Source organism: Bifidobacterium indicum, assembly GCF_036987015.1.
Taxonomy (GTDB): Bacteria; Actinomycetota; Actinomycetes; order Actinomycetales; family Bifidobacteriaceae; genus Bombiscardovia; species Bombiscardovia indica.
Window position 1 is genome coordinate 1,088,505 of the sequence record NZ_BTXM01000001.1, and the last position, 57,671, is coordinate 1,146,175.

The following is a 57,671-nucleotide window of genomic DNA, read 5'->3' on the forward strand; positions in this document are numbered from 1 at the left end:
ACTGGCCGGTTCGGTCCTTGATCGGGCGGGCCGCCCTGTCCCGCAGGCCAGGCTATCCAATGCCCCCGTCGAGATCGTTGCCGATTCCAACGGGCATTACGCTGTGGAGTTACCGGCAGGGACCTATGGACTGAACGCCGAACAGGACGGCTACGATCCTGGAAACATCGTGACGGTTCAGGTAGCCAACGGTCAGACTGTGATACTTGATTTGTCTCTGGGGCAGGTCAGAACCACCAAGGGGGCCCTGAGCGGAACCGTATTCTCCATGGGTACGGGTGTCCCCGGAGCCGACGTCGCAGTGAAGAACCGCAACGGAGATACCCTGGCAGACGGAACCACCGACAGGAACGGAACGTATCGCATAAACAAGATTCCCGCAGGCAAGGGTTACAAGGTCGATGCCGGCAAATCCGGATATCAGACCGCGACGCAGACAGGAATATCGATAGAGGCTGCGCGCACCACACATCTCAATCTTGACCTGAAGAAGATACAAACCTATGAACCCATCATCGACGAGAATTTCAACAGGGAACCCTTGGGTGGTTTCGTCGAGACGAGGGACGGTGCACTGACCTCACAGAAACTGAACAGCATAGGCTCGACATCCATCGAGTCCGATCCGGAAAACCCCTCAAACCGATACCTCAAACTAGATAAGACCTCGAGCAGGAAGGGGACACTGGCGGTGTTCAACAAGCGCCCACTGGGTTTGAAGGGGACGGTCACCATGGAGGCGCGTGTCAAGCGCACCACCGCCAACCCGTCCCCCAACCAGGCTGCCATATATTCCTATAATGCGCTTGAGTGGAATACAACGGACCCGGCTGCCTCAAGCAACCCCTCGGCCACCTTCGGATTCTCCGGATCAAATATCATCACCCATGCGACCGTGGGTTCCAGCCAGACCACCGCAGTCTGCCCTTATGTTGTGGGGAAGTGGTACCAAATCAAAAACGTCGCAAATCTTGATACCGGCACCTTCAGTCTCTACGTAGACGATATGAACAATCCCGTGGTCCGGGACCAACCCCTGAGGACGACACCTGCTGACGGAACCCTGGATTACTTCAATCTGTTTATCAACGGTTCCAACCGCGGAGATTGGTTGGTGGATTATCTCAGAATCGGAAAGGGAGAACCGGCGCACACCAACGTCGTAACTCTTGATGCTGTTCGGATACGGACCGCCAATGAATCGCTCTCCCTGCCCATACAAGCAGCCAGCTCATCTGTTGCCGCGACCTTGAAAAATCCTTTCACCCGAAAGGTGACCCTGTCCATCACCCCTACGGACCCCCTGGCCCAGGTCTGCATCAACGGTGAACCGGTAGGTATGGAAAGGGATGTCGAGCTTGTCGCGACTGCACCTGATCAGGATGCCGCCATCAGAACAACCATCCAGGTGACCGTCACGGCACAGGACGGAACGGAGCATCGTTATCATATTGACATCATCCGCACCAATCCATCCCAGACAACCTACCTTCAGGGACTGTCATTGGACGGTCTCAGTTTCAAAGACGACTTTGCCTACGATGGTCAGGGGGACGACCACCCATACATCCCCCGGCAGGTTCTCACAGACGCGGTGAAGAATGTGACCGTCGAATGGGTACGGGGATGGAACGGGCAGTCGATAACGGTCAACGGCATCCCTGTAGCCGGTAACACAATTACGGTACCCCTCCTTTCCGGTCTTACCACGATTACAGTCGTCACCGATTCTTTTACAGGTGAAACAGGAAAGTATGTAATCGAGGTAACCCGCAGTAAAGATCATACGAATACGGGTTCCGGCGACATCGGGACCGTCATGGGAACATCTGACTCGATCGACAAAATCACTACATGGACCGTCACCCGACAAAGCCTCCTGTCATTCAAAACAGCAAGAAGATCAGTCCATCAGCACTGACAGCAACCGGCATCAAGACCCCCTCCCCCATAATCGGAATGGCGGGTCCGGGTTCCTCGATCGGCCTTCTGCTCCCGGTCTTCGCAACCTCGAAACATAGACGACCAGAGACCTCCGGTTATGGCAGACAGAAAGGGTGATGTCTCAACCGACCATCCAGGCAGGGCGAGTCGATAGGCGAAGCCCCCGGCAATGTCTGAAGATATCATGTCGGTCATACGGCTAAGGCACAACTGCATCCATCGGTTATGCCTAACCGTATCCTGACAATGGCCGTAACCGGCATCAGGAAAACAACAATTTACGGCAACAATAATGGTTTTTTCAGAAATCATGGATACCCTGTATTGCATAGGGTATTAGCGGTCAACAATGACCGCCTGGTTCTGGAGGAACTATGTCCATCACAATACGGTCAACCACCAAGATACTTTGTGACAGACCCGGCACATCCGTAGAGTACGCCATCGACGACATCAGGCGGGATCTGGCCTCGGTACTGAAGCCAGGCACTGAGGAAGGTTCACCCGTATGCCTCGTGCAGACCGATCTTGAGACCGAGGCCTACAGGATCAGTGTCGCAGATGGTTCGCTATGCATCGAAGCAGGCGATGACTTCGGTTTCATCTATGGTCTGTATGCTTTCAGCAGGACTGTCCTGGGGGTCAAGGACCTCTGGTTCTGGAACGACCAGCATTTCACCCAGGTCGACTCGATACCTTTGCCGGACTCATTCCAATTGGAAAGCACGAAAAGCGCCGTCCGATACCGCGGCGTCTTCATCAATGACGAGGTGCTGCTCGAGCATTGGCAGGTGGAAAACGACCCGGACCTTCCCTGGCGTTTGGCCTTCGAAACCATTTATCGTCTGGGTGGCAATCTGGTCATCCCCGGTTCCGGACAGCGCGGGGAACCGCATCTGGCCCTGGCCCGACAAATGGGACTCTACATCAACCAGCATCATGCATGCCCGCTGGGTGCACGTATGTTCGCTTCAGCATTCCCCAACCTGGAGCCCAGATGGCCTGAGGAACGTGACCGATTCGAGTCGCTATGGCGAGAGGCGATCAATGCTCAGAAGGGGCAAAAGACGCTGTGGACCCTAGGCTTCAGAGGGCAGGGAGACAGACCCTTCTGGGCCTCTGATCCCCGCTACACCGATGATAGGGACAGGGGAAACATCCTGACGGAAATCATCAGGCGCCAGTACCAACTCGTCCAGGAAGCAGAACCGGGAGCACCCTGCGTCGTGTACCTGTACGGAGAGGTCATGGACCTCTATCGCAAGCACCTGCTCAGCCTGCCCGCGGGAATCACCAAGATCTGGTCGGACAACGGTTACGGTCGAATGGTCTCACGCCGTCAGGAGAATGATGATCCCCGTGTTCCCTCCATGCCGGACGGACACGGCAACAATGGAATATACTTCCATGTCAGTTTTTATGACCTCCAGGCGGCCAACCACATCACCCCCCTGACCAACGACCCTCGCACGATAAGCAGGGAGCTGACCGAGGTGCTGGACCACGGCGGAGATCAGGTATGGATTATCAACGCATCCAACATCAAGCCCCACGTCTACATGCTCAACCTGATTGCTTCGATGTGGAAAGCAGGAGGCATCGACGTCAGATCGGAAACCGACCAGTATCTTCGCCGGTATTATCGCTGTTCCAACAGCCGACCCCTGTCGAAGCTCCTTGATTTGTACTATCAGGCAGCTGTGCAGTATGGACCGCATTGGGATCAGCATGCAGGCGAGCAGTATTTCAATTACGTACCCCGCGTGCTGATCACCCAATTCCTCAAGAATCAGGAATCCCCAAGTCCGGAATTGCAGTGGATGAGTTCAGGGTCATGCCTTGCCGGCCAGATTCATGATTTCCAAACGCGAATAGAACCCTCGGTGGAACCATATCGACATCTGGATACTGAGGTAAGGCGGGAAGCTCTGACGATGGAGTTGGCCGGTAATGTGGATGGCGCCACTCTTCTCAGGGACAATCTCGGGGTTGCTGCAGGAATCTACCGGCATTGTTCTCGAGCCTCATTACTCATATGCAAGGCGTTGACCGCCGCCAGTAGGGGAAATTATCGCAGCGCCTTCTATCTGGCAGGAGCCGCCAAGGAGGGGTATCTCAAGGCCGACCAGGCCATGCGCTCACGCGAGCACGGAAAATGGCAGGGGTTCTGGTCCAATGACTGTCTGACGGATGTCAAGCAGTCTGCATGGGTATGTTCCAGCCTTATGGGGTATCTGCGCTGCCTGGGTGATGGTCCGTATTTCAACTCCTGGAAACGGGATTTCACCTACCCACGCGACGAGCAAAAGGTGTTCGTTCTGACCAACATGGAAAACCACGAGACAGACGAACAGATATACCAAGCCATGAAGCGGGTCTGGGAAGGCTGATCGACATCACTTAGACCCACCGTATGAACCTGTACCGGCGCGTCTGTACAGTCATTCAGAATTCCTACGTGGGGTACGCCATGCCATAGCTCACGTTCCCGGGCTTCCAGAGCCATGACTATCCGTATGGGCGACAACACGGACAGCTGCGGCATCGCATTGGTCAGGCCGACTGTGCGCAAATCCCAAGCCGACCATCCCTTATTCACAGCATCCTGCGACGTGTGGTCTCTGCACATCATACAAACCCCTACTACAGGTGGACACCCTGCGGATCCAATAGACAACACCGGTATCGATGAAGCAGCAAGCCGGGAAAAGAACGACCCGGCATCGTCAAGAACGACGCCGGGTCAATGTGAAGCGTGTGCCTATCCATCCACTGACAGACACGACACCTCCTTATCGAGAAAGCGAGGAATTAGCCTCATCCTCAAACTGCTTCGCCGCCCCTTCAGCATTGATCTTCCTGTACAGGAGCGCCTCCTCGATCTGCGGCAAAGTCTGGGTATTGACGGTTGCTGCAGAAGCAGGAGATGGAGGGTTGATGGCCGAAGATTGAGGAATCACCACATCATTCATGAATGTGATGACCTTCTTCTCCTCAGGGCTCAGCATAGGGGTAATGGCCTTCAAGGACTCCGATGCAATCGGGAGGCCCCGATCGGTCAGCATGGCCTTGACGGCTTTCTCATTGTTGGTGTAGAAATCGATGTACTTGGCAGCAAGCTTGGGGTTCTTACAGCTCTTGGAAATGGAGAAGAACATGCCGGGCTTAACATAATTGGCCTTCTTCAGATTGCTTGACGGCCAAGGTGCCAGTTCCAGATCAGCATCCTTATTGACTTTCTGAAGGGCCGTGAGCTGGGAGGTGAACTTCATCGAGACCCAGGACCGACGACCCGGATCATTTCCATACACCAGTGGATCCTGTTCAACAGACCCCGTCTGGATTTCCGTAAAGACATCGGGGCCCAGGTGCCAGCCCTGGTCGATTCCATCTTGATACACTTTGAAGTAGGGTTTCAGATCTGCAGCATCGACACCGAGCTTCTTCGACTTGAAGAGTGTCTTACCCTCGCCTCTCAGGACGTACTCCAACAGTTCGGAAGCTTCATAATACCGGAAATTGGTTTTATATCCGGTTTTCTCGTAGATGGTCTTCGACATCTTTTCGAATTCGTCAAGGGTCATGGACTTGGGCATGGTCAGTCCGGCCTGATCCAGAACCTTCTTGTTGTAAATCAGGGCCGGTGACGAAGATCCAAGGGAGAGGGCATAGGTCTTGCCATTCATCTTTCCTGAATTCAGGACGTTCTTGTCAATCCCCTTGGTTTTTATGGTCCCATCCGAAATATAATCGTCCAAAGCCTGAAGTTGTCCATTCTCGACATACTGCTGTAGATAGGAGTAGTCCATGGCTACCACGTCAGGCATTTGTTTCCCGGCAACCTGAGTGGACAGTTTCTTCCAGTAATCGTTCCACTCGAAGAAGGATCCCTTGACTTTCACGCCCTTGTTGGCCTCTTCAAAAGCCTTGTTGACCTTGGCCTGACGGGCGTTACGATCCTGATTCCCCCACCAGGCCACAGACAGCTCACCTGAATCGGCACTGCTATCGCCGCCTTTCGAACCGCCTCCACAAGCGGCCATCGATATCAAGGTGGCACCGATTGTGGCGATGGCAAGTAACTTTCTTGTGTTCTTCATCGAACTACCTTTCTACTCAATGGGGCTAATGCACAGCTGCCACCATTTAGCATCAGCTTAGCAAAGAAGTAGAAAATTACATCTTGAGTTGCCAACTATTTCAGAAAATGCAATAGCATTGTTCCATACTAAGGCGCCATGAGCAGATCCCAGGAGGAAGTAGCATTTATATGGTCCCTTGGTCCAGATTCTTGGACGGGGGCGCCGTTGATCCCCGAGTCAGCAGAATCTCGGGGATCACCAGCCTCTCGGGAATCCGGTCTGATTCCTTTCCCGCACCCGGATCGGCTGATGCGGGAAACTCACGGAGCATGTCGATGAGTATCCGCATCGCTGCCGCCCCAAGTCGTTCCTGCCTTACGTCAACAGTGGTCAGACTGGGTCTTACTGCTCTCGAAAGCACACTGTTGTCGATGCCGATCAGGCTAAAGTCCTCCGGTACCTTGCGTCCGCGCTCTTTAAGACTGCTTAACAGACCGGCAGCCATCAGATCGTTGAAAATCACGATCCCCGTCAAATCCTGCTCCAGCATGACGGCGTCACAGGCATTGACCCCGCCCCCGTATGATGGCTCGAAAGGACCAAGGACCATGCTTTCCAGACCGTATTCTTCAACGCTATCGGTAAAAGCGTTGATTCGTTGCGTATTCGTCCAGGAACGATCAGATCCGCCAACATAGGCCACTCGCCTGTGCCCCAAGGAGGCCAGGTGCCGAACTGCCTGAGTCATGCCGGATCTGTCATCGGCACAGGCCGACATGTACCCGTCAAGTTGCTTGGAGACGAAAACCGTATTATCAGGTGAAAACCGCCGACGCAGAAAATCGTCGTCCAAACGCGGTGCAATGACTACCTGTCCTGCAGTCCCTGCGATCATCCTCTTGATGACAGTATCCGGGTCCCCACCATCCAGGTCATCGATGACCATCCGGCATCCGGCCCCTTGAGCAACTGAGAAGAGTCCCTTAAGAAGGTCGGCAAAGTAAAAATTCCCTACATCGGTCACAAGGATTCCTACGCTTCCGGAACGTGAGAGTGTGGTCTTACGGGAAGATGCGCCAGATTTGTAGCCCATACTCTTAGCTACGGCCTTGATTCTGTCTCTTGTCTGGGTTTTGACCAATCCACCATTGAGGGCGCGGGAAACGGTCGCGGCAGATACACCGGCCTGCCGGGCAACATCGTGAATTGTCGGTTCACTCATGGTTTATCCTTGCTTTCCCTCATTTCCATGAACAGCTTAGCAGCAATCATAAAACAAACGGCATGGTGATCCATGCTTCCAGCCCCCGCCATGACACATTCGAACACCTACGATTCTGAGTGGGTATGGGTTCAGGAGCATGAACGACGGGGAATCGTACACCAGGTCTTGCCGACCACTCGCTTTGAGTCTGCAGAAACCTGTTCCTATGCCTTGTTTTCGCCTTCAGCGGTCTTTGCCGCATCATCCTTGAAAACATATCGATGAAGTGCCTGCCAGGCTGCCTGATTCCCTATCAAACCGAGAAAAGAGAAACCCAGAATCGGGATTATCGGCGACGTATATGGCAGTCCCACATAGAGCAAAATCAGAAAGGCGGCATCCAGGAGAAGCACAAGAACTGAGTAGGGCAGGCACAAAAAGACCAGCAACAACGAATTGTTGATAAGTTGACGCACCCCAAGATCCGTGAAAGCGATCATCGGGAAAAGATAGACCGTTCCTAGCAGCAGTACTGCTGCCAGAAAGAGGCAGAGCCCACCAAGAATACTCCCGAAGGACAGACCGGAACGGGGATAGAACCAGACCCCGAGTAAAGAAGCGACAACCGCCAGCAGAAAAAGCCAACCCACCAGACTCGATCGTTTCCATTCATCAGTGAACGCATGACGGTAGTGGTACACAGGATAGCAAATCCGACGGTTCAGCATCAGGCCAAGCACCTTGCTCATGGCCGTCATGGCACAGGGTATGGTTACCACAGGCAGACAGGTGACCACAAAGAGAAGATTCAGACCAACCAATCTGCCGAAGTGCCATTTGAACATCGACAAGAAGAGCAGAGGACCCTTCGGATCGTTCTTGCCTGCTTTTTCAGGGCCTTTGCTTCTGCCATAGAAGAAACCATACAGATTCATAGGCCGGGGCCCCCAATCGATGATGACACGAATGGTCGAGTACATATCATCATAAATGTCATCCTCAATCGAAGCACCCCGGTTTCATTCAGCCCTTAAGCCCGGATGTGCTTACACCTTCAACCAGATAGCGCTGGAAGAAGAGGAATATCAGCACACTGGGAAGAATGGAGACCGAAGCCATGGCGAACATGGCACCATAATCCGAACTGGAGCTGGGGTCGGCAAACAGCTTCAGGGCCAGCGAGACAGGGTATCGTTCCGTATCCGACACATAGAGCAGTGCCGAAAGGAAATCGTCCCAGCGCCACATGAAGGAGAAGATGCAGCCGGTCACGACAGCCGGCGTTATCAGTGGGCAGATGACCCTGAAAAAGATGCCGTAATAGGAACATCCATCCAACTTGGCCGCCTCATCCAGAGAACGAGGAATTCCATCGATGAAATTCATAATCAGGTATATGAAGAACCCCTGGATGGCGAAGCAGTAGGGGACGATTAAGGGCAGGTAACTGTTTGTCCAACCCAACTTCTGATACCAGAGATACTGAGGGACCATCAGCACTTGGGCCGGCAACATCATGGAAAGAAGCATGGCGACAAAGAGAATTCGTCTGCCGGGGAACTTGAGCCTGCTGATGGCATACGCCACTATGGCTGAAGAGGCTATCGTACCGATGGTGGCGGTAATGGAGATAAACAGGGAATTACCGATATACCTGAAGAACGAGGTTCCAGCGAACCCCTTGAATCCATTGAAGTAGTTGTCCAAAGTCCAATGGGTCGGAATCAACTGACCGGATGTGGCCAGCACCATGGCTGTGGGCTTGAAGGAACTGAGGACCATCCAAACAATCGGATATACCATCAATAAGGCGCAGAGCATTACGATCACATGGTAAAGGATGCGCTGCGGCCTGATGTGGTGCTTCGACGAAAGACCCTTGTCGTCGGAATGGCTATTGGACATCATGGGATCATTGTTGCTGACTGTTGCGATGCTCATATCAATCAGGCCTCCTCGTCATAGACCCAGAAGCGTTTGGTGAGGAACAGCACCCCTGTATAAATACCGATCAGGAGTAGCATGACCCAGGCCAGAGCGGCACCATACCCTGCATGATAACGGGTAAACGATTCGTCATACATGTACACCATGAAGAAGAGCGTCGTGTTCCTAGGCTTGCCCTGGGTGATGATATAGCACTGGGTGAAGGCCAGGAACCCATTGATGGACTGCATGACCAGGTTGAAGAAGATCGTAGGAGTCAGCAGGGGAAGAGTGATCTTCCAGAACTGCGACCATTTGTTGGCCCCATCAACACTCGCGGCCTCATACAGTTCCGAGGGAATCTGTTTCAGAGAGGCCAGGAAGATCAACATGGATGAACCAAACTGCCAAACCGCGAGAATAATGAGGGTCCAGATGGCCGAGGACTCATTTCCCAGCCAAGCAAATTGTGTATGGATCCCGAAGAGACCCAACGCCTTATTGACCACTCCGTCTGCAGCAAACATCTGCTTCCAGAGAATGGCTACAGCGACCGATCCACCCAGGATGGAGGGAAGGTAGAAGGCCGCACGATAGAATCCCGAGATTTTCGAATTCCTCAGAAGAAGCAAGGCTACAAGGAGTGCGAAAATGAGCCTGAGCGGAGTTGATATAAGTGCAAAGAAGAAGGTCACACCGAGCGACTGCCAGAACAGCGGATCCTTGGTAAACATCCGTATATAGTTGTCCAACCCGATGAATCTGGGTTCGCCGATAATGTTGTAGTCGGTGAATGTGTAATACAGAGAAAGGGCAAGCGGAACAACCAAAAACATCAGGAAGCCGAAGATAAAGGGGGCAGAACAGACCACCCCGGCCACCTTTTCCTTTTGCAGAAAACGAATCAACCTGCCGTGCGAACGGAACTTGACTCCCGATTGCGGAGGGTTTGGCATCCCACCGGATTGTGTGACTGTTGCTTGAATTGCCATACTCAAACCTCCAACCTATGTGTATCCGATGCAATCAAGGACAGCTCCATCAACGGACTCATCCCGGTGATTCCCATCAGGAGGCAAATCTTCCACTGGCCGGTATATGCCGACATTCGCTCTTCCTCGAACTTTCTTCTCTGACTGGGAAAAGCCCGGTCATAGGAATCCGAGATGAAGACCATGGGGGCTCCTACAGTCATATGCTACCTCACATTGTGAACAATAAAGCATTTTTTCTGTTTTTTTCATGAAACTGACTTTTGATATTTCATCAGCTACACAGAAAATCACCCTATCCTTTCCTGACCTCAACCCGGACCTGCTGGAAAAATCTCATTCCCGACCAATCCAACATGAACTCCAAAACCCATCTACCAGGCTCGGTTGGGATCCAGGTACATATGTGCCCATCAAAACTTGCCCCTGCAGGCAAATGCCGGGCGCTGACAAGTCCCTCTTCAAGATCGGCCTCTATTCCCGGATTGCGGACCGAAACTGTAATGTCAAGCCGCTCCCCTGGACGAATCCTGTAGATTTGCTGCGCTTGGAAATACGGGGGATGGACCGTCGAGGGCAGACGGGAAGGTCCTGTTAGCCTGGTTGTATAGGTATACCCAGAAGCCGCATCCGCCCGGTTGGGATAAGGGTAGAGATCGTCAGGAGGGGTCCCTGGCTCAGGAGAGACCAGATTTACATCCTCCACGTCCATTTCCGGCGGTATGACAAGGTCCTCTACGCCGGTTTCCATATAACGTTCATTCCGGACATACTCGAATCCGGTCGGTCGCTTCCATACGTCGGAAACACGGATCAACCGCGCATTCCGACCTGCATCCACCGCCTTCAGGCGGCCTTTCCTGACATCGTCCAAAACCATGGTTGGACGTGAGTCAGGCACCTGATAGTCGACAGAAAGGCCCGACAGATAAAAATCATCCATATGCCTGGCATAGAGAGCCGAAGCCGGGAGGATGCCGAACTGGACCGGCTCGGGATACTGTGTTACATCCTCCGGCACGTTGAAGGGATCGTCCAACCATCCACTGGATTGCTGATCCCACCGAACACGGGGAAGAAGGGCCTCATCAGCCCTGTTGTGCCGTTCCGCCATCCATTGGACCGGCTGCCTGACCGTCGGCCAATCGCCTTCCTTGCACAACCACTGAGTTGTAATCTGACGCTGCTCAACAGCGTCGTCAAGACTCAACCCACCTCTGAATTCCAGGTGAATGTTTTCCAGGTGTATGTCCTGCAGTCTTCCATCCAGACATCCTGCAAGGATGATTGGATAACGCGGGTCAAGGTCGGTGGCATTCAGACCTCTCACCCGCACGTCCACCGCACGAGCACAGCGGGCGGCACCCACGGCGTTGCCCATGCTTTCCTTGTCGGCGGGGGTCAGGGCCTTCCCCATATCCGGACCGTAGATACCTTGGCCAGAGTCATACCGTATGGGGTGGTCCGCTCCATCCGGCCCCCTCATCCAATTGGATGGATTGACCCTGGTAGGATTCTGCTCATCAACAAGTTCAACCAGATTTCCATCGGCCAACCTCACCTCGTTTGTGTTATATGAAGGCACGAAACGACGAATCGGATAGAGGTCAAGCCCCTTGGTATTCGGCAGTACCCACTCCGGCTGATCCAGCCGGACATCCCCGTCGACCGCGACCGCATCGTTTCCGTCCAGACCTGTCACGGGATAGCGGGCGCGATCACCTGTCCTGATGAAGAGCGGACAGGTCACATCCTTCATATCGATATCCTCAATGAGCACATGACGTACATCGGACCCATCGCAGGCTTCTACGGCCAGACCGAAACAATGCCTGAAACTCACCCTGCGGATGGTCACCCTTTCATACCCGCAGGTGGCCTCCGTGCCCAACTTGACTCTTCCAATCGGGTTGATTCCCGGATGACAGGCCACCCTGTCTACGCTGGGGCTACCAGCCAGGACAGATCCCACGTCATACCCCGAGACCTCACAGTCCTCAATCAGGACATTGCTGGTAGGAGCAAACCGCTGTGCCCCCATCGACGCCTTGACGACAATACCGTCATCGTGCGGTGAATTGACCTGGCAACGACGCACGGTCACATCCGTGACCGAGTCGAGGTCAATGCCGTCCCTGTTGGTATCAATCAGAAGGGAGTCGCAGAGCAGATCGCTGGTATCGGTTGCGATAATGGCGAAGTGGCCGCCTGCAAGGAATTTGAATCCAGACAGAACGACACGCGTGCTCCGAAAAAGGGCTATCCCCTTGTTTCCGAACCATTCCTCCCGGTACCCGGGTTTGAAACGAGAATCGGGATTCCGAGGATCGGAATACGACAAGGCCTCATGGCGGTTTCCCTCAGAGTCAATCCAACTGCCATCCAGGAGTCCGGGTCCCGATATCATCGCATCATGGATCCGGTCCCCCCAGATCAGACAGTTCCGCAGATAGGAATGTGCATGATCCTGGATGCCGACATAGGGATTTATGTCCGGTTCCAGGTAGTTGCCTCCCTGGCCTTCTTGGGTGAACCGTTCCCCCTGGACGTCGCAGATCCCATGTCGGATATCAGTCCGGGCGGCGGCCAGAACGGCTCCTTCACACATATAGATGTTCACCCGGCTGCGCAATTGCACGGTATAAACCTCATACCGTCCAGCCGGCACAGTAACCGTGCCGCCCCCGACTTGCTCAACATGCTTCAGTGCAGCATTGACGGCCCGGGTGTTGACAACCGGACCGGCTTGCGGATCCGCTCCGAAATCACTGATCGAGCAGGTGTCAGAGACACGAAGATCCGCTGCCCGTATCATGCATCCGGTGGCAACTTCGGTCTCGGTCGTTTCCATTTTCTCACTACCATATTGATAAGCGGTCATCCCAGCATCGACCGGGATGACCAGCACTCTTTCCGAGTCTTGTTCATCGGGAACTGGACAGACTTTGATTTGCCTGTTCGTAGAACTGCTTTGCCGCCTCCTTGGCGGTAATCTTGCCATAGCAGAGATTCTCTTCGATGGCGGGCAGTATCTTGCTGTCCACCTCCGTGACTCCGCTTGGGGCGGGTGGGTTGATGGTGGTGGACTTGGGAGCGACCACCTTCTGAACAAAATCGATGGAGTCTTTATCGGGCTGAGTCAAATCGGGCTTGATGGCATCCAAGACCTTGTCACTGATCGGCAAACCACGATCAGTCAGCTGAATCTTGTTAGCATCTACATTATTAGTATAGAAATTGATCCATCTGGCCGCCAGGTCGGGGTTCTTTGAGTTCTTCGAAATGACCCACAGCATACTTGGCTTAAGATAGTTGGACTTGGCCACGTTATCGGACGGCCAGGAAGCCATGGCCAGCTTGGCCCCATTCGGCGCCACTGGTTGGTAGGCCACGAACTGTGATGACCATCTGAAGGTGCACCATGACATTCTGGAGGGGTCGGTACCGTAAACCAACGGATCCTGCTCCACCGACATGGCTTTCAGTTCAGTGAAGACCTTAGGATCCAACTGCCAGCCCTCCTTAATCCCATCCTCATAGACCTTGAAGTAAGGCTCCAACTCAGTGGCCGAATTGACCCCGAGCTTGTCCTTCTGGAAGAGCACCTTCCCCTTGGCGCGGAGCATATAAGCCAACTCGTCGCTGGTTTCGTAATAACGGAAGTTGGTCTTGTACCCAGACTTCTGGTGAATTTGCCGACTGATGTCCTCGAACTGCTCGATAGTCATGTTATTGGGGACAGTGATCCCCAAACTGTCGGTCAGCGTCTTGTTGTATACGAGAGCGGGAGCGTTGATGGCCGCCGTCAAGGCGTACTGAGTGCCATCTATTTTGCCCTGATCAACCACTTTCTTGTCAACATGGGACACGTCAATGGTCTTATCCTTGACATATTTGCCCATGTCCAGCAAAAGACCATTATCCTTGAACTGTTGAAAATGCGCGAGCTCGATTTGCATGACATCCGGCATCGTCTTACCTGCCGCACCCACTGACAGTTTCTGGTAATAGTCCGCAAATTCTGCGAATTGTCCATCAATCTTGACACCCTTGTTCTGCTTTATGAACAAGTCGTTAATCTTCTTGGTTCGCTCATTGCGCTCCTGGTTCCCCCACCAGGAAATCGTCAGATGCTGATCGGAATCTGCCTTCTTGCTACCACCGCTGCCGCAGGCTCCAACCAGGGTCAAAGAAGCGGTTAAAATCGAAGTCAATATAACTCTGGAGCGGTTTTTCACGTTTCCATTCCTTTCACGTCACGACGGTCATCGTCGCTGATGCAATGAGTCCACTTTGAGAAAGCGGAACAAAGAATCCTGATCAGCACTTCCTGATCAGGATTCCCGTCAATTGCGCTTTACGATTTGTATCATAAATCACATATTGGAGGGTCAAACTGGTTTGTTGCCAAAGTTTGCCCTTCCGATTTGACGGATCATCAAGGGACACCCCACATTGAAGCCATTCCAACACACCACCGATGGTTCTTGTGCGAGAACCCGTACCGGCTTGCGCAATGTCAGATGTACTGACCTCCGGGCAGGTGCATGAAATCCTCAACCCTGGTCCACTTGACCGGGTAACCGGCTCCGTGGGCGCAGAAGACCGAATCGGGGGTGTTCTCCGGATCGGACTCCGGATCGTAGTCGACGGATTCCACCACGGCGTCCTGGTCCTGGCAGGGGCGGTACCCGCTGAAGAGGCACGAGAGATGCCCACGGCCATGGCTGTAGGTGTTGACTTCCATGGCGTAATCCCGCATCTGCGAAACCGGGGCCTTCCCCTCAAGATCGACCGTCTCCCCATCCGTCTGCGGGTCCTCGAAGGAGCCTTTCATCCGGTAGATGTCGGACATGGCCCTGCCCAGGTTCTCCTGGGGCAGGGTCAGTCTGAAGTGATACCAGGGTTCCAGCAGGATGCTCCTGGCCTTCATCAATCCCTGCCGAACAGCCCTGTACGTGGCCTGGCGGAAATCGCCACCCTCGGTGTGCTTGATATGCCCGCGGCCATCGAGGAGGGTGATGCACACGTCGGTGATGGGCGAACCGGTCAGTACACCCAGGTGTTCCTTCTCCGCCAGGTGGGTCATGATCAGACGCTGCCAGTTGCCATCCAGACGGTCCAGACTGCAGGCGGAGGCAAGGGTGAGGCCACTCCCCCGCTCGCCGGGTTCCAGGAGCAGATGGACCTCCGCATAATGTCTGAGCGGCTCAAAGTGCCCCACTCCCTCAACCGGTCCGGCGATGGTCTCCCGGTAGAGTATCCCGCCCCTGCTGAAGGAGACCCTCATACCGAAGCGTCGCTCCAACTCCTCCTGGATCACCTCCAGCTGGACCTGACCCATCAGGCGCAGATGAATCTCCCGGAGCCGTTCCTGCCAGACCACGTGCAGGAGGGGATCCTCATCCTCCAGGGTCCGCAGGGCACTCAGGACCTGGTGCTTGTCAAGGCCAACGGCCTCCACCGCATATGTCAGCACGGGTTCCAGCACCGGCCTTACCTCCTCCCGCTCGATGCCAAGTCCCTGCCCCGGACGGGTCCGATCCAGTCCTGTTGCAGCCACGATGCTTCCGGATCGGGCACAATCGGTCAACTCGTAAGCGGCCCCCGAATAGACACGGAGCTGGTCGATTTTTTCGCCGCTTTTCTGATTGGTCGTTTTGCCGGAATCCGCGTAGACATTGGACGACTCCGTTCCACCCTCCGCATTCACGGCACTTCCGCCCTGAAGGTCGCCGCCAGTGTCCAGCGTGGACTTGACCGGCAGGTCACCGCCGGTGACCTTGAGCCAGGTCAACCTGGCACCCTTCCCGTCGTGCGATATCTTGAAGACGCGTGCCCCGAACCCCTCGCCGTACCGCGATGAAAGCGTATACCGCTCCAGGCCCTCCAGAAGGGTATCCACCCCGTCCAAACGGAGGGCCGACCCGAAGAAGCAGGGGAAGAGACGGCGATCGGCCACCAACTTCGCCAGGCTCTCGTCCGGTACACCGCCGGTCCTGAGGTATTCCTCCATGACACCCTCGTCAAGCAGAGCCACATCCTCCATGCCGGCCTGGTCCAACCCATGGCTCAGGTCCAGGCAGGCCTGGGACCATCGCCTCCTGCTCAGATCGATGATCCGCTGGGAGTCAGCACCGGAAAGGTCCATTTTGTTGACGAATATGAAGGTGGGGACCCCATACCGCGCCAAGAGCCTCCACAGCGTGTCGACGTATCCCTCCAGGCCGGAGGTCGCATCGACGACCAGAAGCGCGTAGTCCAGAACGGACAGGGTACGCTCCATCTCGGCGGAGAAATCGACGTGCCCGGGTGTATCGACAATTGTCAGTTCCAAGTCGTGGAAGATCAGCCTGGCCGGTTTGGAGAAGATGGTGATACCCCGCTGCCGCTCCAGATCATTGGTATCCAGGTAGGCATCACCGTGATCCACCCTGCCCAGGCGACGAATCCGTCCGGCCCGGTAGAGCATGGCCTCGGACAGGGTGGTCTTGCCTGCGTCGACGTGGGCCAGCATGCCCAACACGATCCTCTTGGTCAACCCGAGTCCTCCATTCCTCCACGACCGTCTGGGAAGCCGCCGGTGTCCGGACCTGTCCGACTTCTACCGGCATCAACCATACGCAAGTTGCAACCCTGCCGCACGTCCGGCCATAGCCGACGGTCAGGGTCACCTCGGGGTCGATACCTGGTAGGTCAGGTCGTGGATGACCCGGCCGGCCTCAATCCCCTTACGTTCGAAGTTGGTCACGATTCTCCCCTCGAACCGCTCCGACTCCATAAAGGTGGCGTGGGGCAGGGAGGCGGCCTGGTCCACCGTCCCCTTGCCCACGTGCCGGATGGGCAGACCGACCGGCAAGTTCCCCCGGTTCCTGAACCGTGGGTTCCCGTCCATGACCTCGTGCACGTGCAGGGCGTAGTCCTCGATATCCGTGGCGATTCGCCAGACCCCGCCGGCTTCCAGGCAGTCCGCCAGATCATCGGCCAAGGCCGGCTGGACCAGGCGGCGTTTGTGGTGCTTCATCTTGGGCCAGGGATCGGGGAAAAAGGTCCAGACCTCCGCAATCATGCCCGGGACCATCCGGGCCAGGAGGTCCGGGGCGTTGACCTGGGCCAGCCGCAGATTATCCAGGTCGGACTTTCCGGCCTTGAGCATGGTGTGGGCCAGGCCCGGCCGATAGACCTCCAGGGCCAGATAGTTCCGCTCAGGGTGTTCCCGGGCCGAAGCCACGACGTTCTCTCCCTGACCGGACCCGATCTCGACGATCAGTGGCGCCTCCCGACCCCAGATGGACCGGATCATGGCGGCATCACATTGAAGGTCCTCCCCCACAGTCAACGATCCCTCCGCCTGCCCCAGGTCGAGGAGGTATCGGGAGGAGTACTCCGCCCAGGCCCGTGCCAGACGGTCATTGAGTTTCTCGGACCGCCTCGCATAGGAGACGATGGACCGGCATCCGGCATTGCGCTCTGGTTCTGCATTCATCACACCTCATATATATCCTGGAAAGTGCCGAGAAACGGGACTACCAGGAATTTGTCCCCGTGATATACTCAATATATAACAAAAAACAACAAATTATTGCAAAACCGAACAAGTCTCCCTGGTCCGGTTTTCGACAGGAAAGGCAAACACATGTCCGTTTTGGTTACAGGCGGTTGCGGGTACATCGGTGCCCACGTGGTCCACGCCCTCCATGAAGCCGGCAAGGAGGTCGTCGTGGTCGACGATCTCAGCTACGGCAAGCCGACCCGTATCGGCAAGGCCCGTCTCTACGGTGCCGACGTGGCCGCCCCGGGTGCCGATGAGCGTCTGATCGAAATCATCAAGGAGAACGAGGTCGATTCGGTCATCCACTTCGCCGCCCGCAAGCAGGTGGGCGAATCGGTCGAAAAGCCCATCTGGTATTACCGCCAGAACCTGAACGGCATGATCAACGTCCTGGCCGCCATGACCCGGACCGACGCCAAGAAGCTGGTCTTCTCCAGCTCGGCCGCCACCTATGGCGAGCCCCCGGTCGATGTGGTCCCCGAGGACGTCCAGCCCATGCTCCCCATCAATCCCTATGGGCAGACCAAGCTCTTCGGCGAATGGATGGCCCGGGCCTGCGAGGAACCCCACGGCATCCGCTTCTGCGCCCTGCGCTACTTCAACGTGGCCGGCTGCGGCCCCGTGGAGCTGGAGGACCCCGCCATCCTCAACCTGATTCCCATGCTCTTCGACAGGCTCAAGCAGGGCAAGGCGCCTGCCATCTTCGGTGACGACTACCCCACCCCCGATGGGACCTGCGTGCGGGACTACATCCACGTCTCCGACCTGGCCGATGCCCACATCGCCGCCCTGGGTTACCTGGACCGCGATGAACGCAAGTACGATGCCTTCAACGTGGGCACCGGTGAGGGCACCTCGGTCCGTCAGATTGTGGACGAGGTCAAGAAAGTCACCGGGCTTCCCTTCAAGGAGGCCGTCAAACCACGTCGTGCAGGCGATCCACCCCACCTGATCGGCGACCCCACCCGGATCAACACCGAGATGGGTTGGCACGCCAAGTACTCCGTGCAGGACATCGTCGAGTCCGCCTGGCGGGCATGGCAGGCGAATCCCGATCACCATATCGACACCGCCACCTGGAAGCAGACCGACTGATCCGTTCACCGTACTCAGCGACGCGCCGGGGGCTTGCATTCCCCTGTCCGTCATGTAGACTTTTCTCTTGGCTGTCCAAGCAGCCACGGCTCCGTAGCTCAGCTGGTTAGAGCGCCGCCCTGTCACGGCGGAGGTCACCGGTTCAAGTCCGGCCGGAGTCGCTTTGAATGGTCTGGCCCGGTTCCGTCCGGGTCTTTTCGACTGTTCATGGCTCTGTAGCTCAGTTGGTAGAGCGAGCGACTGAAAATCGCTAGGTCAACGGTTCGATCCCGCTCGGAGCCACCAGCAGTAATCCCCTCTCCCCTCCGTGGGAAGAGGGATTTTTATATTACGCAGGCGATTTCACAAGCTGAGGCAAGCAGTGGTCCAAAGGGAGAGGAACCCCCGGAAAGTCCGCAGCCCTCCACATGGAAACACCAAAAGACCATCAAGGAAAAGAGCCCACGCAACCACCACCGCTGGAACCGGCGTTCAACAGGCACGACATACCTCAGGATCGGGTATACCTCGCCGGACTCAGAGCTGGTCAGCCACCCAATCGACGATGTACGGTGCCGTGTGCTCGATCTGGTCGATGGCCACCTCGAACTCATGGGAGCCGCCATACCAGGGGTCGACCAGGTCGAGCCGGCTCTCCTGTCCTGGAGCCGGCTTGGGCAGGTCCGGGTCAAAGCTCCTGTAGAGGTGGACGGCCTGACGCTTCTGAGACGGGAGGAGACGAAGCAGGGACCTCATATGGTCCGCGGTCATGGGCAGGAGCAGGTCGGATTCATCCGCCTCCTCCCTGCTGATTCGATGGGCGAAGTGGTCCGAAGGAACCTCGTAGCCCCGCTCACGCAGAACCTTCTGGGCGCGCCGGTCAATGGGATTGCCGAATTCCTCGTCACTGACCCCGCTGGACTGGACCACGACCTTGTCGGCCCCCAGTCCCCGGTCTTCGAAGAACTTGCGGAGGATGATCTCCGCCATGGGCGAGCGGCAGATGTTACCGGTGCAGACGGTCATGACCGTGTACGGTCCCGGTCTGCAAGTGCCGTCAGTCCTGCCTGAGCCCATCATCGCACCTTCTCATATGTCGTGAAGCAATACCGTGCAATCCGGGAAGACTGCTCGGTACTGGCCGGAACCTCCCACTCCCCCTGTTCGGAAACCCGCCAGAACCGTTTACGAACCAGGTCATCCATATCAGGCATGAAGGTATCCGCGGGAACCTCCAGGTCCAGATCGGTCACAAAAGCCCGGTCGGCCAACGGGAAGAAGGACTCAAAGAGCTTGGCCCCCCCAATGATCCAGATCTCTCCCCGATCCATCCCATCCGCGGGAATGGCCTCCTGCTGGGCCATGTCGAGGGCATCCTCGGCCCCCGTGACCACCGTGGCACCTGGTGCCCGGTAGAGGGGGTCGGTCGTGACGACGATGTTGTCCCGGTTGGGCAAGGGCTTGGACCCCATGGACTCCCAGGTCCTGCGTCCCATGACCACGGGGTGGGAGATGGTCAGCTCCTTGAAGTGCCGCAAGTCCTCGCTCAGATGCCAGGGCATCCCGTTCCGATTGCCTATGGCGCCAGGCCGCCCGTCCGTGGACCGCGCCTGTGCCCAAATCAGATTGACAGAGGGGGGACGTTCAATGTCCCCTTCCGAATCCTGCCAATACTCACCACCTAAAAGCCCGGCCTGCCCGGGCTCGGGTTCGTGATAGCCGCTACGGCTACTGTCATGCTCCATCTGTTGCATTCACTCCTCGTGAAGGGTAGGTATACCAGCCCATGATAATCAACTACCTTGACGGCGCAAGCCCCGACAAGCGGTTCTTCAGACGGCCACCGGGGCCTTGATGGCCGGGTGGCTCTGGTAATTGACCAGCTCGAAATCCTCGTACCGGTAATCGAAGAGCGAGGGCGCCTTCCTTATCCGCATCTGCGGATAAGGATAGGGAGTCCGCGAAAGCTGCTCCAGGACCTGGTCGATGTGGTTGTCGTAGATGTGGCAGTCCCCGCCGGTCCAGACGAACTCCCCCGGTTCCAGCCCCGTCTGCTGGGCCATCATCATAGTCAGGAGGGCGTAGGAGGCGATGTTGAAGGGAACGCCCAGGAACATGTCGCAGGAGCGCTGATACAGCTGGCAGCTCAGACGCCCGTCGGCCACATAGAACTGGAAGAGGGCGTGGCAGGGCGGCAGGGCCATCCGGTCCGTTTCGGCCGGGTTCCATGCACTGACAATCATCCGCCTGGAGTCGGGATGGGTCCTGATCAGATCCAAAACCGTCTGGATCTGATCGATGGTTCGGTTGGGATCCTCCGTGGTCGGCGCAGGCCAGCTTCGCCATTGAACCCCATAGACCGGGCCCAGATCGCCGGTCTCCGGGTCGGCCCACTCGTCCCAGATGTGCACGTTGTGCTCCTGGAGCCAGCGGACGTTCTGCGACCCCTTGAGGAACCAGAGCAGCTCGTAGGCGATCCCCCGGAAATAGACCTTCTTGGTCGTGAGCAGGGGGAAGGCGGAGAGATCGAACCGCATCTGCTGGCCGAAGAGGGAGATGGTCCCGGTTCCGGTCCTATCCGACTTGAGGTTACCCTCCATGAGTATCCTGCGGACCAGATCCTCATATGGCATGGGGATATCGGTCTGTGGACGTTCCGGGATCCTGGGACGAATTTCCTGCAACTGTTCTTGGGACAAAGCCATGGTTGCCAGTCTATCAAGCCGCGGCCAACATGGACCCGAATCTCTCCCCTGGAACAAGCGCGGACCGCTTACGCCGGGGACATAGCGCAAGAGGACAAAACAGCCGATTAAGGTTAGATTGAAGGATAGGGCACGCCGGCCAGGTGTCGGCGGCGCAACGCATCCCTCCCGGGGTGCCTGATCAAGGAGGAAACATGGGCAAGAGACTGTGGGTGGAACGCAACAAGGATGGTTCCTGGGACGCTTTTTCGGATGAAGGCGCCCATATCAAGTTCGGCAAGGGCAAGGGACAGTTCAATCCCGGTGACCTGATGAAGATCGCCCTGGCAGCCTGCGGTGCCCTGTCCAGCCAGTTTGCGGTCGAGAACACCCTGGGCGAGGGCAAGGGGGCCAAGATCGTCGTCGACGGCACCTATGACCCGGAGGATGACGCCTACCTGAGCTTTACCGAGCATGTGGACGTGGACGCCACCGATGCCCACCTGAGCCAGGAGGAGGCCGACAAGCTCGAGGAGCGGATTCGCCGACACATCGCCAAGGCCTGCACGGTTGAGCATACCTATGAGCATGAGACACCGGTCAGGCTGGCCGTCAAGGTTCGCCACTGACACCAGCGGTCGATGCTCCGAGCGGCGACCACCATACATGCGAGATGACCCCCCTGGGTATGATTCGTGCCCAGGGGGGTCATCTCACATCCATCAGGATTGGTATGCCCCGGAACCAGTCAATGAACCCCCGACCCGGCCCGGAGCCGAGCTGGGACTTCAGCCGGACCACTACTTCTGGCGTTCCGGATCAATCTTGGATTCGATATCGGCCAGCTGCTCGGGCTCGGCCGTGTCGACGGAAACCTGCTCCACGCCGGTGATCTGGTCGATATCCTTGGTTTCGACCACCAGACCGCCCTCCGCGGCCGCCTTGAGCCCGGACTCTTCGGCTTCCACATACTTGCGGGGAACCACGTATACGGGGCTGACAGCGTGCTGAAGAAGACCCTGACTGGTCGATCCCAACAGGAGACCGGTGAAGCCGCCACGGCCACGGGATCCTACAACGACCACGTCATGGGTCTTGCTGGCCTGGGTCAGGGCCTCGACGGCCGAACCCGGCACCACACTCTTGGTCACCCGCAGGCCGGGATAGGTCTTCAACAGGGGGGCGATACGGGTGTTGAGATCATCCAGGTAGGAGTCCATGACACTGCGCTCCTCGACTGAACCCGTACCGGTGAGGCCTGAGATATTGGGAACCGCCGACATGACATTGAGTTCCGCGTTCCAACTGTCCGCAAAGCCTGCGGCAATCTGCAGGGCCTTCAGACCCCACTTCGACTCGTCGGAACCGACGGCCACACGCCTGATCTGGTTGTTCAGGTGCATCAGGTTGCCGTCGTCATCGGTGTAGGGCACGACAACGATGGGGCAGTAAGCATATGCGGGCAGACTGGAACTGGTGGTGCCCAGCAGACGCTCGGCCAGTCCTCCCTTGCCGCGGTTGCCGATGACGATCAGCTTGTAGTTGCGGCTGAGCTCCACGAAAACGGAGGAGGGATCGCCCGTGACGATCAACGTGGCCGCGCTGACACCCTGATCATCTGCGATGGCCTTGGCCTTGGACAGAATCTCCTGGGCATCGTTGTGGGCGGCCACGTCATCGCCCATGGTGGTGTATGTGGCATCAAATGAGACCGCTGCATAGCTGGGAAGGGAGTAAGCGCACACGATCTGCAGGGTCAACCCCGCATGCTTGGCGAAATTGGCAGCCCACCAGGCAGCCTTGTAACTGGCATCCGAACCGTCGACACCTACCAGAACAGCCTTATCGTTGCTCATCAGACGACCTCCTTGCACTCGTGGCGATGCAACAAGCTTGACACCGCTCCTACTTTCAGGATAGCCCACCGGAGTTCGATAGATAAGTCGGGAGACGGGGAACACGCCCGAATACCCCCCCCTACCCCGGCGCCTGATTCCCGGCGGTACCAACCCTCCACATTTCCAGAAGCGGGAGTCTGTCCGTCATTGACCAATCACAGAATTACATATAAGAAAAGCGCCCCAAACCGGGCGCTCTTCAGAATCCAATCCCGAGGTCGATTTTCTCAACCAGCCGGATTGCCGCTCAGACCAGTCGACGATAGGAGAAGGCCTGGTAGGGAGCCTGGACCTTGACGGTCTGACCGGGGGCGGGAGCGTGAATCATAAATCCATTGCCCACGTAGATGCCCACATGCCCGGGAGCCACCATCAGATCCCCAGGTGCTGGATTGCTGACCGGCACACCGAAACCGGCCTGGGCATCCGCACTATGGGGAAGGGCGACACCGAAATGCGCAAAAACGTACTTGGTGAAACCGGAGCAATCGAACCCGCTCGGGCTCTCACCGCCAAAAACATAAGGAACGCCTTGAAACTGCATGGCATAGTTGACCACATCCTGACCGGTACCAGTCACAGGAGCATCATTGACCGGCACGGCAAGGCGCTGGCTGGACCGGCTGGCCGCCTCGGACTGGCGCCTGGACGCTTCCGCAGCCTGAGCCGCCTGAGCCGCCTGACGGGCCTCGGCATCCTTTTCAGCCTGGGACTTGGTGGTCGGAACACTCAGAGACTCGATGCCACCCCAATTTGAGTCCTTCTCAACCGTGGTCGAGGTGGACTCATCGAGGAGGTTGGCCCTCACCCTGTTGTGAGGTGCAAACGAGCGAGATGAGGTAACTGCGGAATCTGCGCTATCTGCGGCATTGGCTACAGCCGGAATTCCCGCAAGCAAAGAGCCGCACAAAGCGGCCGTTGCGAGGAGAGTCACACTTTTTTGTATGTTTTTCATCGCTTATAATCCTATCACAACAATCGGTGATTGTTGATCGTATTCGGGAAACCCACAGGGGAGACGAAACGAACAACCAGACCCGGTCCGGAAGGAGGAAAAACCCTCTACCCGACATCAGGGAATTCTCGGGGCAGACCACCGAAGAAGACGGATATCCTAATAATGGATGTACTGCAAGGCATGAACATTAGTCAGGGTGCGCGAATAAGTCTTGCCGTTCATGACGGCACCGCACTCCGAGGTGACGATTGACCCATCGGCGTTGATCTTCTCAACAATGGCCACATGACCGTAGAAGGCGTCGGAACCCTCCTGGCCTGCCTGGAAGACGATGACATCACCGACGTTGCGGGGTGTGTCATCGACCCAGTACCCCAGGGCCTTGGCCGAAGCGGCCCAATCCCTGCCGTTGCCCAGGTGGGAACCCACCGGCAGGCCCAGTTGGTGACGGCGGGTATAGGCCCACCATGTGCACTGGCTGAACTCATAGGCATTGCCACTGTCACCGGTGGCGTGGTTGGGATTGAACCCCGAAGGAATCACATCCTGGTTCACGTCCATCAACCTGGCGACGGCCGGATTGTTGGCCAGGGACCTGGACATCTGTCCGGCATCGAGTCCTTCATCACCGAGCTGCCAGGAGCCCTCGTTCGTCTGGGAGACGTCCGACAGATTCCGACGGGCCTCGGAACGGGAGACCGTATTGCGGCCATACATGGTGGAATCCAGGGACCCCGCAGAGGAAACAACGGCATTCCCGGTACTGATTGCCAATGGGATTGAAGCATCATTCCTGGCCTGTGACATGACCAGAGAGGAGGCTGCGGCACCGACCAGAACGGTCAGGGCCGAACCGGTCACCAGGTGGGCACGGCGTGCCTCGGCCTTGGCGGCCAGACGGATGGAACGACGGGTAGGAGGGGCCACTTCGTTAAGTTTGGCGGCCAGGGCGTCATCAACACCCGTGTCCACCTGTGATCCGGATGCTGAAGGAGGGGACACGAGTCTGCCTATACGTGCGCCTTTCCTGGCCGTAGCCCGATGCGCAGCATGCTTCATATATCAATCACCCCTGTTTGCGTTCCAACACGGCTTTCGTGTCGTTCCACGAACCTTCACAAGTGAACACCTTAAACCAATCCACAACATTCGACAAATGTTATTGCTTGTCCACCCTGGTGTACTCAACCACGGCATCCGCGTTGGTTCATCTTCGACAACCGCAGATCCTTTAGGGTTATATGGCGCATGTTCGGCCAGGGTCCACTGTGACACGGACACCTTTTGTCGGCGTGTCAGCGCCGGTGTGTCGTCCATTGGTCCACTTACAGCGAACCGGCGGTCCTGGTCAGACGGGAGTGGAGGCCAGGAGGAAGGAACCGTTCTCCTGGGCCGGTTCTGGGTTCATACCAGATCGCCGGGCCATGGTGATCTCGACCCGTCCGTCCTCCGAGGGGATGAAGACGGCCTGACCCTGCCGCAGGGTCAGGGACTGGTATTCGGTCGAGCACTGCACGGCCCCCTCGGTGCAGAGGAGGATGCGCGGCCCCCGGCGGGGGATCATGAGACGACGCGGCCCCAGCTTGTCGATCAGGTCTCCATAGCGCTGATTCAGCCTGGTCAGGAGGGGCCAGGCCGCCCCGCCCTTGGACACGTTGCCGTAGACCAGCATGTACTCGTTGATCTTGGGCCGGTAGGTCACCATGTTGTGCATGATCAGGGTGGCGATCATCGAGCTGGATGGGTCGATGGTGGCGTTGGGTTGGCAATCCAGACTGCGCAGCAGGTTGGGAATGTCACGATGCTTGGGGGTCATGCCCGCCCTCAGGACATTGTCGGAGTTGGTCATGATCTCGGCCGCCGTGCCATGGATGTAGGCATGGGGGGTGCCCGCCGGAATGAAGACGGACTCCCCCTCCTCAAGGCAGACCGGATTGAGCATCAACAGACACAGGACCGACGGGTCGCCAGGGAAGGCATGGATGGCCTGGAGGGCGTTGTCCATGGCCGCCCGGGCCTTTCGTCCCCTGACCTTCTGACTGGCTGCCTCCAGGGCCGGTCCGAGCGTATCGGGTGAGACCTTGGGGGCGGTAACGGCGGCATGGAAGGCACGAAAGACCCTCCGTCTGGAATCCGGCCATATCAAGGAGGAGACGGGCATCATGGCATCGGCCTGGGCGAACTGTGCCGGCGGAACACCCATGTGGAAGGTCCGCGCGGTCAGGGCCTCGGCCATCAGGCCGGCCAGGGGGTGGTCGACCGCCCGTAGGAGGGTCAGCTGGAAGGGCACCGGGGCGAAACCGACCGAGGCTGTAAAGGGTTCCAGGGCCACCACCATCTCGTTCTTGGCCAGGGTGTCCTTGAAGGAACGCTCCGGGGCCTCCTTGGGTATGCCGGCGGCGTTCTCCCGGTTGAATCCTGCCCTGGCCTCAAAATCCAGAGGATGGACCTGAAGCGAGAGGGGAATGCGGGCCGAGATGACCTTGAAGAGGTAGGGCAGGATGGGCCCGAACAGCTGCGAGTCATGCTCACCCAGCATGGTCATGGGGTCACGCCGAATGGCATCGGTCAGGGGAACCTCGACCCCGTCGGACAGGGTCAGCGGTGAGGGGGATTCCGCGTGGCCGCTGAACCACATCTCGGCCAGGGGTTCCAAATGATCACCGTCCACCGGGCCCAGGTGAAACATGTTCTGCAGGCGGTCATAGGATCCCCAGGCATAGTGCTTCTCCACGGCTCGGATCGGAAACACACAAGCCCCTTTCTGAAGAAGTCATCGCCCGGTGCAGGGGCATGATGCTCCCGCCAATGCCGTCATGATATGACAGGACCCCGTTTCGGGGCAAGATTGACACCGACGGGTGTTACCCATATGGGCTGATGTCGCAGAATCGGATACAGTGGGTCATATGAAGCTGGCTCCGATTTTCGATCCGTGCGCGCGCAGGCCCTCGCCCAAGCCCGTGCAGGTTGACCTGCGCAAGATCTTCCTCTTCGGAACAGCTGCGTGGATCGTGTTCCTGATAATCATGGCCATCCTGAAACTGGCTGGATTCGAGACCACCAAGCCCTTGATCGTATGCCTGGCCGGGGTGGGAGTCGGTATCCTTCTGATTATCTGGGAACACTTCAATCGTTGGGATTATCGGCGGCTGGCCGAGTAGAATCCCCGCCGTCCCCGCCTGCCAGCGGGAGGATCAGACTGAAGGTGCTTCCCTGGCCCGGTGCACTCCAGACCGTTACGGAGCCATGATGGGTGAGGGCCACATGCTTGACGATTGCCAGGCCCAGCCCTATTCCGATGGCCGTCTGCTCGTTCTGGTTGTCGGCCCGGTAGAACCGTTCGAATATCCGGCCCTGGTCGGTCTTGTCGATGCCCTTGCCCCGGTCGATGACCCGGATGACGGCAAAGCGTCCGTCCTTGGATGGCTGGGCCACCATGGAAACGGTCGATCCCTCCGGCGAATAGGAAATGGCGTTCTCGACCAGCTTGGCCAGGGCCACCCTGATCTGCTTACCGTCACCGTGAATGGTCAGGGGCCGGTCGCACCGCCACAGCAGCCTCACGTCGGCCTGGTCGGCACCGGCCTGCTCGTCCTGGACCACCGCTTTGACCTCCCCGGCCACGTCCAGTGTATTCTCCCTGCTGGGTTTTGTCTGTTCCTGGGCCCGGATCAGCAGCAAGAGGTCCTTGAGTACGTGCCCCAGATAGGCACTGTAACGTTGGACGGAGGACGCATCCTTGGAGACGCTGCGCAGGTGGCTACGGAGCAGGTCGGGGTCATCCCCATCCAGATCGGAGGTGGTCTTGAGCTGGGCGGCCAGTTCCTCCAGGGCCTGTACCGGCTTGAGCATCTGCCGGGAGACGTTGGTCATGAAGGCATCCCTGGTCTGGACGAACCTGACGGACTCACTCACATCATCGATGAGGACCACGACCAGGGAGTCACTGATCCTGCCCAGGATGACCTTCAGCCAGTTGGTCCTCGAGACCGACCGGGCGCGGATGGGTGTCCCCTCCCCGTCTTCCGACTGATCCGACCCTGCCACCTCCTGCGGCTCGTTTTCATCCGGCTCATCATCAGCCTGGGAGGTTCGGCCATCCTGGGGGGAGCCAGCTGAAACTGCGGTGTCTATGGCGAATTCGGTGGGGGTTTGGGTGGTCATACTCAGGCTTCGACGGCCTCCCGACTGCCTGACCTGCCTGATGGCCTCTATGATGCGCGGATCGCGGATTTCGTCATTCCCGACGATGCCCAGCCTGTAGGCGTCGGGACTGGAACGAACCACCTCATCATCCCCGTTGACCACCACCTTGGCCGCCGGAATCAAAGAGAGGAGGGCCTCGGCCGAGTCATCAAGGTCCTCCTCATCCTCCTGGTCGCCATCATCCTCACGGTTGCTCAGGAAGCTGCGCACATGTGCCATGATCGTTGCCATATATGTACTCCCTCCGGTCTCCCGGTGCCTACGGTCGGCGCCGTGACCTGAACCAGGTGCCGTTGACGGTTCCGGCACCATTCTTGCATATCAGCAGCCCCTCCCCCGCACACCTGCCGGGCATCCCCGCGTCGGACTTTTTCTTGCCGCCCCGGTCGCATAGACTGGTGACCATATCGTTGACCGAGGCCGAAAGGGAAAGACATGCGCGTGATCTTCAACGAGGAACTTGGACTGGTGGCCGACGACCTCGACAGGATGGCCATGAGCGTCCGCGACGCCATCAAGAAGGCCGGCCGTTCCATGCTTGAATGCGATGTGGAGACTGCCCAGGAGGTCATTGACGGCGATACGGGCATCGACCACCTCCAGGCCAGCATCATCGATCAGTGCATCAGGCTCCTGGCCAAGCAAAGCCCGGTGGCGACCGACCTGCGCGTGGTGGTCTCCACCCTGAGCCTTTCCGCCACCTTTGAGCGCATGGGCGACCTGGCCCGGCACATCGCCGAAACGGCCAGACGCTCCTACCCTGAGCCGACCCTGCCCGAGGAGGTCGTTCCCCTCTTCCAGCAGATGCGGGACTTCCTGGACGTCCTGGCCGACCGCCTGGTCGATATGCTCTCCGACAGGGACACCACCATCGCCGAGCAGATCATCATCAGCGACGACAAGATGGACGAACTCCATCAGAAGACCTTCGACTACGCCCTTTCCGACGAATGGAAGGGATCCAGGCAGCAGCTGATCGACATGGTCCTGGTGGCCCGGTTCATGGAGCGCCTGGGCGACCATGGCGTCTCGGCCGCCCGTCGCGTGGTCTATATCGTCTCGGGATTCGACCCCTCCAAGGACCCCAAGGACCTGGAGGCCGATCTGGACTGACCTCCTGTGGTTGCGTACCGGCATGAGGCCCCTGTTTCGCGACAAGAGCCGATGTACAAGTGGCCAGCCGGCATATGAAAAGGTGGTGCCGCCCCTCACCAGAGGGACGGCACCACCTTGATTGCAAACATCAATGAGTCATCGACCGGTACGAATCACCGGTCAGGGCTCACTTCTGGCCCTGGGCGGCGACGGCGGCGGCACCGGCGGCGGCTGCCTCCGGGTCCAGGTACTCGCCACGGGGCTTGATGGGCTTGAAGTTCTCGTCCAGCTCGTAGAGCAGGGGGATGGCCGTCGGGATGTTGACCTTGGCGATCTCCTCCTCGGTCAGGTCGTCAAGCATCTTGACGATGGCACGCAGGGAGTTGCCGTGGGCGGCGATCAATACCGTCTTGCCGGTCTTGAGCTCGGGAATGATGTCGCTCTCCCAGTAGGGGGTCACGCGCTTGACCACGTTGGCCAGGGCCTCGGCACGGGGTACCGGATCGCCCGCATAACGGGGATCATGGGTCTGTGAGTACTGGTCATCAGGGTCGATCTCGGGCGGCGGGGTGGCATAGGAACGGCGCCAGAGCATGAACTTCTCGTCGCCGTACTCTTCGCGGATCTCGCTCTTGTTCTTGCCTTGCAGGGCACCATAATGGCGCTCGTTCAGCCTCCAGTCACGCTTGACGGGAATCCAGAGACGGTCGGCCTCATCAAGGGCGATGTTGGCGGTGTTGATGGCACGACGCAGGAGGGAGGTGAAGACGATATCGGGCAGCACGCCCTTGTCCTTGAGGAGCTTGCCACCCTTCTTGGCTTCCTCCTCGCCCTGCTCGGTCAGCGGGACGTCCACCCAGCCGGTGAACTGATTGGTGTTATTCCATGCGCTCTGGCCATGCCGGAGCAATACTAGTTTGTACGTCATATACAGCAGTCTAAGACCTGAGAGGGACTCCCCGAACCCTACCCGACCCTGCCCAAGCCCATCCCCCTCCCTGAGGCTGGGAGGACGCCGATCCCGCAGAGGCCATCAGGAGGGGGCCAAGCCGACCACCACCCCTGTGGCACCTTGGGGCTAGACCAGTTCCAAGAGAAGACCGATCGTCCAGCAAAGGGCCGATATCAGGGTTCCCTGGCCGGCCAGGACAAAGGCCTTGGGCTGGTTCCCCTGGGCGAACCTTATACATATAAGCAGGAGGAAGGCGGCGATGGGGATGACGATGATGACGGCCGGGATGGCGACAGATCCGAAGGTCCAGAAGACCGTAACGAACCGTCCCAGGGAGATCAGAACACTGATTGCATAGACCAGGTAGATGGAGATGCGGGCGGCCTTGTCTCCCACCAGGACGGCGTAGGTATGCTTGCCCGACTTCCGGTCCGAGTCGATGTCGCGGTAGTTGTTGAGCATAAGCAGGCCAACGGAATTCAAGCCGCAGACGCAGGCGGCCAGAACTCCGGTCAGATCCACCGAGCCGATGAGGAAGTACTCGGTGCCCAGGGTGGCCACCAGGCCGAAGAAGATGAAAACGCTGAGTTCACCCAGGCCGTGATATCCGTAAGGGTGCTGGCCGCCGACGTAGAACCAACCGGCGGCCAGGCAGCAGATGCCCACCAGGATCATCCACCAGTGTCCGGTGATGGCCATGACGGCCAGGCCCATGATGCAGGTAAGGCCAGCCGCGACCATGGTGGCCTGGAGGACCTTTCGAGGGGCCACACCTGCGGCCACCAGGCGCTGGGGTTTGCCGGAGACGGCCTCGGCCTCACCACGCTTCTCGTCGGTGCCGCGGATGCCGTCGGAGTAGTCGTTGGCGAAGTTGGCTGCTATCTGCATGGACAGGGCCAGGAGTACCAGAAGGATGAAGACCGCAATGATCCTGCCCGGGGTGGCCTGGACCAGGTTGGGATCGGGCGGGGTGGCCGAACAGCCGCTGTTGCACTGGTCCTGGAGACGGGCCCGCACCACCAGGGCAGCAGCCGTTCCCACACAGACCGGAGCCACCGAGGCAGGGAGGGTTTTGGGCCGCATACCATTGATCCACAGTTTCGTATCCATCTCAACTCCCTCATGCCTTGACATTGACCACAACCCGGCCAGGATGGACCGCCGACACCACGGTCGGCTCAATCAGCCCAGGGGCTTGACCAATGGGAAGGTGATGGTCTCACGGATGGAGGCGCCGGTCAGGGCGATCAGAAGACGGTCGATGCCCATGCCCATGCCTCCGGCAGGCGGCATGCCCACGCCCAGGGCCTCCAGGAAGTCCTCGTCGATGTCCATGGCCTCCACGTCGCCCTGACTGGCCATCTTGGCCTGTTCCACGAACCGCTGCCGTTGGACAACCGGATCGTTCAATTCGGAGTACCCGGTCGCCAGCTCGAACCCGCGCACGTAGAGGTCCCACTTCTCCACGACGCCCTTCTTGGTCCGGTGGGCCTTGACCAGGGGCGAGGTCTCGACCGGGAAGTCCCGCACGAAGGTGGGCTCGTAGAGTTTGTCCTGCCAGAAGTGCTCCCAGAGGTGCTCCACCAGCTTGCCGTGGTTCTCTGCCGGTTCCTCCTCCAGGCCGAGCTTGTCGGCGATGGCCCGCAGGTGCTCCTTGCTGGTCTCCGGGGTGATTTCCTCACCCAGGGACTCGGACAGGGAGCCATACATGCTGATCCGCTTCCACTCCCCGCCGAAGTCGTACTTCTGCCCGTCCAGCAGGGTGACCTCCAGGGACCCGAAGGCATCCTGGGCGGCGTGCTGGATCAGCTCCTTGGTCAGGTCGCCGATGGTGTCATAGGTACCGTAGGCCTGGTAGGCCTCCAGCATGGTGAACTCCGGGGCATGGGTCCCGTCGACACCCTCGTTGCGGAAGTCGCGGTTGATTTCGAAGACCCGCTCGATGCCCCCCACCAGGCAACGCTTCAGGAAGAGCTCGGGGGCGATGCGCAGGAAGAGATCGATGTCGAAGGCGTTCATATGGGTGGTGAAGGGGCGCGCCGCCGCTCCACCATGGACGGTCTGGAGCATGGGGGTCTCGACCTCCATGAAATCGTGGCTCTCGAAGGTGCGACGCAGGGAGGAGACGGCGGCCGAACGGTGGCGGACCATGGACCGTACCTTGTCATCGGCGATCATGGCCAGGTATGGTTTGCGAGTGCGCTGCTCCTCGGTCAGGTCCTTGTGGAGGGCGGGCAGGGGCTGCAGGGCCTTGGCGGCGATGTTCCATTCGGTGGCGAAGACGGAGAGTTCACCGGTCTTGGAGGCCACCACCCTGCCGCGCAGGTAAAGGTGGTCGCCCAGATCGACCAGCTGCTTGAACCGCTTGAGGGAGTCCGCCCCGATCTCCCGCTTGGAGACCATGCCTTGGATGCGAGTGCCATCGCCCGAAGCGAGCTGGACGAAGCACAGGCCGCCACCATTGCGCAGGAAGAGGACACGACCGGCGATACCAACCACGTCCTCGGTCTCCTGGCCGGGCTCAAGCTTGCCCTCATACCGGTCGCGCACCTGATTGATGGTCTCGGTCACATCCAGGTGGACCGGGTAGGGCTCGATGCCCTCCTTGAGCATCTGGGCCCGCTTGGCCACGCGAATCTGCACCTGTTCGGGATGCGCCAGGGGGCCGAACTCCTTATTGCTGGGATCGATGGCCTCCTCGGGGCTGGCTCCTGCATCGACCCGGGCCGTAATGGCATCATCCTGGTCCAGCAGCATCTGGGCCCGCTGGATGGTGTTCATGCCCTCGTCACCGGGTTCCTGACCTTGAAGATGCTCCGTGGTATCGCTAGTCTCACTCATAATTTACCAGTGTACGCAAAAGCCGATACACGACCCCTGCAACAGGGGCCTACCGCCACGCCGAATGGTCTTGTACCACCCCACCGTGTAAAATCAAAGACTTGTCACGGGGTATAGCGCAGCTTGGTAGCGCGCTTCGTTCGGGACGAAGAGGCCGGGGGTTCAAATCCCCCTACCCCGACGGACATAAGAGAGGGGGACGGGCATATCGGCCCTGTCCCCCTTTTCCTTTACTCGCGCGTATCAGCCATGCAACAACACGGCAAAATCCAATCACCTATTCATATCGACAAGGGTTGGAAAGGCTTGGTGGTTGCCGATCCTACTGACCTTGATGGCAGCCGCTTTATTGGCGAAATTCACCGCTTTCAGGAAATCACCGTGCTGAGCATAGGAAACAGCCAAGGCACCCGCGAATACATCACCGGCACAGACACTATCCAGCGCATGCACCTTGACCGAATCAATCTCATAGATTTCACTTTCGTGCAGGACCACACTCCCTTCAGCACCCAGCTTGACGATCACGGTATCAGGCCCCATTGCAGCAATGGCCTTGGCCGCTTCGACGGCCTCGACCTTGTTGGTGACATGGATGCCGGTGATACGTTCGGTCTCCTGCTGGTTGGGGGTCACGCAGTCGGCATAAGCGAGCGATTCCTTGAAGAAACCGTCGGCAGGAGCGGGATCCAGAATGATGTACATTCCCTGTTGTTTCCCTGCCTGCAATGCAGCCAATACCGATTCCCTGCTAGTTTCCAGCTGAAGCAATAAGACGGGAGCTTCAACTCCATCCAGGGCCTGGGTAACCTCGGTCCCCTTGATGGTGTCGTTGGCTCCCAAGGTTCCGACCATGGTATTTTCAGAGGTCTGATCGACCTGGACGACGAAAGTCCCTGTCCCCTCATCTGGATTACGCATGACGAATCTGGTGTCCACATCCCATTCCTTGAGGTTGTCCAACATCTGTTTTCCGGCACCGTCCTCACCCACTGCACCAAGCATGGCGACCTTACCACCAAGTTTTGCAGCGGCGACCGCCTGATTCGACCCCTTGCCTCCCGGTAGCATGGTGATGCTCTTTGCCGTAGCGGTATCCCGCGCTTGGGGTAGGTGGTGATGAGTGCTTTGACATCTGGATTGGTGCTTCCCAGTACGACAAGATCGAATTGCATAATTATCTCCTTGGAATTAGGTAAAAATGTATGGCTTCGCCCCGCGCTCAAGCCGTTCGGCTGTAAAGCACGATTGTGATAATGGGTATGTAAGCCGAGAAATAGTCCTGGGACCAAAGAAGACGAGCCTTAATTGCAGGACCCGGCCGTCATCATCGGCAATCCCTGTGTTTAGGCTTCCTGTGTCTTCTCAATCAGATCTCTGGTTGCCTTGACGTTCTCAGCCAGACTGTGTCCCTTTCGGAAGATGGCGCTGGTTCCACCGATAAATCGGGTTGCTCCCTGCGTACGCATTCAGGATTGGAAAGAAATATGGTTCCTGGATTCTCAAAACCTCCATTTTACAAGGATTATCCAGGCAGAAGGGGTCAACTGACTTGGAAACCACCTGTCGCCCCTGTGCCACCAGAATCGATGTGTGCGTAATCGATTACTGTACACTGTTCGCCAATAATCCCCACATCAGCATCGACGCCCCTCAATACAAGAAGGCGGACCCGTCCATTGATGGGTCCGCCTTCTTCACAACCGTCAGGTCGATGTCACCGATATGATTCGATTACCTACCTGAGGGCTATCATGCGGCCGGTCACACCACCCTTGCGCAAGGTCTCCAGACCTTCGGGAATATCGGCAAAGGTCGTCTCCACCAGCGAAGGCTTCATCTTCCCGGTTTGGAAGTACCGGTAGACCTGGGCTATATCGTCCGGAGTCCCGCCGTTGTTGCCGCGCAGGGTCACGTTTCTCGTGATCAGCGGTCGTGTATCGATGGTGGCCTGTAGCCGCCCCATGCCGACCAGGACCACCATGCCTCCGGGACGCACGACCGAGATGGCATCATTGGTCGTTGTGCCGAAACCGGCAAAATCGACAACCAGATCCGGCTCGTCATCCTTCAGGTCCAGCACCTGCTCATGAACGTCCCGTACGCCGAGATCGCCGGCCCACTCACGAGCCTTGGGGCTGGTATCGGCCACACAGACGTGGCACCCCTCGATCAGGGCCATGTTGACCGCGAACTGTCCGAGCCCACCCGCACCGATGATGCCTACTGTCATGCCCTTCCTTGCACCGCCGACCACGAAGAGCGGATGGTAGGAGGACATACCCGCGTCGGTCGCAGCGGCGCCCTGCTCAAAGGAGACCTCATCCGGGAGGGGGATCAACTCACGGGCGGGGACGGCCATAAGATCTGCATATCCCCCGTTGCGCTGTGCCCCAACGGTCTTGCCGGTGACCTTGTCCTGCGGGGCCACCCCCACGCGGTCACCCACCTTGAATCCGGTAACCCCGGAACCCAGGGTCTTGATGATGCCTGCATTCTCATGCCCCAGGATCACCGGTGCCGACACCAGCGGCATCCATGCGGGATCATGCATGATACCCACATCGGTTCGGCAGAGACCTGCAGCCTTCACTTCAATGACCACCTCGTCCTCAGCCGGGACGGGATCGGGCAGATCCTGCCACTTCAGAGGCTCATCGGTCTTGGTAAACATCCATCCTTGCATATTCCACCATCTTTCAGTTTTCAATTCGACTGCAGTTTCAACCTATCCCTCTGTACTGACCGATCAGCCGGGGCAGACCGGGGGTTCGTGTGAAATACACCACCATCCAATCTCAAGGTCCCCACGGTAGAATCGGGTACATTCGATACGGAACCGGAACGAACCCATGTCGTTCTCCACAATCGGATACAGACATGGCGAGGCAAGGGAGCTGCATGAAGGAAGAAGAACCGTCAGAGGGCGCACAACCGCAGGTTTCCCAGCCGAATGGGCAAGCCGACGTGCCCTCAGAGCCAGGCCCCGCCTTATTAAGGCCCGGCGGGAGCTTTGACAGCCAGGCCTTCCTGGATGGGCTGGATGCCATCTTCCAGGCCGGCAAGGCGCGGGATGAGGCCGAACCTTACCTCCAGCAGGCCCTGGTGGATGCCGAGAACGCCGGCGACGACGCCGGTCTCCTGACCGTGCTCAACGAGACCATGGGCTTCTACCGTTCCCAGGGACGGCACAAGGACAACATGTGGATCATCCAACGGGCCATCGAATTGTCCGCCCGGATGCAGATCGAGGGCACCGAGGCCTGGACCACCACCCTGATCAATGCGGCCACCGGTCTGCGCGCCGCCAAGCAGTATGACCAGGCCGAGGACCTATACCGACAGGCCCTGGCCTCGGCACAGAAGACCCTGAAGCCCGGCGACAGGCGACTGGCCGCCCTCCACAACAACCTCTCCATGCTCTACAGCGAGACCGAAAGGCTCGACCAGGCCGAGCAGGAGCTGCGCCAGGCCATGACCATCCTGAAAGACTCCAGCCCCGATCCCTCGACCGACCTGGATCTGGCCTCGACCAGCACCAACCTGGCCCTTCTGCTCCTCCAGGAAAGCGCGGACGGCAAGCACGAGACCAATCAGGACGAGATTGTTCAGGATGCCACCGATCAGGCCAGCAGGGCCCTGGACATCTACGAACGGGGTCACCTGGAGCAGAGTGCCCATTTCGCCTCGGCCCTGGCCGGGTACGCCCAGGTCAGGTTCTTCGCCGGGCGGTTCGACCAGGCCGTGCGGGCCTACCGTCAATCGCTGGCGATCATCGATGCCAGGTACGGCAAGGGCAGCGACTACTATGCCATCACCAGCCAGAACCTTGACCAGGCGGAGCAGGCCGCCAAGGAGGCCGGGCAGGATCCGGACGCACCGGAGGCCCGGGTTCCCACCCAGGGCAATCGGATCCCCGGTCAAGCGTCAAGGAACAACCGGAATTCCAACACCGGCTCCGCCCCGGAAACAGGAACAGGAGCCGGCTCGAGCGCAGGCAATGAATACAGCGCCGGACATGATGCATCGGCACGGCAGACTTCCACCACACCCGACATCAGCGGACTGGACCTGGCCAAGGCTTACTGGGAGCAGGTCGGTAAACCCATGGTCCAGAAGAAGTATCCCCGATACCTGGGCCGCATGGCTGTGGGTCTGATGGGGCACGGCTCGGACTGTTACGGTTTTGACGACGCGGTCTCCAGGGACCACGACTTCGGGCCCGGGTTCTGCATATGGCTGACCGATGAGGACTACCTGGCCATCGGCAAGAATCTCGAGGCCGACTACCAGGCCCTCCCCCAGTATTTCATGGGCTTCCACCCCCGTACCGACAGCGTGCGGGCCAAGGGTGCCAACAGACGGGTCGGGGTCTTTGGGATCGGCGATTTCTTCGAGTCCCTGACCGGGTACAGGCAGGCTCCTCCCGAGGACCACCCCCATGAGTGGCTCCTCCTGGACGAGCCCACCCTGGCTGCAGCCACCAACGGGAAGATCTTCGCCGACCCCCTGGGCCAGATGCTCTCCACCCGGCAAGGCTTCAAAGCCATGCCGGATGACGTGCGGTTCAGCCTGATCTCCCGCCGCCTGGGCATGATCTCCCAGGCCGGTCAGTACAACCTGCCCAGGTCCCTGGAACGAGGGGACGGGGCGGCCGCGATGCTCTCCATCAACGAATTCGTCCAGGCAACGGCCTCACTGGTCTTCCTGGTCAACAACCCCCTGACCGTCGGATACCTGCCCTACTACAAGTGGAAGTTCGCGGCCCTGCGCAGGCTGAGCAGGCTGATTGCCGCCCGACTGGGCGAGGTGACCCAGGAACTGGAGGACATCCTCAGACTCTCCTCGGCCGCCTGCTATGGGGGTGCCGGATTCGGTGAGGGTGGAAAGGGCTCCGGTCCTGCCGCCAAGCAGATCCAGGAGCAGGTTGAACGCATCTGCGCACAAATCGTCCAGGAGCTACGGACCGAGGGGCTGACCAACAGCCGGGAGACCTTCCTGGAATGGCAACGTCCCTATATCGAGGCACACATCCACAGCGACGACCCGACCCTGCACAGTATCTGAGCAGGCTGCGCAAATGAACGGAACAGAATGGGGACCAGGAAAGGAAATATCAGTATGGCGAAGGATGACCGTGACCAGACCACGGACAGGGAGGAATCTCTGCGGGAGAGGATCGTCAGGCACGAGTGGAACCAATTCCAGGGGGTCAACAACGAGGGGGGCCCCGCCAACTGCCAGGGCAACTGGCCCGTCTTCCACCAGATGAGGCTGAGTCAGTTCCTGACCTGGCCTGACGACCTCCTGGCCAGCTACGCCGATGACCTGGACCAGGCCGACGCACAGGGCCGCAACCTCCTGACCGAGAAGTACGGAAGGATGATGGAGTCCACGGTTCCCGACCAGTACCGACGCGACATCGCCCCCTACCTGCCCAGGCTGGGCATCGAACGCCAGACCCGGCAGGAGGCCATCATCGACCAGCAGGTGGCCTGGGCCGAGGACTTCCACCAGCGTTACCCCAAACTGGGCAGCGAGATGCGGGTGCTCAGAACCAGCCAGGACACCCCCGAGACCACCTCATTCGAAACCTACCTCCGTGGCGAGTTGGGCACCTATTCGGCCGGGACGCTGGACCTCTATGAACAGATGGTCAAGAATCTGGCTGCCCAGGGGCGGAATCTGACCAAGGAAACGGTTCTGGCCACGGTCAGGCAGAGCGGATTCGACAGCTTGGACGCAGCCGAGCAGGCCCAGGTTCAGGTACGAACCCAGGCCTGGACCTAGTGGCCTGTTCGGGCCGGACCGGGCCCGGCAGGAAGACTGCGGCAAGGCGGGCGAACACGCAGGAGGATGGCCCAGACCGCAGACGAAACACCGAAAGCCATAAGCGGACCCGGACCATGGATGGCGTGTTGCAGGGGCGACCAGGGAAGTGGCTCTGGGTAGAGTTAATCCAGTGCGAATCGGAAAACGACTTACGGCCCTGGTGGCCTCCTTCCTGGTGATTCTGGCCGCTCTGGCCCTACTGGGCTCCTCCATGACCCCCGATTGGAATGTCCGGGAGTACCACGACCACATCAGGGTGGACGAACGGAAAACCGCCATCGCCTCGGACCTGGGGCCGACCACCCCCGAGGGGACATATAAGGTCAAGGAGACCTTCCTCAAGGTCAATCTGGCACCTGGGGTCTCCGTCAATGCAATCGTGCGGCAGCCACAAGGGGCCAAGGGACCCAGGCCGGCCTGCTTGTTCATACACGGGGCCGGCACAGGCAAGGCATCCGAGGTCTATGGCGACCTGGCCTCGGCCATGGCCTCTGCCGGAATCACTACCTTGGTCGCCGACAAACGCCTGGACACCTACTCCGCCCTTCACCGCGATTATGGGGCCATGGCCAGGGACTACGACCGTTCCTTCGAGGTACTGAAGGCCTGGCCGGGCGTGGATCCCGGCAAGGTGGGCATCTACGCCGAGTCGGAGGGCACCTGGATATCCAGCATCATGACGGCCCGTCACCGGGACATCGCCTTCTCCATCATGACCTCTCCTCCGGTCTATCCCGGGCGGCAGCAGATGCCCATGGCCGCCACCTCCTACCTGGACCTGATTCATGCCCCCGCGGGCATCCGGGGGGTCATCCCCAAGCTCCTGGGCATGGACCTGTCGGTTCTGGGTCTGGAATACGCCGACTTCAAGGCCCTCCCCTACCTGGACCACCTGAGCCAGCCCACTCTGGTCAACTACGGCACCAACGACGTCTCCATGCCCGTGGAGCAGGGAGCCAGGGAGATTCTGAAGCGGACCGAAGCGGCGGGGAACCGGAACGTGACCCTTCGCTACTACCCCACCAACCATCAGATCAGGACCGGCAGCCGACTGGCCAAGGACGGATTGCCACTGGAGTCGCACTACACACACGACCTGGAGAATTGGATCAACGGGGTATCCGAGGGGACGGGAGCCGACCAGTGGTCCACCCACATGATCGCCGGCAGCCAGCCCAACCAACGCTTTACCGCACCGACCCGGACCGACCCGGGCCTCCTTCGTTCACTGCGAGCCCTCCTGATTCTCATGATCGGTGGCCCCCTCCTTCTCCTGCTCTCGCTTCTGGCGGCCGCCGGTCTGGGCCTGGGCGCCTGGATTCGGGGCCGTGGAAGACGCAGGAATCCGGTTGACCCTGAAGACCGGTCGATCGGTTTCGCCAGAGGCCTGACCCCCCGGCTCTGGGGGCTGGGGGCTGGATCCCTGGCCCTTATGGGGCTTCTGGTCTGGTACGCCGTGCGGATCGTACGTCATGCCCTTACCCTGGAACCACTCTCATCCCTGGAGATCGCCTCTTGGGGTCTGCTCAAGTTCCTGAGTGTCCTTCTGGCGCTGGACTTGGCCCTGGTGATCGTCCGATTGCTGACCGGCTCCTCCGCACGGCGAAACCACAACGATTCAAACATGTCGAGGAATCAGGTCCGACTGGCAGGCGGCTGGGGGCACTGGGTGGTCCTGACCCTGACCATCACCGGATCTCTGATGGTCCTGGGGACTTTGGCATTCTGGGGACTATTCAGCCTCTGAGCCCCAGCAGGCCATACAACCTGAGGGGCGCAGGCCGACCGCTGCGGTCAGATACGCATCATGCAGCCAAGCCCCACACGACCTGAAGGGACGTCGGCGCCGGGTGGTGAACCAGGGAAACCGTCCTGCCGTAATTCCACACGACCCCGATATGAGGCTGGCGGCCATACCACCGAACGACCCCGGAAGGGTCAGCCCTCTCGACCCGGCGAAGAGAACGCAGTATCGGCATCGACCGTTTTGACGGAAGTGCCATCTTCGGCCATCCCCTCCGATTGGTCCTGAGCATACCGCCCCGTCCAGGTGGGTGGCTTGTCGGACCCGTCAATGGACTCGCGCAATCGATTACCCGTTCTTCGGGCGGCCAATCCGTAGAGGACGGCCATGAGGAGAAAGAAGATGCCCAGGACGGCGAAGAGGATCGGGAAGACCGCGGACCAGCGGATGGACCGGGTCATAGACTCCCCATAATAGAGATATACCAAGCCCAGGGCCAGGAAGATGACGGCAAAGAGGGAGACGATGACCCCCAGAACGATGGTCGGAGTACTGGGACCTGTCGGGCGGATCTTCTCCCTGGATTCCTGCTCTGGTGCCCGATAGACCGGCGCGCTGTTGGACATGAACGGGGTTCCTCCTCCCCCTCCCTGCCATGTCGACGAAGTGTCGTTCCCCGTGGCCCCTGCCGTGGGGGCTGCCGAAAAGGAGGGGATCGAAGTGGTATCCACCTCATCGTCCTGGGAGGGCATCTCCTGGGTTGGTGGCTGTTGATCCTCCCGCGACAGATCCATGTCCTCCTGAATGCCGGTGTCGGACAGGATGGAATCATCCTCAGGGGAACCGTCGTTCAGTCCTTCCGAATTGTCGTGCTCACTCATAGTCCTCATCCTCCCGACCCTCATAGGAGTCGTTGTCGTTGTCCAGATGTCCGTGTTTCTTCCCGCTGTCGGTTCGACGCTCGGGCAGGGTGGCCGTACCCTTCTCCTCGAAACTGACCCGTCCGGAGATGGCGGGTTCGACCTGGACGCTCAACTCCGGCGAATCGGGCATGTGGACATCTCCGTCGTCCGCAGCCCAATCCTCCTCGCCCCGGGTCGAAGGACCATAGCCATAGGAAGTGCTCCACCGCATCGGGTCGCTGTTGGCGACGCTGTAGGCATAGGTGCACCCTGTGGGCAGGATGATCCGAACATCGGCATGACGGAGAGCCAGGCGGATGGTTCCCGTCGGGCAACCGGATACCCGTCTGACGGAATCGGTCATATCGACCTTGTGGGTTCCGTTGTTCTGTTCGAATTCCGAGAGGTCAATGACCGCGCGACCCTGGTCATCCGAATCGCCGATCAGGAGGAGCCCCTTCCGGTACCGCTCCATATCCCGCTTGGTGGACCCCAGCCTCTTCCCCTCGTTCTTTCCATTCACGCCGACCGATGCATAGCTGCGCAGGTTGGACCGGATTTCGAACTGCGCATTGCCGAAGGCGATGCTACAGCAGGCCAGGACCAAGACGGCGATGGCGGCGGCGATGGCCATCGGGGTGAGACCTCCCGACCTGCGGCCCAAACAACCCAGGACGATGATGACAAGACCCAGTATCAGTGCGACGGCGGCAGCCCATACCAAGGCGTACCGCAGGGCATCGAGAATCCCGCCGTGATGGATGGATGCCAGCAGCCAGACAGCCCCTCCGGAAAGCAGAATCAGCCCCAGCAGCAGGCAGACAAGACCAGGACCGGCTGGACGCCGACGCAGACGATGCGGCTTAGGGGTGGAAGGGGGCTGCAAAGGGTATCCATATACAGGCTGCTCACTGTCACCGTATTCGTAGCCATACCTGCCACTGCCGAACCCGTCGGCCGCCATGGTGGGTCCGGCGGCGGCACCTGGATCATCCGTCTCGTTCTCTCCGGACAGGCCCCCTGGAGGTCCCTGATTGAACGCCCCGCTCCCGTCCGAATCGGATGACCAGGAACCCCCTACCGCCTCAGCCTGGGACCCTATGGCGGATTCGGTCCGACCCGAGGTGGACGCGTCAGGAAGACGGGAACCGGAAGAGCCATCGCCTTGCCGGTCAGTGTCGTATGCGCCTGAATCCGTCAAACCGGCGGCATAGGGGTTTCCACCAGCAGAATCATAGGGGCTGTTACCTGCCGATCCGGTGTCAGGAGAACCGGAAACGAAAGGGGCGGGACCAGCAGGACCGTAGGGGCCCGGATCATGGGGGGCAGGTCCTGCAGGTCCGGACGGACCTGGGTTGTAGGGGCCCGAACCGGCTCCACCGACGGGACCAAAGGAACCCTGACCTGATGGACCGGAACTGAAGGAACCAGGTCCATAGGGACCGTACCCCTGCGGACCGGAACCTGGACCAGCGTAGGGACCTGGACCAGCGGGACCTGCGGCGTGGAAGTGGTTCCGGGCCTGCTGCCGACTCCACCTGATAAAGAAGTAGAGGACCAGTGCCGCGATGATGATGGAGGCGACCCCGATACCCAAGGCCCAGGCCGCAAGCAGCCAGCAGATGATGATGCCGACCATGGATCCCTGCCACCTGCCGTCAAGGATGTCCTCGGCGATGATGGCGCCACGGCTGTCCGGCAGGACGAACCAGGCGAATCCGTAGAAGGCCGCACCCGCTCCGAAGAGGAAGACACAGAGCAGCATCAGGGCACGGACCAGGGCCGTACTCCAACCCATCCGTCTGGCTATGGCGCCGCAGACACCTCCGATCCACCGGTCATCGGGACGCACCAGGTAGGATTCCCGGCACATCCGGAAGAACCTGTCGGTCCACCGGTCATCGGGACGGTCATTGTGAATATCCGTATTTCCGCTCATGTCATCATTACAGCAGACCCGACCCACGGAAGGCATGGGGGAACACCCTGATTTAACCCTGAAAAACCTAATCCACCCTTCCTGATCCTCCCTGGCAGTAAATAATGGAACCATGAGATCACGGCAGAGAACACCCCAGGGAGGCCAACGGAGCGGTGGACGGATGCGGACACCGCCGCCGCAACCTGTCCCTCAGGCCGGGCAGACCTACCCACTGTGGTGGCCTGCCCCCATTCGACCGGCACGCATGCCGCTGATGAGGCCGAAACGCGGACGGATCATCTGCGGAGTATGCAAGGGCATCAGCCTGCATCTGGGCATCGGCGTGGGCTGGGTTCGTCTGGTCGCCCTGGTTCTGGCCTTCACCATCGTCGGAGCGATTCCCTATGTCTTCCTCTGGCTGGTGCTCCCCTCCGGGGACCCGGCAGCCGCCATGGCCTCCCGCCCTGTCAGCCAGACCCCCCTTGCCCGCGGCAATGGCGCTACGGAATCCAACCCGGAATCTGAGGACCGTGCAGACCCCACCCTGGGTCAGGTCCTGAAACAGACCTCTCGAGCCCGGCTGGCGGCCGGCATAGGCATCATCCTCCTCCTCATACCGCTCTTCATGCTGAACAGCGGCATGAAACCGGAAATCATCCTCCCGGGCATCATCTTCCTGTCGGGAATCGGCCTTTCCTGGGTACAGACCAGCAGCGCCAGAAGCTTCCGCATCCCCCTCTTTCTGACAAGTCTGGGCCTGATCCTCCTGGCCATTGTGATCTTCCTCTTCGCCACACTCCCCTTCAACCGGGCGGTGACCATGCTCTCCCTGGCGGGGGTGCTCCTGGTGGGCATCGCCGCCATCCTGGTGCCCTGGATCGACTCGCTGATCCACCAGCTCAGCAGCGAACGGGCCATGAAGGAACGCGAGGAGGAGCGTGCAGACATGACCGCCCACCTGCACGATGGGGTCCTGCAGACCCTGGCCCTGATCCAGCTTCATGCCGACGACCCCCAGACCGTCTTCACTCTGGCCAGATCCCAGGAACGCGACCTGCGCAATTGGCTCTACCAGGACCGCACGCCTTCGGACAGGTCGGTCAAGACCGGCATTCAAGACATCGCAGCCGAGGTGGAGGATGCATCCGGAAGGCCGATTGAGGTGGTCACGGTGGGTGACGCCCTGCCCTGCGCCCAGACCGATGCCCTTCTGGATGCCTCACGCCAGGCCCTGGTCAATGCCGTCACCCACGGAGGAGAACCCATATCCGTGTATTGTGAGGCCCGACGAAGCAAGGTCGAGATCTTCGTTCGCGACCATGGACCGGGGTTCGACATGGGCAAGGTACCGGCGGACAGACTGGGAATCCGGCAATCCATCGTGGGGCGGGTCGAACGCCGGGGCGGCAAGGTCGAGATCGTCTCGCGCCCCGATTGGGGAACCGAGGTGAGGATGCACATGCCCCTGTCGAACGCGAGCCAGGAAGCCGACAAGCACCATGAGGACGACCACCAGGCACCCGACCAGCGGTCCGATAGGCGGCAACCGGGAAAATGGCGGATGCCCGACCAGGAGCCGTTGGCTGAATAATGGCAAGCCCACGGGCCGAACGCGGGGCCGGCCCGTGAATCCCGCTGGTGATAGAATTCTGCCTGAGAAGGGTCACTCATTCCCCCATGCCGTCCCCGATTCCAGTCCGCGAGCGCCGACGCGGACATTCCCCACCGAAGATGATGACCCATGGAAGGCGGACCCGATACGCACATGAGTGAAGAGACCAACGAGCAGAAGGAAGTCGTGAACCAATCGAAAAGCATCGCAACCAAGGGGAATCACACCTCTCCAAACGTATCAGACCAACAGGTTTCCAGCTCGAATGGGGCCAACCGCAGGCCCTCCCCCGCTGAGGGGGCCGGGAGGATTCGCGTGGCCGTCGTGGATGACCATGAAATGTTCCGCACCGGTGTCATCGCCACCCTGCAGCCTTATTTCAGCATTGTCGGGCAGGCCCCTGATGTGGAATCATCCATTCTCATGGTCAAGGAGACCCGACCGGATGTGGTCCTCCTGGATGTGCACGTACCGGGCGGCCAGGGCGGCGGCGGGGCCGAGATCCTGACCAGGTCCCACTCCCTCTCCCCCGGGTCCGTCTTCCTGGCCCTGTCCGTGTCGGACTCCCCCAAGGACGTGGGGTCGGTCATCAGGGCCGGCGCCCAGGGGTACGTGACCAAGACCATCTCGGCCAACGACCTGATTTCGTCAATCCGTCAGGTCCACGAGGGCTACGCTGTCTTCTCCCCCAAGCTGGCCGGGTTCGTCCTCTCGGCCTTCCAGGATGATGAGGCCCGGGATTCCGGCCTTCCGGCCCGCGACGACGAACTGGACAGCCTCTCCTCCAGGGAGCAGGAGGTCATGCGCCTGATCGCCCGCGGCTACACTTACCGGGAGGTGGCCTCCGAACTCTTCATCTCCATCAAGACCGTGGAAACCCACGTATCCAACGTTCTGCGCAAGCTCCAGCTCTCCAACCGGAGCGAGCTGACCCGCTGGGCCGCCGACCGCCGCATCGTCTGAACGAATTCAGGAAATCCCGGAACGAAGGCAGGACGAACGTGAACAAGCTTGATGACAACCTTGGCTCCATGTGGACCTGGACGATTATGAAAACCACATGCGGCTGGACACCGTCCAGCAGCTTCAGACCCTGAACCGGATCATGAAAGACCAGCTCAAGGGCAGGAAAGTGGACCGAATCATGGTTTGCGGCATCGCCGGAGGAAACGGCCTGGAGTATGTTGACACTTCCATGGCGAGTCGTGTGTACGGACTGGATGTGAACCCCGATTACCTGGTCGCCTGCGAAGAACGGTTCCCCGGACTTGCCGGCGTTTTCAAGCCTGTACTGGCAGATATGACCGACACCTCCATGGACCTGCCCAAGGCTGATATGGTCATCGCCGACCTCTTTTTGGAATACGTCGGGTACCAGGCCTTCACGACGGCACTTGAACGGATTGACCCACGATTCGTCTCGTGCGTGATTCAGGTGAACCAGTCCATGGACTTCGTATCCGATTCACCCTACGCGAGGGTTTTTGATCAGCTTGATACGGTCTACCATCACATCGATGCCGATTCACTCATCCACACCATGAAAGGTCAGGGATACGATTCCGTATATTCATCCATGACGACGCTCCCCAATGGAAAAGCACTGTGCCGTTGCGATTTCGAGCGGAAGACCAATACCCACCCCGAACCGCACTCGGAACGCAAAGGCAGGAAGACCGGTCGGGAGTGAGACCACCCGAACCTCGGCCACCACACTGATGCATGGGGACAGTCCTGAAACCGGACTGACTCACCCAGCCCGGCCGGCTCCTCAGCAGGGCAGACCGAAACCGCGAAGATCCGTGCGCAGCTGTGCGGCCCCTGTGAAGAGCAGGCCCCTGATTCCGCATGTCTCGGCCGCAGCCACGTCATCCCACGAATCACCCACGAAGATGGTTCGTCCGGCGGGGATGCCGAACCTTCTCAGGGCCAACCGATAAACAAGCCCATCGGGCATGCGCAGGTGCTCCTCGGCGGAGATGAGCGTGTCCTCCAGGAGACCCAGCGGCTCCAGCAGTTCACTGGCCTGACGGGCATGCTCAGCGGTGGTGTTGGCCAGGCCCCAAAGATGGAGACCCCGGTCATGCAGGTCGGCGAGGAGGCCGGCCATGCCGGGCTGCATGCCCTTCACGGTCCGGGCGAACCCCTCCAGATACAGGCGAAACACCCAGGCCACGGCGGGACCGTGCGTACTCTCGTAGTCGGCCAGGACACGTTTCTGGTCCCATCCGAGATTCATCAGGGTCCTGAACCGCCAGATTCCCCATTCATCCTCCGGGTCGAGCACCATGTCGATCACCCCGTCGGGATACTGCCCCGCCAGGGCCGCCCGGGGGTCCCAGTCAACCAGGGTCCCCCGCAGACCGAAGATGAGGTGGCGGACGGATCCGCGCCCCCCATCATCGTCATAGCCGTCGTAACCATCTACCCGCAATTCCATGGTCCACATGGTACTTGCCCTGAACTACAAAGCCGGGGCGTCAGGCCGATCAGGCGGAGTCCGCCAGTTCGGGCACTCCTTATTTCACCCTGCGACGGTTACGGAACCAGAAGAGCAGGGTCCTCGCACTGGTAAGGGCAGCCAGGGCGCACCCCAGAGCCAGTGGGAAGAAGTAACGCAGCTGCATCCCCTGGACGCCCGGCAGGCCGGGGTTGCTGTATTGGAGCCACAGGGCCAGGTAGGTCAGGGCCAGGACCCCCAGCCCCAGCAGGGTGAAGCACCAGGAAAAGACCAGGTCGGGATTCGATCCGGTCCTGGCCAAGGTGGCAAGAACCAGGATGACGACCAGCAGCGCCGTGCCCGCCCAGGCCAGGATGATGCTCCGGGAACCGCCCTGGACCATGTTGTTGCTCTGCCCATGCAGGATGGCCCAGACGATTCTGCAGATTGCGTCGCCCAGGCCGCCAGGGATGAGGAGGTCATGTCGTCTGCTCTGCATGGCCTGGTAGGAGACGAACATGGGGGCCGTGGCATACCAACCGTTACCCCTCATCCAGATTCCCATCCAGACCAGGGAGAGCACCCCGAAACCGGCTGTGGACGCCAGGTCGAGGCGATTCACCCGGTCCAGGCCCCTGACCCACTTCTGCAGGAGGGGCACCAGGAGCATGACCAGCACCAGGGGCATGTATATGAACTTGGACATGGCCACCACCAGACCGACCGCACCCAGCAGGATGCAGTACCGATGCGAGACCTTCTCGTAAACGGAGCGGAAGACCATGCAGGTAAAGAGGAAGACGACCGCCTGGGTGAAGGAGTCGGCCGAGATGGCGAAACTGCTGCGGAAGAGGAGCGGTGGCAACAGCATGGTCAGCCCCACCCCGATCCTCCAGCGGGTCAGGACCCTGACCCCCAGAAACATGCAGAGGGAGTAGACCAGCAGCATGCAGACCTCGGCCGCCCGGTATATGGCCGATACGGGCAGATGAAGAATTCCCCCGATCCCGAAGGCCAGGATCTGCGGGGCATAGGAGACCGGGGAATTCGTCGCCGTATTGTTGAAGGGGAGATCGACAAGATCACCGGGCCCGGGCTCCACGCTCTCACGGAGGGCTATCGAGGCATCATACCCGTCAAAGACACTCCAACCGTAGTCCACCCAGGCTCGGTCGACCCAACCCCCAACAGCCCCCTCACCGACGTTGTGCAGGAAGCTACGGGAATGAACCGGATGGGCCAGCAGATCACCGTGGGTTATGCTGCTGATCCGATAGACATGTGACCAGACGTCGGGCGTATGCCCCACAGGCGTCCGGGCCAGGAAGAACCCGCCCATCAGCAGTGTGCCCAGGGCCGTCAGGAGGGGCATGAACCGGCGAAGCCATGCCAGGATGGCCCGCACACGGGAATGCCCTGCCGGGGAGGGCATCTCGGTTGCAACCGCCGAGGCATCAGCGCGCACACCGTCCCTGTGTTTGCCGTTCATTCCGACCTCGGTTCCAATACCCAACGCACCCTCCCGCTTCGAGACCCTCTGCCTGCTCCGGGGTCTTGCCTGCCGGACCAACCACCGACTTCCACCGATACTACCGAGAGACAGTACAGGCCGGGCCCGCAACCCATCATCTATCGAGCAGATGGATGAGCATACCATTGTAGCGTTCCTGGAGATCCTTGGGCTCCACTATGGTGGCCTGGTCACCGAACCCCAGCAGGTAGGTGACCAGGAACCCATACTCATCCGGCCTGATTGTTCCGGTCAGGAAAGTTCGCCCACACTCGTGCAGCAGACGCATGTTCGGATAACTGTTGCGTATAAAGTAATCCTCCCCGGGCTTCGTGAGCAGCACCCGGAATCGAATGGTGCGCCCAGCCGCCTCGGCACGATTGCAGGCCCTCTGCTCGTCCTTCAGGTCGGGCAGGGTGCCGGTTCGGGGACGGGTATCGGCAATCTCCATCCGGTCGCAGCGAAACGTCCGCCACTCCCGACTGTCGGGGTCCGAACCGATGCAGTACCAAAAACCACCGTCCAGGGTCAGCCTGATGGGGTTGAGCAGGCGGGTTTGCTTGGATCCATAGGTGAAGGCCACCGTCTGTCTTTCCATGATTGAAGTGAACAGTTCGGCCAGGTTGCTGCCGTCCGCATGCCGATACGTCCCCTGATACCGGATGGCGCTCATGGCGGCCCGGACGGCCTTCCGCCTGTCGTCGGGCAACCCCTGCATGAGTTTGTCCTTGATGTGTTGGTACGAGTACCCGAAGGGTGTGGTAGTCAGAGGTCGGAGCAGCTGGAGTGCGAGGAAGAGGGTCAGGTCCTCCCCTTCGCTGAAGACGATGGGAGGCAGGGGTACGGCAGCCTCGACAAGGTATCCCCCATAGCGGCCCCGGTAGGCGACTATACCCAGTCCTAGTTCACGCAGCTCATCCAGGTCTCGCACTGCCGTACTCCTGGAGATGCCGAACTGATTCATCAGATCGTTCAGGTGAAAGGCTCTATGCATATTGACAAAGACCAGTTCCTGATTAATCCGTTCCGCTTTGTTCATCGGAAACCACCTAAGGGTTCAGAAAATGACACCTTTCGATCATAGGGTTGTTTTCGTCCGACAAGAAACCAAAGAAAGGCAGGACCATGACCCCGGAACCACCGCAGGTAACCATCTTCCTCTCCCTGGACGGCAAGGCAAGGGAGGCCATCGCCTACTACCAGAATGTCTTGGGTGCCAGAACCCTCTTCTCCATCACCAACCGGGAGTTCAAGGAGCGATACAACCCTGATCTGGCGATTGCGCCGGGCCAGGAGGAGTACATCTCCCACTCTGTCAACCAGGTGGGTGCGGTCCAGCTGCAGATCGCGGACAACCCCGTCGACGACGCCGTTCCCATGCGGGAGAGCGGCAGGGTGTCGCTGGACATCATGGTGACGGATCCGCAACAGGCCCGGACCATATACGACAAGGCCGTCTCCCATCCGGAGACAACCGTGCTGAAGGAGCCCCAGGCGAATGAGTTCGCCGACTTCCATGCCGTCATCCAGGACCCTTTCGGCGTGCTGATGCAGATAACCTGCGAGAAGTGAAGCAGGGGACCGATGCCACGGAGCCGGAGTCCGGTGACCGGGAATCGCGACCAGGGCATCGGCCTGTCCCGATGCATCGCCGCCCGATGGATGGCGCATCCCGAAGAATCTATCCCTGGTCATTGCGATGCAGGCGGAGATTCTGGCGTTGATCAGGTCGACGAAGGAATCGACTTCCTCTGTCGAATACCGTTCGCCAAATCCCGTGAGAGGGAACCACGGCACTGTTTCCCCTGATCAACCGTTAGGCCGATATCTGCCCGGCCTCCGCCATCGCCAACTTCGTGGCCGTATCATGCAGGAACGAATCGACTTCCTTTGCCACGTTTCCACTGTAGAGGAAGGCCGGAAGAAGATCGAACGTCCTGGCTCGTATCGAATCCGGGGTGATTCCTTCCGCCTTCCCATAGGTGCCGGGTTTCACCTGAGACGACGGATCCGGATAAACCCTCACAGCATCCGACATATTGCGGGATTCCCTCGACCCGGAGCCCTGACGGGGCATCTCCCCGGAATCCGAAACCTGCTCGTGGACAGGAACAGACGCCCCCTCCCCGAAGAGTCAGCTTCCGTTGTACCGGATTGTGGTGGTTCGGCACTGGATGACTCTGCAAAGGGAATCCGCCCCTGATTCGAATCGCCGAGAATGGATTGACAACCATCCCCGTGCGTGTCCTTTCCGCTCTTCAGCATGACCGCATCCTTATTCGCATAGCGTCGCTGCCGGGACCGTCTCCTCAGTGGCTACTTCATCGTTTAACCGCCACCCAAATCTGGTGAAGCCGTCGCATCCTGAACTAGCACCTGCCGCCCGAATGAGGACGATCGAGGGCCAGCGGCATCAACATACCCATTCCAGGAAGTAGACCTGCGGACACAGCCGCCGAGCCACCCCCTCAAGGGCTGATTTCGGCAGACAGATGGATGCCCGGTGGGAGTCCGCAGGCATGGCGGTATCACCCGGTCCGGTGGCCAGGGCACGGTCCAGAACCAAGCAGGACACGGCATCCCTATGGCCGATGAGGTCGAACAGGGAGACCCTGCCCGGCTCGGAACCGAGAGTCTCTTCCAACCGTTCCGGGGAAGCCAGGTGCAGACGGCGACATCCGACCAGGCGTCGCACCTCTTTCAGGTCCGGATGGACGGCAGCCCGAACCACCAGGAGGACCAGTTTCCCGCCTGCGTCCTCCAGGAGGAGACACTTCGACAGGTCCGAGTCCTTCAGCCCCAGCAGGGCGGGAAGACCCTTGTCCAAGCCTTGCCGAACCGTCTCGATGCGGGGATGGGGGACCAACCGCCAGGGCACTCCCAGACCATCGAGCCGGTCTTCCATCTGGACCTGCAAGGATGGTGCCGTTTCGTTTTCGACCCGGATGGAATCTTCACCTGGAGCAGGTGAGGCACCGGGGCTGACATGGGCATCACTCATGCAGAAGCAGTCATCAACAGGACCGCCCGAAGAATCTTCACATAAGCCAGTGCGATGTGCCGGTTCGGCTGTTCCATCAACCATGCCCACACCCCCCTTGGGTTCAATCCCCATAAAGGCCATCTTAGGAAAGACGACCAGGCAAGGGGGCCAAGAGTCCATCTCGCTTCGAGGCCCCCGATTGATGTAGAACCAGACGAACAGTGTGCACAGGAGGAAGAGCTCCAACATGGGGAGGATTCGATCCACGGGGACGAATCGACTGTACGACGGTCAGCTCCAGGCGGAGTGGTGACTTGTCTTCAAGCCGGGTTGAAGCAATACCATCCAATCAGAAGCAAGGAAAGGCCCATCGCATGACAAAACATCCTTTGAAGACCCTGATTACCCTGGCCGCAACCCTCCTGATAGGCCTATGCCTGGGAGCCCTGATCTGCTACGGCACCATCGGCACGGACATGCCTGTGGCCGGCCAGTCTCAGACCACTCCCCGGAAAGGAACCGCCATGCAGAATTCGGACCAGCAGGAACCCACCTTCGCCAAGCCGGGCCATACCGGCAAGGGCACCAGGAAGGTCTTTCTCAACGCCAGCCAGAACGCGCAGGGGAACACCTCATCCCTGGCCAAGGAGCTCATGGGAGGCGAGGACTACCGGCAGATCAACCTGTCCGAGTACCGGATACCCCAGGTGGGCCAGGGCGATGGCGACTTCCCCAAGGTCTGGGACCAGCTCAAGGAGGCGGATGTGATCGTGATCGGCACGCCCGTCTACTGGTCCAACATGTCGGGATACCTGAAGACCTTCATCGACCATGTCGAGGTGAACGAGGACCTGAAAGGGACCGACCTCTACCTGATCGTGCAGGGCGCGGACAGCAACCAGACCAGGGCCGTGAACGCCACCTACGGCACCATGGACCGTGTGGCGAAGCGGTTCGGCCTGAATCTGGTCGGCATCGCCCAGAACGGGGACCAGGCCAAGGATCTCCATGCCCGCATGCTGGCCGAATAGACACCACCCAGGCACAAAAGCGCAAAATCCACAGGAAGGAACCATCATGAACCTGCTCATTCTTGCAGCCAACGGGCAGATAGCCCGCATCGTCGAGGACCGGATCCTGAACGAGGAGGATTTCGCCGACGTCCACCTGACCCTGGGCCTGAGAGGGAGTGAACGTCTGGACGCCCTGAAGGGCAATCCCCGCGTGACCCTGGCCGAGGTGGACCTGGAGAACCGTGCCGCGGTCGAGAAGTCCATGAAGGACCAGGAGATGGTATTCGTGGACACCGTCGACCATGACCAGGACAACGCCAAGACCCGAAACGTGATCGCCGCCATGAAGTCCAATCATGTGGACCGCGTCATCTTCGCCAACGTGGCCGGCATATACGACGAGGTACCGGGTGCCTTCGGCAGGTGGAACAAGGAGATGGTCGGCAAGGGACTGCCCACAGCGGCCGGATCGGATCGCCTGCTCAGGGAATCGGGGCTGACCTATACCACCCTCCGTCTGTGTTGGCTGACCTATCGGGACGAAATCAGATACTCCACCAAGACCAGCAAGGAACCGTTCGAGGGCGTGTCCGGTTCCAGGAAGAGCGTGGCCGACCTGGTTCTTCGTATCGTCAAGGATCCCGACCTCGGTGCCAAGGAGAGCCTGGGGATAGCGGACCCCACCACCCAGGGCGCCGATAGACCGGTGTACTAAGACATGAACACCAGCCATCCCGAGAAGCAGGGGAGGGGGGGGGGGGGGGAGCTGCCGATATCAGCAATTCCCCGATTGAGCAAAGCGTCCCTCCTCTGAAACGAATCACATCAGGCTTCCTCAGCAGGGTAAGGAGCATCAAGCAGCAGTGCCCGACGACTCAGCTTCCGCCATGCGTCTTGGCATGCAGAATCGGGGCCTTCCTGTTCCCGCCCTGCTTCATATTTCCTCCTGCGTCGCGCAAGCAATGATGACATGAGACTGTGTAAGGTGTATGCCCATTTGCGGCCGGCGGACATGTGGGCATACGTTGCATCAGACCTTGGCTGCATCAGCGGGCTTGAATGAAGCCTCTTGATGGGGGCCATTCAATGGTTGCCGGTGGTCATTGCCAAACCCATCGGTGTGCATACCGTCCTTTGGCAATCATCAGGTGCTTGTGACTGTTCGCAGCCATTGCTTCGCCGTTGAGGAAGCCTCTGCGTTTGACAATCCTCCTTGTTTCTCCAATAATGTAGCAAGCTACACTTATAGGAGGCGGATATGCCTGAACATGGAATGTCGGAACATCGGCCCGAGGGTCTGATAAAAATAGCCAACACGCTCTTGGAAAGGCAGATGAACGAGCTTATATCGGACATCTTCCCCGAGCTCACCGGCCCCCAGTTCGTCATCGTTTACTACCTCCACGAGCACCGGGACCAGGACATACGCCAGAAGGACATCGCCGACCGGTTCTACCTGAGCCATCCAACGGTCAGGGGCATGGTGAAGCGGTTGACCGAATCGGGTTGGCTGGCCGGTTCCAGCAAAGCGGACGACGACCGCCGGCAGGTCCTCCTGAACCTGACGGACAAGGCCGTTCAGTGTTTGGACAGGGAGGAAGGACGAATCCTCCAGGCCCTGGACACCACCACCGGCATGGCCACCAAGGGCTTCAGCCACCAGGACCAAAAGACCTTGGTAAGCCTGCTGAGACGAATCATCACCAACATGAGTCGGACAAATCGATAGGAGGAGGAACAAGGCGGTATGGAAAAAACAGAGCCCGAGGCAGATGCAACAATCATGCCGACCACGACCAGGGACGGCAACCGCAACCGGATGATGGCCGTCCTGCTTGCCGGCGCCTTCCTGGCGCTGATGGCGGAGACCTTCCTCAACAACGCCCTCCCCACCATCATGGAGGAGTTCAGGGTGTCCCAGTCCACCGCCCAGTGGCTCAGCACGGCCTACCTCCTGGTCGTGGGGCTCATGATTCCCATCTCGGCCTGGATATTCTCCAACTTCAGATCGAGAACCACCTACATGGTCATGATGGCCACCTTCCTGGTCGGCTCCCTGGTCTGCATCTTCTCCACCGGGCACTTCGCCATCCTGCTGGCCGGCAGAATCATCCAGGCCGTCGCCGCAGGTTCCCTGATGCCCTTCATCCAGAACGTGGTGCTCCTCCTCTTCCCGCCCGAGCGACGGGGGCTGGCCCTGGGCATCGTGGGTCTGGTCGTGGCCCTGGGACCAACCGTGGGGCCGACCCTGTCGGGCTTCATCCTCCAGCACTGGTCCTGGCGCATGCTCTTCATCCTCCTGGCCGTGGGCAGCGCCCTGATTCTGCTTGCCGCCTTCTTCTGCGTCTATACGGTCAATGAACGGCAAAACACCGGGCTGGACGTCCTCTCGGTCGCCTTGTCCTGCCTGGGGTTCGGCTTCCTGCTCTACGCCCTCTCAGCCATCGGCGACACGGGGCGGGTCTCCATGCTCAACCTCTCGCTCCTGATACTCGGCCTGGTTATCGTCGGGCTCTTCTGCCACCGGCAGCTCATTATGGACCACCCACTGGTGGACCTGCACGTCTTCGCCTCCGGCACCTTCAACCTGACCACCCTCCTGAGCACCCTGAGCAACATCTCCATGGTGGGAGTGGAACTGGTCCTCCCCCTCTACCTGCAGAACACCCGGGGGTCCAGCGCCTTGGTCTCCGGCCTGGTCATGCTGCCCGGCGCCATCGTCATGGGCATCTTCAACCCGATCTCGGGTGCCCTCTACGACCGTATCGGGGTCAGGAACATCTCCCTGCTCGGATTCACGGTTCTGACGCTCGGCACCCTCCCCATGGCCTGGTTCAGCATCGACGCCAGTCTGGTCGTGATCGCCGCCTGCTATGCCATGCGGATGGCCGGCATCTCCCTGGTCATGATGACCACCTTCACCGAGGGGATCAACGCACTTCCCCGGGGGATGACGGCCCACGGCAATGCAGCCGCCTCCACGGTCAGACAGATCGGCGGATCCCTGGGCACCGCGGCCGCCATGATGATCGTCACTCTGGGCAGCGCCCACCATACGTCGGGCGTCGACAAGGCCCTGGCACTGGGCCAGGGATACCACTGGGCCTTCCTCTCCCTGATCCTGGTGGCCCTGGTTGGACTGTGCTCCTCCTTCGCCCTGAAGCGGCGGCGAGCAGAAGCCTGAGTTGAGCCATCAGGGCAGGCCGGACAGACCTGTCAGCGACCGGGGCCACTGCATGGGGTCAGGGCGATGCCATCCTCCTGGCAGAGGGGCACCAATCTCGCGCTCCTCCTCGCGGAAGATCAGGTTGTAGTGTCCCTGCACCGAGACGAACCGGGGGTAGCCCGCCGCGCCGGCCGGGACGTTGGCCTTGCCAGCTGCCATGCGCAACAGTTCGATATGTCCACATACCTCGCCTTGCCTTGACGCACCCTGGGCCAGGCCGTCCATGATCTCCCGGACGAGTGTGCGGCTGTCCCAGACATGGCAGATATACAGGTCGACGTAATCCATGCCCAGATTCTGCAGACTGCGCTCAAGCATGGTGATGGCATGTTCCTGACCGGTGATGCCTTGCTCGATCTCCTCCTCGGAACGTGCCGGGAACCTGGTGGCCACGACGACATCATCCCGGCAGGCATAGTCCCCGAAGGGCCCTTCCCGGGAAGCATTCACTGGAGCTTCCCCGGTAGGCCAAGGCCGTGTCGAAGAAGTTGATGCCCGACTCCAGACCGTGCCGAATCACGGCCCGCGAGTCCTCCTCGCCCTATCCAGGGCACTGGCCGGCCTGGGGAGGGGGGGGGTCTCCAAAGCCCACGCACCCCATGCGTATACGCGACATCCTCAACTCCGACTGACCGAGTCTCGTATATCTGATCAGACCCCTTGTTGCAGCCGACCTCCGCCGGGCCTATGGGCTGAGGAGGCTCAGTCTTCGCTTACCTCCGCAGCCGGCTTGAGCTCCTCCTCCTTCTTGCTGACACGCTTCTTGCCGATCCTGTAGTAGGCATTGAAGAGTCCACCAGCGGTCATCAGGACCACCAGGGCCAGAAGGAGCCAGAGGTTCTCCTCCTTGTCGAAGGCTTCCAAAACCTCATAGGAGGATTGGATCATCTTGAGCCAGCCGGCGACTGCCACGAAGTACCAGGCCGTGGCCTTGTCGATGAAGCTGAGTGCCCGGTGGCGTTCGCTCTTGCTCTTGGTGGCCTCACGGAGGATCCGATACCCACGTGTACGTTCCTTCTGGATTTTGACGATGGGGATGAACCACCACCAGGGTGACACCATCTTCCACTTCTTGCT

The 57,671-nt window shown here is 59.4% G+C and carries 47 protein-coding genes and 3 tRNA genes (2 of these 50 cut by a window edge); 20 read left to right on the forward strand and 30 right to left on the reverse strand.

Annotated features, from left to right (window positions below; genetic code table 11):
• Positions 1–1,921: the final stretch of a carboxypeptidase regulatory-like domain-containing protein gene (locus AACP59_RS04745; protein ID WP_339350113.1), read on the forward strand. 2,006 nt of this gene lie to the left of the window's left edge; only the last 1,921 of its 3,927 coding nucleotides appear in the window; its start codon lies beyond the left edge, outside the window; its stop codon occupies positions 1,919–1,921.
• 397 nt (positions 1,922–2,318) lie between these two features.
• Positions 2,319–4,334 carry a glycosyl hydrolase 115 family protein gene (locus AACP59_RS04750; RefSeq protein WP_339350115.1) on the forward strand — a complete coding sequence of 672 codons (2,016 nt, stop codon included), beginning with the start codon at positions 2,319–2,321 and terminating at the stop codon, positions 4,332–4,334.
• A 402-nt stretch (positions 4,335–4,736) separates the two neighbouring features.
• Here the strand turns inward: AACP59_RS04750 and AACP59_RS04755 are convergent, their stop codons facing one another.
• The 9 genes from AACP59_RS04755 to trmB all read right to left on the reverse strand — a co-directional run bounded on the left by AACP59_RS04755 (position 4,737) and on the right by trmB (position 17,634).
• On the reverse strand, positions 4,737–6,044 hold the full coding sequence (locus AACP59_RS04755; protein ID WP_339350117.1) for an ABC transporter substrate-binding protein: 1,308 nt from the start codon (positions 6,042–6,044) through the stop codon (positions 4,737–4,739).
• A 166-nt stretch (positions 6,045–6,210) separates the two neighbouring features.
• Positions 6,211–7,248, reverse strand: a complete 1,038-nt coding sequence (locus tag AACP59_RS04760; protein WP_339350119.1) for a LacI family DNA-binding transcriptional regulator — start codon at positions 7,246–7,248, stop codon at positions 6,211–6,213.
• 206 nt (positions 7,249–7,454) lie between these two features.
• On the reverse strand, positions 7,455–8,210 hold the full coding sequence (locus tag AACP59_RS04765) for a YesL family protein (RefSeq protein WP_297316941.1): 756 nt from the start codon (positions 8,208–8,210) through the stop codon (positions 7,455–7,457).
• 43 nt (positions 8,211–8,253) lie between these two features.
• On the reverse strand, positions 8,254–9,171 hold the full coding sequence (locus AACP59_RS04770) for a carbohydrate ABC transporter permease (protein ID WP_297316940.1): 918 nt from the start codon (positions 9,169–9,171) through the stop codon (positions 8,254–8,256).
• A 5-nt stretch (positions 9,172–9,176) separates the two neighbouring features.
• Positions 9,177–10,148, reverse strand: coding sequence for a carbohydrate ABC transporter permease (locus AACP59_RS04775; RefSeq protein ID WP_297316939.1), 972 nt, complete (start codon positions 10,146–10,148; stop codon positions 9,177–9,179).
• Between the two features lie 295 nt (positions 10,149–10,443).
• Positions 10,444–12,786: a glycoside hydrolase family protein gene (locus AACP59_RS04780; RefSeq protein ID WP_339352925.1), complete on the reverse strand. Its 2,343-nt coding sequence runs from the start codon at positions 12,784–12,786 to the stop codon at positions 10,444–10,446.
• Between the two features lie 286 nt (positions 12,787–13,072).
• A complete protein-coding gene (locus AACP59_RS04785; protein ID WP_339350125.1) occupies positions 13,073–14,386 on the reverse strand; it encodes an ABC transporter substrate-binding protein in 1,314 nt (437 codons plus the stop codon).
• 281 nt (positions 14,387–14,667) lie between these two features.
• Positions 14,668–16,689 carry a GTP-binding protein gene (locus AACP59_RS04790; protein WP_339350127.1) on the reverse strand — a complete coding sequence of 674 codons (2,022 nt, stop codon included), beginning with the start codon at positions 16,687–16,689 and terminating at the stop codon, positions 14,668–14,670.
• A gap of 129 nt (positions 16,690–16,818) precedes the next feature.
• Entirely contained in the window at positions 16,819–17,634 is an 816-nt protein-coding gene (gene trmB / locus AACP59_RS04795; protein WP_339350129.1) for a tRNA (guanosine(46)-N7)-methyltransferase TrmB, read from the reverse strand.
• Positions 17,635–17,784: 150 nt separating this feature from the next.
• Here trmB and galE point away from each other — a divergent pair, with 150 nt between their 5' ends.
• The 3 genes from galE to AACP59_RS04810 all read left to right on the forward strand — a co-directional run bounded on the left by galE (position 17,785) and on the right by AACP59_RS04810 (position 19,080).
• The gene (galE, locus tag AACP59_RS04800; RefSeq protein WP_339350130.1) at positions 17,785–18,795 is read left to right on the forward strand and encodes a UDP-glucose 4-epimerase GalE; all 1,011 of its coding nucleotides are present in this window, start codon (positions 17,785–17,787) and stop codon (positions 18,793–18,795) included.
• 87 nt (positions 18,796–18,882) lie between these two features.
• Positions 18,883–18,956, forward strand: a tRNA-Asp gene (locus AACP59_RS04805).
• Between the two features lie 48 nt (positions 18,957–19,004).
• A tRNA-Phe gene (locus AACP59_RS04810) sits at positions 19,005–19,080 on the forward strand.
• Positions 19,081–19,311: 231 nt separating this feature from the next.
• On the opposite strand, the gene AACP59_RS04815 is transcribed toward AACP59_RS04810, so the two are convergent.
• The 3 genes from AACP59_RS04815 to AACP59_RS04825 form a co-directional block, all read right to left on the reverse strand.
• Positions 19,312–19,851, reverse strand: coding sequence for a low molecular weight protein-tyrosine-phosphatase (locus AACP59_RS04815; protein ID WP_297317294.1), 540 nt, complete (start codon positions 19,849–19,851; stop codon positions 19,312–19,314).
• On the reverse strand, positions 19,851–20,519 hold the full coding sequence (locus AACP59_RS04820; RefSeq protein WP_297317284.1) for a dihydrofolate reductase: 669 nt from the start codon (positions 20,517–20,519) through the stop codon (positions 19,851–19,853). Before AACP59_RS04820 ends, AACP59_RS04815 begins: the two co-directional genes overlap by 1 nt.
• Before the next feature lie 87 nt (positions 20,520–20,606).
• Positions 20,607–21,479: a thymidylate synthase gene (locus AACP59_RS04825; RefSeq protein WP_339350132.1), complete on the reverse strand. Its 873-nt coding sequence runs from the start codon at positions 21,477–21,479 to the stop codon at positions 20,607–20,609.
• Between the two features lie 194 nt (positions 21,480–21,673).
• Between AACP59_RS04825 and AACP59_RS04830 the strand changes: the two genes are divergently transcribed.
• Positions 21,674–22,087, forward strand: a complete 414-nt coding sequence (locus AACP59_RS04830) for an OsmC family protein (RefSeq protein ID WP_297317286.1) — start codon at positions 21,674–21,676, stop codon at positions 22,085–22,087.
• 171 nt (positions 22,088–22,258) lie between these two features.
• Here the strand turns inward: AACP59_RS04830 and AACP59_RS04835 are convergent, their stop codons facing one another.
• The 4 genes from AACP59_RS04835 to manA form a co-directional block, all read right to left on the reverse strand.
• Complete coding sequence (locus tag AACP59_RS04835; RefSeq protein WP_339350134.1) at positions 22,259–23,314, reverse strand: universal stress protein; 1,056 nt, start codon at positions 23,312–23,314, stop codon at positions 22,259–22,261.
• A 289-nt stretch (positions 23,315–23,603) separates the two neighbouring features.
• On the reverse strand, positions 23,604–24,164 hold the full coding sequence (locus AACP59_RS04840; protein WP_339350136.1) for a C40 family peptidase: 561 nt from the start codon (positions 24,162–24,164) through the stop codon (positions 23,604–23,606).
• A 306-nt stretch (positions 24,165–24,470) separates the two neighbouring features.
• Entirely contained in the window at positions 24,471–25,373 is a 903-nt protein-coding gene (locus AACP59_RS04845) for a CHAP domain-containing protein (RefSeq protein ID WP_339350137.1), read from the reverse strand.
• Between the two features lie 289 nt (positions 25,374–25,662).
• On the reverse strand, positions 25,663–27,066 hold the full coding sequence (manA, locus tag AACP59_RS04850; RefSeq protein WP_339350138.1) for a mannose-6-phosphate isomerase, class I: 1,404 nt from the start codon (positions 27,064–27,066) through the stop codon (positions 25,663–25,665).
• Positions 27,067–27,223: 157 nt separating this feature from the next.
• Between manA and AACP59_RS04855 the strand changes: the two genes are divergently transcribed.
• The gene (locus tag AACP59_RS04855) at positions 27,224–27,478 is read left to right on the forward strand and encodes a DUF2530 domain-containing protein (protein WP_297317291.1); all 255 of its coding nucleotides are present in this window, start codon (positions 27,224–27,226) and stop codon (positions 27,476–27,478) included.
• Here AACP59_RS04855 and AACP59_RS04860 read toward each other — a convergent pair.
• Positions 27,444–28,754: a sensor histidine kinase gene (locus AACP59_RS04860; protein ID WP_339350139.1), complete on the reverse strand. Its 1,311-nt coding sequence runs from the start codon at positions 28,752–28,754 to the stop codon at positions 27,444–27,446. The genes AACP59_RS04855 and AACP59_RS04860 overlap by 35 nt on opposite strands.
• Before the next feature lie 204 nt (positions 28,755–28,958).
• On the opposite strand from AACP59_RS04860, the gene phoU reads away from it, so the two are divergent.
• A complete protein-coding gene (phoU, locus tag AACP59_RS04865) occupies positions 28,959–29,636 on the forward strand; it encodes a phosphate signaling complex protein PhoU (RefSeq protein ID WP_339350140.1) in 678 nt (225 codons plus the stop codon).
• Positions 29,637–29,805: 169 nt separating this feature from the next.
• On the opposite strand, the gene AACP59_RS04870 is transcribed toward phoU, so the two are convergent.
• From AACP59_RS04870 to lysS, 3 genes are all read right to left on the reverse strand, one after another.
• Entirely contained in the window at positions 29,806–30,546 is a 741-nt protein-coding gene (locus AACP59_RS04870) for a phosphoglyceromutase (protein ID WP_297317401.1), read from the reverse strand.
• Positions 30,547–30,696: 150 nt separating this feature from the next.
• The gene (gene menA, locus AACP59_RS04875) at positions 30,697–31,680 is read right to left on the reverse strand and encodes a 1,4-dihydroxy-2-naphthoate octaprenyltransferase (RefSeq protein WP_339350141.1); all 984 of its coding nucleotides are present in this window, start codon (positions 31,678–31,680) and stop codon (positions 30,697–30,699) included.
• Positions 31,681–31,752: 72 nt separating this feature from the next.
• Entirely contained in the window at positions 31,753–33,351 is a 1,599-nt protein-coding gene (lysS, locus tag AACP59_RS04880) for a lysine--tRNA ligase (RefSeq protein WP_370465986.1), read from the reverse strand.
• A gap of 167 nt (positions 33,352–33,518) precedes the next feature.
• Here lysS and AACP59_RS04885 point away from each other — a divergent pair.
• Positions 33,519–33,592: transfer RNA gene (locus AACP59_RS04885), tRNA-Pro, on the forward strand.
• A gap of 92 nt (positions 33,593–33,684) precedes the next feature.
• On the opposite strand, the gene AACP59_RS04890 is transcribed toward AACP59_RS04885, so the two are convergent.
• Positions 33,685–34,581 carry a ribokinase gene (locus AACP59_RS04890; protein WP_339350411.1) on the reverse strand — a complete coding sequence of 299 codons (897 nt, stop codon included), beginning with the start codon at positions 34,579–34,581 and terminating at the stop codon, positions 33,685–33,687.
• Between the two features lie 568 nt (positions 34,582–35,149).
• Positions 35,150–36,085, reverse strand: coding sequence for a zinc-binding dehydrogenase (locus tag AACP59_RS04895; protein WP_297316769.1), 936 nt, complete (start codon positions 36,083–36,085; stop codon positions 35,150–35,152).
• Between the two features lie 227 nt (positions 36,086–36,312).
• Here AACP59_RS04895 and AACP59_RS04900 point away from each other — a divergent pair, with 227 nt between their 5' ends.
• From AACP59_RS04900 to AACP59_RS04910, 3 genes are all read left to right on the forward strand, one after another.
• A complete protein-coding gene (locus AACP59_RS04900; RefSeq protein WP_339351124.1) occupies positions 36,313–38,478 on the forward strand; it encodes a DUF4037 domain-containing protein in 2,166 nt (721 codons plus the stop codon).
• 54 nt (positions 38,479–38,532) lie between these two features.
• The gene (locus tag AACP59_RS04905; RefSeq protein WP_339350145.1) at positions 38,533–39,201 is read left to right on the forward strand and encodes a DUF4125 family protein; all 669 of its coding nucleotides are present in this window, start codon (positions 38,533–38,535) and stop codon (positions 39,199–39,201) included.
• Between the two features lie 172 nt (positions 39,202–39,373).
• Positions 39,374–40,990 carry an alpha/beta hydrolase family protein gene (locus tag AACP59_RS04910; protein WP_297316772.1) on the forward strand — a complete coding sequence of 539 codons (1,617 nt, stop codon included), beginning with the start codon at positions 39,374–39,376 and terminating at the stop codon, positions 40,988–40,990.
• Positions 40,991–41,181: 191 nt separating this feature from the next.
• Here AACP59_RS04910 and AACP59_RS04915 read toward each other — a convergent pair whose 3' ends face one another.
• On the reverse strand, positions 41,182–41,868 hold the full coding sequence (locus AACP59_RS04915) for a hypothetical protein (protein WP_339350146.1): 687 nt from the start codon (positions 41,866–41,868) through the stop codon (positions 41,182–41,184).
• Entirely contained in the window at positions 41,861–43,828 is a 1,968-nt protein-coding gene (locus AACP59_RS04920; RefSeq protein ID WP_339350147.1) for a PspC domain-containing protein, read from the reverse strand. The genes AACP59_RS04915 and AACP59_RS04920 overlap by 8 nt, the downstream gene beginning before the upstream one ends.
• 256 nt (positions 43,829–44,084) lie before the next feature.
• Between AACP59_RS04920 and AACP59_RS04925 the strand changes: the two genes are divergently transcribed.
• From AACP59_RS04925 to AACP59_RS04935, 3 genes are all read left to right on the forward strand, one after another.
• A complete protein-coding gene (locus tag AACP59_RS04925) occupies positions 44,085–45,401 on the forward strand; it encodes a PspC domain-containing protein (RefSeq protein WP_297316775.1) in 1,317 nt (438 codons plus the stop codon).
• Positions 45,402–45,575: 174 nt separating this feature from the next.
• A complete protein-coding gene (locus AACP59_RS04930) occupies positions 45,576–46,385 on the forward strand; it encodes a LuxR C-terminal-related transcriptional regulator (RefSeq protein WP_297316776.1) in 810 nt (269 codons plus the stop codon).
• 97 nt (positions 46,386–46,482) lie between these two features.
• Positions 46,483–47,112, forward strand: coding sequence for a class I SAM-dependent methyltransferase (locus AACP59_RS04935; protein WP_339350148.1), 630 nt, complete (start codon positions 46,483–46,485; stop codon positions 47,110–47,112).
• An 81-nt stretch (positions 47,113–47,193) separates the two neighbouring features.
• On the opposite strand, the gene AACP59_RS04940 is transcribed toward AACP59_RS04935, so the two are convergent.
• The 3 genes from AACP59_RS04940 to AACP59_RS04950 form a co-directional block, all read right to left on the reverse strand.
• Positions 47,194–47,871, reverse strand: coding sequence for an HAD family hydrolase (locus AACP59_RS04940; protein WP_297316778.1), 678 nt, complete (start codon positions 47,869–47,871; stop codon positions 47,194–47,196).
• Between the two features lie 70 nt (positions 47,872–47,941).
• A complete protein-coding gene (locus AACP59_RS04945) occupies positions 47,942–49,351 on the reverse strand; it encodes a DUF2142 domain-containing protein (protein ID WP_339352926.1) in 1,410 nt (469 codons plus the stop codon).
• Between the two features lie 136 nt (positions 49,352–49,487).
• Positions 49,488–50,411, reverse strand: coding sequence for a helix-turn-helix transcriptional regulator (locus tag AACP59_RS04950; RefSeq protein WP_297316780.1), 924 nt, complete (start codon positions 50,409–50,411; stop codon positions 49,488–49,490).
• An 86-nt stretch (positions 50,412–50,497) separates the two neighbouring features.
• On the opposite strand from AACP59_RS04950, the gene AACP59_RS04955 reads away from it, so the two are divergent.
• On the forward strand, positions 50,498–50,944 hold the full coding sequence (locus AACP59_RS04955; RefSeq protein WP_297316781.1) for a VOC family protein: 447 nt from the start codon (positions 50,498–50,500) through the stop codon (positions 50,942–50,944).
• An 841-nt stretch (positions 50,945–51,785) separates the two neighbouring features.
• Here the strand turns inward: AACP59_RS04955 and AACP59_RS04960 are convergent.
• The gene (locus tag AACP59_RS04960) at positions 51,786–52,373 is read right to left on the reverse strand and encodes a YbaK/EbsC family protein (RefSeq protein ID WP_297316783.1); all 588 of its coding nucleotides are present in this window, start codon (positions 52,371–52,373) and stop codon (positions 51,786–51,788) included.
• A gap of 356 nt (positions 52,374–52,729) precedes the next feature.
• On the opposite strand from AACP59_RS04960, the gene AACP59_RS04965 reads away from it, so the two are divergent.
• The 4 genes from AACP59_RS04965 to AACP59_RS04980 all read left to right on the forward strand — a co-directional run bounded on the left by AACP59_RS04965 (position 52,730) and on the right by AACP59_RS04980 (position 56,552).
• Entirely contained in the window at positions 52,730–53,386 is a 657-nt protein-coding gene (locus AACP59_RS04965; protein WP_297316784.1) for a flavodoxin family protein, read from the forward strand.
• Between the two features lie 46 nt (positions 53,387–53,432).
• Positions 53,433–54,083 carry an NAD(P)H-binding protein gene (locus AACP59_RS04970; protein WP_339350154.1) on the forward strand — a complete coding sequence of 217 codons (651 nt, stop codon included), beginning with the start codon at positions 53,433–53,435 and terminating at the stop codon, positions 54,081–54,083.
• 543 nt (positions 54,084–54,626) lie between these two features.
• Positions 54,627–55,097, forward strand: coding sequence for a MarR family winged helix-turn-helix transcriptional regulator (locus AACP59_RS04975; RefSeq protein WP_297316786.1), 471 nt, complete (start codon positions 54,627–54,629; stop codon positions 55,095–55,097).
• 18 nt (positions 55,098–55,115) lie between these two features.
• Entirely contained in the window at positions 55,116–56,552 is a 1,437-nt protein-coding gene (locus tag AACP59_RS04980; protein ID WP_339350155.1) for an MDR family MFS transporter, read from the forward strand.
• 9 nt (positions 56,553–56,561) lie between these two features.
• On the opposite strand, the gene AACP59_RS04985 is transcribed toward AACP59_RS04980, so the two are convergent.
• A complete protein-coding gene (locus AACP59_RS04985) occupies positions 56,562–57,044 on the reverse strand; it encodes an aldo/keto reductase (protein WP_297316788.1) in 483 nt (160 codons plus the stop codon).
• A gap of 252 nt (positions 57,045–57,296) precedes the next feature.
• Positions 57,297–57,671: the 3' portion of a hypothetical protein gene (locus tag AACP59_RS04990; protein WP_297316789.1), read on the reverse strand. The gene runs 123 nt beyond the window's last position; only the last 375 of its 498 coding nucleotides appear in the window; the start codon falls outside the window, past its right edge; the stop codon is at positions 57,297–57,299.

Bases quoted from the DNA above. Each gene is read 5' to 3' on its own strand.
- AACP59_RS04975 (WP_297316786.1), top strand. From the start codon at position 54,627: ATGCCTGAACATGGAATGTCGGAACATCGGCCCGAGGGTCTGATAAAA.
- AACP59_RS04945 (WP_339352926.1), bottom strand. From the start codon at position 49,351: ATGAACGGCAAACACAGGGACGGTGTGCGCGCTGATGCCTCGGCGGTT.
- menA (WP_339350141.1), bottom strand. From the start codon at position 31,680: ATGGATACGAAACTGTGGATCAATGGTATGCGGCCCAAAACCCTCCCT.
- AACP59_RS04825 (WP_339350132.1), bottom strand. From the start codon at position 21,479: ATGGCTTTGTCCCAAGAACAGTTGCAGGAAATTCGTCCCAGGATCCCG.
- AACP59_RS04815 (WP_297317294.1), bottom strand. From the start codon at position 19,851: ATGGGCTCAGGCAGGACTGACGGCACTTGCAGACCGGGACCGTACACG.
- AACP59_RS04900 (WP_339351124.1), top strand. From the start codon at position 36,313: ATGAAGGAAGAAGAACCGTCAGAGGGCGCACAACCGCAGGTTTCCCAG.
- AACP59_RS04750 (WP_339350115.1), top strand. From the start codon at position 2,319: ATGTCCATCACAATACGGTCAACCACCAAGATACTTTGTGACAGACCC.
- AACP59_RS04830 (WP_297317286.1), top strand. From the start codon at position 21,674: ATGGGCAAGAGACTGTGGGTGGAACGCAACAAGGATGGTTCCTGGGAC.
- AACP59_RS04970 (WP_339350154.1), top strand. From the start codon at position 53,433: ATGAACCTGCTCATTCTTGCAGCCAACGGGCAGATAGCCCGCATCGTC.
- AACP59_RS04765 (WP_297316941.1), bottom strand. From the start codon at position 8,210: ATGTACTCGACCATTCGTGTCATCATCGATTGGGGGCCCCGGCCTATG.
- AACP59_RS04980 (WP_339350155.1), top strand. From the start codon at position 55,116: ATGGAAAAAACAGAGCCCGAGGCAGATGCAACAATCATGCCGACCACG.
- AACP59_RS04955 (WP_297316781.1), top strand. From the start codon at position 50,498: ATGACCCCGGAACCACCGCAGGTAACCATCTTCCTCTCCCTGGACGGC.
- AACP59_RS04855 (WP_297317291.1), top strand. From the start codon at position 27,224: ATGAAGCTGGCTCCGATTTTCGATCCGTGCGCGCGCAGGCCCTCGCCC.
- phoU (WP_339350140.1), top strand. From the start codon at position 28,959: ATGCGCGTGATCTTCAACGAGGAACTTGGACTGGTGGCCGACGACCTC.
- AACP59_RS04950 (WP_297316780.1), bottom strand. From the start codon at position 50,411: ATGAACAAAGCGGAACGGATTAATCAGGAACTGGTCTTTGTCAATATG.
- AACP59_RS04860 (WP_339350139.1), bottom strand. From the start codon at position 28,754: ATGGCAACGATCATGGCACATGTGCGCAGCTTCCTGAGCAACCGTGAG.
- lysS (WP_370465986.1), bottom strand. From the start codon at position 33,351: ATGAACACCATCCAGCGGGCCCAGATGCTGCTGGACCAGGATGATGCC.
- AACP59_RS04905 (WP_339350145.1), top strand. From the start codon at position 38,533: ATGGCGAAGGATGACCGTGACCAGACCACGGACAGGGAGGAATCTCTG.
- AACP59_RS04775 (WP_297316939.1), bottom strand. From the start codon at position 10,148: ATGGCAATTCAAGCAACAGTCACACAATCCGGTGGGATGCCAAACCCT.
- AACP59_RS04920 (WP_339350147.1), bottom strand. From the start codon at position 43,828: ATGAGCGGAAATACGGATATTCACAATGACCGTCCCGATGACCGGTGG.
- AACP59_RS04895 (WP_297316769.1), bottom strand. From the start codon at position 36,085: ATGTTTACCAAGACCGATGAGCCTCTGAAGTGGCAGGATCTGCCCGAT.
- AACP59_RS04925 (WP_297316775.1), top strand. From the start codon at position 44,085: ATGAGGCCGAAACGCGGACGGATCATCTGCGGAGTATGCAAGGGCATC.
- AACP59_RS04760 (WP_339350119.1), bottom strand. From the start codon at position 7,248: ATGAGTGAACCGACAATTCACGATGTTGCCCGGCAGGCCGGTGTATCT.
- AACP59_RS04870 (WP_297317401.1), bottom strand. From the start codon at position 30,546: ATGACGTACAAACTAGTATTGCTCCGGCATGGCCAGAGCGCATGGAAT.
- AACP59_RS04935 (WP_339350148.1), top strand. From the start codon at position 46,483: ATGCGGCTGGACACCGTCCAGCAGCTTCAGACCCTGAACCGGATCATG.
- galE (WP_339350130.1), top strand. From the start codon at position 17,785: ATGTCCGTTTTGGTTACAGGCGGTTGCGGGTACATCGGTGCCCACGTG.
- AACP59_RS04835 (WP_339350134.1), bottom strand. From the start codon at position 23,314: ATGAGCAACGATAAGGCTGTTCTGGTAGGTGTCGACGGTTCGGATGCC.
- AACP59_RS04940 (WP_297316778.1), bottom strand. From the start codon at position 47,871: ATGTGGACCATGGAATTGCGGGTAGATGGTTACGACGGCTATGACGAT.
- AACP59_RS04930 (WP_297316776.1), top strand. From the start codon at position 45,576: ATGAGTGAAGAGACCAACGAGCAGAAGGAAGTCGTGAACCAATCGAAA.
- AACP59_RS04965 (WP_297316784.1), top strand. From the start codon at position 52,730: ATGACAAAACATCCTTTGAAGACCCTGATTACCCTGGCCGCAACCCTC.
- AACP59_RS04770 (WP_297316940.1), bottom strand. From the start codon at position 9,171: ATGAGCATCGCAACAGTCAGCAACAATGATCCCATGATGTCCAATAGC.
- AACP59_RS04915 (WP_339350146.1), bottom strand. From the start codon at position 41,868: ATGAGTGAGCACGACAATTCGGAAGGACTGAACGACGGTTCCCCTGAG.
- AACP59_RS04845 (WP_339350137.1), bottom strand. From the start codon at position 25,373: ATGAAGCATGCTGCGCATCGGGCTACGGCCAGGAAAGGCGCACGTATA.
- AACP59_RS04960 (WP_297316783.1), bottom strand. From the start codon at position 52,373: ATGAGTGATGCCCATGTCAGCCCCGGTGCCTCACCTGCTCCAGGTGAA.
- AACP59_RS04820 (WP_297317284.1), bottom strand. From the start codon at position 20,519: ATGGAGCATGACAGTAGCCGTAGCGGCTATCACGAACCCGAGCCCGGG.
- AACP59_RS04755 (WP_339350117.1), bottom strand. From the start codon at position 6,044: ATGAAGAACACAAGAAAGTTACTTGCCATCGCCACAATCGGTGCCACC.
- trmB (WP_339350129.1), bottom strand. From the start codon at position 17,634: ATGAATGCAGAACCAGAGCGCAATGCCGGATGCCGGTCCATCGTCTCC.